Genomic DNA, 56,343 nt, shown 5'->3' with positions numbered 1-56,343 from the left:
GCTGGCCGAGAAGACCAACGAGGACACCGCAGAGGCCACGCTCGACGAGGTCCTCGCCTCCTGAACGTCGGGCTGATCCTGGTCGCTGCCGGCCAGGGCACCCGCCTCGGCGCGGGCATCCCCAAGGCGCTCGTCCGCATCCCCGACGAGCCGGAGGGACAGGCTCTCGTCGCCCACGCGCTGCACCACGCCGCGGACACCGCGGGCCTGACCCATGTGGTCGTGGTGGCGCCCCCCGGGCCGCCGCTGCAGCAGGTGACCGATGCGCTCCACGACGCCCGGCAGCATGCGGACGTCGCGGTCCAGGTCGTGCCCGGCGGCGCCGAGCGGCGCGCGTCGGTGGCCGCCGGACTCGCCGCCCTGCCGCCGGACGTGGGGGTCGTCCTCGTGCACGACGCCGCGCGGGCCTTCGCCCCGCCAGCCGTCTTCGACCGAGTGGTGGCCGCGGTGCGCTCCGGCCACGCGGCCGTGGTGCCGGCGCTGCCGGTGACCGACACGATCAAGGCGGTCGAGGGGGCGGACGGTGTGGAGGTCGTCACCGGCACCCCGGACCGCAGCAGTCTCCGCGCCGTGCAGACCCCCCAGGGGTTCCTGCGCGAGACGCTGCAGCACGCCCACGACCACGCCTCCGGTGACGGAGGGCATACCGACGACGCGGGTCTGGTGGAGGCGGCCGGGGGGCACGTGGCCGTCGTGCCCGGTGACCCGCGGGCGATGAAGGTCACCACGCCGCACGACCTCGCGCTGGCCACGTCGTGGGTCACCGGGTCCGGGCCGGCTCCGGCAGGTCCTGCGCTCGTCGCGCTCAGCGGTCTGCCCGGCGTCGGCAAGACGTCCGTGGCGCGCGAGGTCTGCCGGCGGCTCGGCGCGGCCCACCTGCGCGTCGACACCGTCGAGCAGGGTCTGGTGCGCGGGGGCATGGCCGAGGACGACCTCGGGGCGCAGGGGTATGCCGCGACCTTCGCGGTCGCCGCCGACCAGCTGCGGGTGGGGCTGGGGGTCGTCGCGGACATGGTCAACGCGGTGCCCGAGGTGCGTCACGCCTGGGAGGAGCTGGCGCGCGAGCACCGGGTCCGGCTGGTGCGGGTCGACCTCGTCTGTGCCGACGAGCGCACGCACCGCGAGCGGGTGCAGCAGCGTGCTGGCGACATCTCCGGTCACCGGCTCCCGACCTGGGACGACGTGCGGGCCCGGGCCTGGGCGCCCTGGCCTTCGGCCGAGCTCACCATCGACACCGGCCGCACCTGCGTGGCGGACGCCGCCGCCCTGATCGAGGAGGCCTGCCGATGAGCGCCGGGCGGGCGCTGCCACGGACCGGGATCGGCGTGGACGTCCACGGGTATGCCGACGACGACCGTCCGCTGCACCTCGCCTGCCTCGTCTGGCCGGGGGAGCGGGGCATCGAGGGTCACTCCGACGGCGACGTGGCCGCGCACGCCGCCTGCGACGCGCTGCTGTCCGCGGCCGGTCTCGGCGACCTGGGGTCCGTCTTCGGCACCGGCCGGCCGGAGATGGCCGGCGCGGGTGGGGCGCAGATGCTCGGTCACGTCCTCGACCTGCTGCGGCAGGCGGGGTGGGAGATCGGCAACGTCGCGGTGCAGGTCATCGGCAACCGGCCGAAGGTGGGACCGCGACGCGAGGAGGCGGTCGCGGCGCTGTCCGCGGCTCTCGGCGGGGCACCCGTGTCGGTCAGCGCGACGACCACGGACGGTCTCGGTCTCACCGGCCGGGGCGAGGGCATCGCCTGCCTCGCCACCGCGCTCGTCGTGCCGGCGACCCCCACCCCCTGACCGGGCGTCGCCTGTGGTTGCCCTGGACCCGACCGGGCGTCGCTCGTGGTGGTCTACGCCGGCCCGTCCGTGCTGACGACCTCCGGGTGCTCGTCCGCGGTCGGTGCCTCGAAGCCCTCCACGTAGCCGCGGAGCACATCCGGGTCCAGCCGAGCGTCGTCGGCGTGCGCACCGGTCCTGGCGCGGACCCGGGCCTCCAGCACCTCCATCGGTGCCGTCACGAAGATCAGCCGGGTGGGAGCACCGAGCGAGGCGGCCAGCGCGCGGTACTCGTCCCGCACGGCACGCGTCGAGAACGCGTAGTCGAGCACCACGTCGCCCTGCCCAACCGCCTCGGCCAGGCGCGCGTCCAGGTCGTGCTGGACCTCGGTGGCGAGCTGCCTGGGCACGGGGTGCACGCCGCGGAAGCCGCGCCTCCAGTACTCCTCGTCGTAGGAGAGCCGGGTCGCTCCCTGCGCCTCGAGCCGGCGGGCATACGTCGTCTTCCCCGCGCCAGCCGGCCCGCACATGAGGATCACCGTGCCGACCATGGAGGAAGGGTAGGGCAGCGGCGGTCAGGGTGCCTGCACGTCGGGGTCGTTGATCGGGAGCAGGGGCGCGATCGTCGGGAAGACCCAGGCGAAGCAGACCACCACCACGACCGCGGCCAGCAGGAGCAGCAGCGCGAGCCTCACCGCGACCGGGCCGGGCAGGACCCGCCAGAGGGCGGCATACATCTCAACCTCCGATCTCCGTGGGGGCACCGTCGGTGCGCGGGACGAACCGTTCCAGCCGGGCGAAGGCGGCGATCCGCTGCTCGGCGCTGAACTTGGGGTGGCAGGGGGTCATCACCATCCAGGCCTCGGTCGGGTCCTCCCCGGGCTCGCCGGGGACGGGGGCGATGACCTCGGTCTGACTGGGCAGGATGATCTCGGTCCGGTCCATCGCATAGACGAACCACCCGCGCGCGGTCTCCACCACCACCGGGTCGCCGGTGCGCAGCTCGCCGATCGCCCACAGCGGGGCACCGTAGGTGGTCCGGTGCCCGGCGACGGCGAAGTTGCCGACCTCACCGGGCAGGTCGCTGCTCGGGTAGTGGCCGAGGACCCCGAGGTTGAGGATGGCCAGGTCGACACCCTGGGAGACGGGCCGCAACTCACCGATCGTCGGCAGGTGCACCAGCGCCAGGTCCGAGCCGGACGGCGGTGCCTGGCTCTCTCCGGGTCCGGGGTCGCTGTCACGGTCCGCGCTGTCCGGGGTGCCTTGTGTGCCCTCCGGCTCCGCGGTCGCATCGTCCGGGGCGGTCGACGGAGCCGCGAGGTCGGCGTCGGGGCTATCCGGTGCCTCCAGCGCGAAGGACTCCTGCAGCGCCGCGACCCGGTCGTCCGCCGCGGCGTCCGCGACCACGTCGGTCCACCAGAACTGCCAGAGGGCGAAGAGCAGGACGAGTGCGCCCGCCGTGACCAGGAGCTCGCCGAGCACGCCGGCGGTGGCGCGCGCCGGTCCGCGGGGCGCTGGGGTCACACCGGAGACTGTATGCCGCCGTGCATCGGATCGTGCGCACGCCTGTGCAGAGGCCCGTGACACGGGCGTGCCCAGGTGCACGCCCGTGTCACGGGGAGAGGTTCAGGAGTGCCTCAGTGCGGAGGCACGACGCGGACCGCGGGCATCGGTGTCGGCGGCCCGAGGCTGACCAGGGCGTCGACCCGGCTCAGGAACGTGCCCGGCCGGCGGTAGAGCGTCCACGGAGTGACGCCGAGAACCTTCACGCCGGCCGCGACGAGATCGGCGTCCTTCTCCACCGTGCCCGCCCACCGGTCAGCGCCACGGTCGTCGATCCCTTGGTGGTGCTGGCGGGAGTGCACCTGGATGGCGGCCCCGAGACGGGGCAGGTAGCCGTCCGGGCACCCCAGGTACTGCCCCGTCGTGGCGTGCTCGAGCCGGGGGTTCGTCAGGAGTGGCGGCAGGTCGGACCGGCTGTCCCAGATCCGGCGCAGCGTCGCCTCAGGACGTGACCACGCGCCCCCACGGAAGGCGTCCAGGCCGCGGCGCGCGGCCCCGACCTCGGCATGCGGCCGGTGACACAGCTCGAGCTCGAGCTCGTGCGGACTCGTCATGCCGCGCTGGAGCACGGAGATCGTGAGCGCCTCCAGGGCGTCGTCGGCGAGGTTCTCGCGGGCGGCAGCCTCCGCCACGGCCCGGGCGGCCGGGGTGAGGGCGACGATCCCCGAGCGGCTGCCGACCCGCACCGGCCGGGTGGTGCGGATCAGCTCCAGATCACCGTGCCGACGGGCGCGGGCGGTGTCCGGGACGAGGAAGTATGCCCCGTGCAGCCGCGGGGTCGTCAGCCCGAGCTGGCGCAGCGCCAGCAGCCCGGTCAGCACCGCCCGGTCGCCCGCCCACAGCGCGGCCGCCACCAGCAGGGTGTCGGCGTCCAGCGGGCCACGGTGCGGCGCGACCACCCGGGGGTATGCGGTCTGCCAGGTCGTCGAGCGCCGGTGCCGGATCTGCGGTGTGCTCCACCCGGCGGCCAGGAGCTGGGCGTGGGTCGCCAGGCCGCGCTGGCCGGCGATGTCGGGAAAGCGGGGTTCGGCGGCGGGCATGGGTCCAGGGTGGCGGGAACGGCATACCTCGCGCTGGAGCCCTGTGGATAACCACCCTTGTGCCGTTTCCTGTGCCTGACCTTGGGTCACGGACGTGCCGAGGAGCACGCCTGGGTCACGAGCGACGGCACAGGTATGCGCCAGGTACGCGGGAGGGGTGCGGGTGCGCTGGCTGGCGCTCCGGCATACCGTGGGCGCAGTCGCGTCGCCAACCTCCGGGAGGAACCGAGCATGCCGCAGACCGTGAAGGGTGTCATCGCCCGCAGCAAGGGAGCCGACGTCGAGCTCGTCGACATCGTCGTCCCCGACCCCGGCCCGGGCGAGGCGGTGGTCAAGGTCGAGGCGTGCGGCGTGTGCCACACGGACCTGCACTATCGCGAGGGCGGGATCAACGACGAGTTCCCCTTCCTCCTGGGGCACGAGGCGGCAGGCACCGTGGAGGCGGTCGGTGACGGGGTGACGGAGGTCGAGCCGGGGGACTTCGTGATCCTCAACTGGCGCGCCGTGTGCGGCCAGTGCCGGGCGTGCGCCAAGGGCCAGCCGTGGTACTGCTTCGCCACCCACAACGCGAGCCAGAAGATGACTCTCGCCGAGGGTGACGAGATGGCCGGCGCCGAGCTCAGCCCGGCCCTGGGGATCGGCGCCTTCGTGGAGAAGACCCTGGTCCACGCGGGGCAGTGCACCAAGGTCGACCGCGAGGCCTCGGCCGTCGCCGCGGGCCTGCTGGGCTGCGGCGTCATGGCCGGCTTCGGTGCCGCCGTGAACACCGGTGGTGTGGGCCGCGGTGACTCGGTCGCGGTGATCGGCTGCGGAGGCGTGGGCGACGCCGCCATCGCCGGAGCCTCGCTCGCCGGCGCCACCACCGTGATCGCCGTCGACGTGGACGACCGCAAACTCGAGACCGCCAGGGGCTTCGGAGCCACGCACACCGTCAACAGCACCGAGCAGGACCCGGTCGAGGCGATCCAGGAGCTCACCGGGGGCAACGGGGCCGACGTGGTCGTCGAGGCGGTGGGCCGCCCGGAGACCTACCGGCAGGCGTTCTACGCCCGCGACCTGGCCGGGACGGTCGTGCTCGTCGGCGTCCCCACCCCCGACATGGAGATCACCCTGCCGCTGCTGGACGTCTTCGGCCGCGGTGGTGCGCTCAAGTCGAGCTGGTACGGCGACTGCCTGCCCAGCCGCGACTTCCCCATGCTCATCGACCTCTACCGGCAGGGCCGCTTCGACCTGGACGCCTTCGTCACCGAGCGGATCGGGCTCGGCGACGTGGAGTCGGCCTTCGACGCGATGCACGGGGGCACCGTCCTGCGGTCCGTGGTCGTCCTGGACGAGGGAGCCTCCGCATGAGCGCCCGGATCGACCACACGACCACCAGCGGCACCTTCGACCTGGACGGCGGGTCCTGGGAGGTGGACAACAACGTCTGGGTGCTCGGCGACGACACCGAGTGCGTCGTCGTCGACGCGCCGCACGACGCCGGCGCCATCGCGCGCCTCGTCGGTGACCGGCAGGTCCGGGCGATCCTGCTCACGCACGCCCACAGCGACCACGTCGACGCGGCCCTCGAGCTGCGTGACCTGGTCGACGCGCCCGTGCACCTGCACCCCGACGATGCGCCGGTCTGGGAGCTGACGCACCCCGACCGGCGCTGGGACGCGGACCTGGGCGACGGCCAGCGGATCGACGTCGCCGGGGTCACCATCGAGGTGCTGCACACGCCCGGGCACGCCCCGGGGGCGTGCTGCTTCCACGTCCCCGACCTGGGCGTGGTCTTCTCCGGCGACACCCTGTTCGAGGGCGGTCCGGGAGCGACCGGGAGGTCGTTCAGCGACTTCGACCTCATCGTGGAGTCGATCACGGACCGGCTGCTGACCCTGCCCGACGACACCGTGGTCCACACCGGCCACGGGGACACCACGACGATCGGCGAGGAGAAGCCGCACCGGCAGGAGTGGATCGACCGCGGCCACTGAGGGAGGCCGTAGGCTAGGGCCATGAGCGGCCACCGGGAGCACCTGCCCCTCGTGGGCTTCGTGCTGTCGCTGCTCACCCTCGTGGCGGTGGTGTCGGCCAGCTCGTCGCCGGACCACCTGCTGCTGACGCTGGCCCTGGCCGGCATGACGCTGCTCGGTGCGCGTCACCTCGCGCAGCCGCTGCGCGCCGAGGTCGTGTCGGTGCAGCACCGCAGCGAGGTATGCCGCGCGCACGGCGTGCGCTCCACGGACCCCGACCGGCCGGGGCCGACCCGCCCTCGGGCACCTGGGCTGGGCTGAGCCGACCGCTGCACCCCTGATCTGAGGGGGCGGCCGGGTCGGCACACGGACCCCGCCAGCCCACGGCATACCCGACAGCGGTGTGCCACCAACCCAGGAGTGCACCCACGTGTTCCGCTTTCTCGACCCCGTCCTCATCCATCTCCACGACCTGCTCGCCGTGCTCGACCAGTGGCTTCCGCCGGCCCTGGTCATCGTGGCCGTGACCGTGCTGGTCCGGCTCGCCCTCCATCCGCTCAACCGGGGCACCGCCCGCGGCACGGTCCGGCGGCGCGACCTGCAACCCCGACTGGCCGAGCTGCGGGAGCAGCACCGCAAGGATCCGCAGGCCATGCAGCAGGCCATCCTCGACCTGCACCGGGAGGAGGGTGTCTCGCCGCTGCCCGGGTGCCTGCCGCTCCTGATCCAGATCCCGATCTTCTCGATGATCTACCGCCTGTTCACGGCGCCCGAGATCGGCGGCCGGACCAACGAGCTGCTCGGGCACACCCTGCTCGGCGTTCCGCTCTCCGACCACCTCGTCACCACCGAGCCGGGTGGGCGCTGGATCTTCCTGGCGCTGATCGCGCTCACCCTCCTCGTCGCCGCGTTCGCCGCACGGCAGCTGCGCCGTCACATGGCCCAGGACCGGGAGCACGCGCAGCGGCTCGACCCGGGCGCGCGGGAGCGGATGACCGAGGGGCAGCGGGCGATGCAGGACTCGATGGAGCAGATGACCCGGGTGGTGCCGCTCATGTCCTTCCTGACCGTGCTGGCGGTCGGGTCGCTGCCGCTGGCCGCGGGGCTCTACCTCGTCACCAGCTCGATCTGGGGGCTGCTGGAGCGGGCCAGCCTGCGGCGGATCAGCGCGCCTCCCGCAGCGCCTGCCCCCTAGCTCGCGGTGACGATCTCGGTCAGCGCGCCGACGAGGGCGTCGTCGAGACGGACCGAGCGCAGCTCGTCGGCGACCCGCGCCGCCCCGGCACCACCCTCACCCAGCCCACGCTGCAGCACGGCCCAGGCCCGCTCCTTCGCGTGGTGGCCCACCTCGGCCGCGTCGAGCAGGTCGAAGCACTCGGCCAGCGGATCAGGAGAGTCGGGCCGGGGGAGCTCGACGTCCGCCGCCTCCCCCGGTCGGGTGGTCACGACGACGGGGGCGTGGTCGGCTCCCGCGACCCGCACCGACCAGGTCCGACCCTCCGGGACCAGCTCGTGGTCCCCGTCGACCGGGCCGACGATCAGGCGTGCGCCGGCGTCGTCGTAGCGCAGCGGGGTGCGGGCCAGCCGGCGCGTCGCCTCCGGGCCGTCGTCGTCCTCGACCAGCAGGTGCTCGCCGTCGGCACCGGGGAAGACCACGACCTCCAGGTGCTGGGGGAGCTCCACCCCGTTCCCCACCTCGTCGCCGGCGGTCAGCGGCAGCACCGTCCCGGCGCGGGCGAAGACGGGGGTGTGCGCCAGGTCGCGGTATGCCGTGAGCGTCCGTCCGTGCTCGCCCGCGTCGTAGCGGCGGCCGGTCTGGACGTCGAACCACTGCCCGGGCGGGAGCCACAGCGGGGTAGCGGCCAGCCCCGCGCCGGGGACCCGGGGCGTCACCACCGGCGCGCACAGCAGGTCGGCGCCGAAGAAGAAGGTCGTGCGGTGGGCATACGCCTCCTCCCGCTCGGGGTGACGGTGGTAGACCGGCTCCACCAGCGCGACGCCCTCGGTGGCCGACCGCTCGGCCATCGTGGCGAGGTAGGGCAGCAGCCGGTGCCGCAGCCGGAGCGCCTCGCCCATCAGCCGCTCGCCCTCGGGGCCGAACCGCCACGGCTCCTTGCCCTGGAACGGGCTCGCCGACGCGTGCAGCCGGTTGATCGGCGAGAAGACCCCCAGCTGCACCCAGCGGACCGCCAGCTCGACGTCCTTGGCCCCGTGCCAGTGCCCGCCGATGTCGTGGCTCCACCAGCCGTAGCCGATGTTCGCCGCGCTCGCGGTGAACTCGGGCTGGAAGGCGAGCGAGGCCCAGCTGATGAGCGTGTCCCCGCTGAAGCCGATCGGCGTCCGATGACTGCCGGGACCGGCATAGCGGGAGAAGATCAGCGGCCGGCGCCCCTGCGCCTCCTGCTCGGCGAAGTGCCGCTCGTTGAGGATCCAGAGCGGGTCGAGGCCGGGGACCGCGCTGTGCGTGCCCTGTTGCCAGTCGATCCACCAGAAGTCGACGCCCTGCTCGGTCAGCGGCCCGGCGACGTGCTCGAAGAAGGCCCGCCAGAAGCGCTCCGAGCTGGGGTCGAACTCGACCGGGTCCCCCGAGGCGGGGTCGATCCCCATCGCCGTGGCCATGGCGGGATAGGCGGCCTCGTGCGCGCGGATGCCGTCGGCCGGGTGGTCGTTGAGCGTGACCACCAGCCCGCGCTCGTGCAGGTCGGCGAGGAAGGCGGCAGGGTCGGGGAAGAGCGCTGGGTCCCAGGTGTAGCCGGTCCACCCGCTGCCGAGGGCGGGGTCGACGTCCACGACGTGCCAGTCCATGTCGATCACGGCCACGGAGAACGGCAGCCGGTCGGCGGCGAACCGGTCCAGGAGAGCGGTGTACTCCTGCGCCGAGTAGGGGTGGTAGCGGCTCCACCAGTTGCCGAGGACGAAGCGCGGCACGCGGGGGACCGGTCCGGTCAGGGCGTGGAAGTCGCGCAGCGCCGCGCGGAAGTCGAGCCCGTGGGTGAAGACGTAGAGGTCGACCGCGCCGGGCTCCCGGGACGCGAGGTCGGTGAGCTCCGGGCCGGTGCGGACCAGGGAGGCCGAGTCGTCGAGGACGCCGTAGCCCCCGCGGGACAGGATCGAGGGCTCCAGGGGCGTGCGCCCGTCAACGCCGTCCAGGGTCCGCGTGGTGCCCGGCAAGGGCGCCTCGACCGGCTCCCCGAAGCGCCACGTCGAGTGGTATGACGTGACCCCGCCGCGGACCTGCACGCTGAGTCCGTGCGCGGTCGGCTCGGCGCCGTCGTAGCGCAGCTCGAAGCCGTCGGTGACCACGCGGACCCCGCCTCGCCAGGGCTCGACCTGGGCGTCGAAGCCGTGGCCGCTGGTGAGGTCACGCTCGACCACGACCTGGGTCGGTGCGTCGGTGAAGGTGCCCGTGGGGGAGCACTCGACGCGCAGCAGGTGCGGGGTGAGGGCGGTCAGTCGGCAGCGGTCGTTCTGGTGGACGATCGGCATGGGCCGACCCTACGGCGCAGGTCGCCCCGGGACGGGATGGGCCTGCAGGAAGTCCAGGATCGACCGCGCCACCTTGGCGTGGTGGGTGAGCGCGAGGTCGTGCCCCGCCCCCGGGACGACCCGCTCCTCGGCGGCGGGGAAGAGCTCCCGGACCCACTCCCGCACCTGGGCGAACCAGGGCCCGCTGCCCGACCCGCCGAGCGACAGGACCGGGCCGCTGACCCCGCCGGCACCGGTGGCGGAGAGCTCCCAGCCCAGCAGCGCGGGGATGTCGACGTCGAAGAAGGTGGCGGCGTCACGGGACATCTGCGCCACGCAGCCGGGCAGGAGAGCGTCGTACTCATCGACCCAGCCCGGGCCGGCGAGCAGCGTCAGGAACTCCTCTAGCGCGCGCTCCGGACCGTGGCGGCGGTAGCTCTCGAGCAGGCCCCGGTTGGCCGCGACGAACTCCTCGGCGGCGGGCACGTGCCTCGGCGGTGGCTCGATCAGGGTGAGAGTGGCCACCCGCTGCGGGGCGACCCGCGCCACCTCGAGCGCCACCGCACCCGCGTAGGAGAGCCCCACGACGTGCACGCGCGGCAGGTCGAGGGCGGACAGGAGCGCCAGCACGTCCGCGGCGTCCCGGTCGACCGAGCCGGGCGGCTCGGCCGGGCTGCTGCCGGCATACCCGCGCCGGTGCTGCAGGACCGAGGCATACCGTCCGGTCGCGGCGACGTGCCGCGCGCAGGGCACCAGCTCGTCGGCGAGGAGCGCGGTCTGGATCCACAGGACCGGCTCGCCCTCCCCGAGGACGTCGACCTCGAGGGTGGCGTCCCCGACCGGCACCCGGGACCAGGCCATGGACCCGAGACTAGCGGCGGGTCGGGTCCGGGTGGACCGAGCGGCTAGGAGCCGCCGCCACCGTCTCCTGCGCCGGCGCTGGCCGCCACGGCCACCGCTGTGCCCGCCGCCATCGCCGCCTGCACCGCCTCGGCGACCGCGCCGGAGGCCCAGCGTCCCTGGGCGATCTCCTTGGCGTCGCGGCGCAGGTCCCGCAGCGGTATGCCGAGGCGCTGGTCCTTGGGGAGCGCGTGGCCGACGGCGTTGGTCGCGTGCAGCAGGGACACCAGCGAGCCGGTCCGTCCATCGACCCGACTCTGGCCGGTGAGGACGGAGAGCAGCTCGCCGCGCAGGGTGTCGCGCCGGGCCGGGTCGACCACCCGCCAGCGGGACCACCACCGCACCCCGAGGGCCCGCGCCTGCTCCTCCTGCATCACCTCGGCCCGCTGCAACCGCTCCAGCGCGAGCTGCGGCAGCCCGCGACCGATCCGCGCGAGCACGTCCTTGGGCTTCTTGCCTGCCTTCTCGCCGAAGCGGACCAGGGCCTCGTCGAGCAGGTCGTCGCCGGTCGAGCTGGCGTCGACGACGCTCAGCCGGCCGTCCTCCAGGGCGACCCGCTCGGTCAGCGCCAGCTCGCACAGCAGTGCCCCGGCGACGACGAGGTCGGCGTGACCGACCCGGTCCAGGCCGTCGTCGGCGCGGGTGACGAGCAGGAACTCCTCAGCGATGAGCATGCCGATCAGGCTAGGGCGCCCTCGGCGGTCTCGGGATCGGGCCAGGGACGGAGATCTGTCTCCACCCGGGGGAGGAGCACGGGCACCCGGCCAGCGGGCGGCATACCCGTCCGCAGCCCGTAACCTTGACTCTTGTGAGCCTGCACCTGTTCGACACCGCCACCCGGGAGCTGCGGCCCTTCGTGCCGTTGCACGAGGGCAGGGCGGGCATCTACATCTGCGGCCTCACCACGCAGGGCAGCCCGCACATCGGCCACGTGCGCTTCGCCGTCGCCTTCGACATCCTGCGGCGGTGGCTGGAGCAGGGGCACGGCTACGACGTCACCCTGGTCCGCAACGTCACCGACATCGACGACAAGATCCTGACCAAGGCGGCGGACGCAGACTGCCCGTGGTGGGCCTGGTCCTACCTGCACGAGCGGGAGACCAGCGCCGCGCTGGACCTGCTGGGTGTGCTCCCGGCGACCTACGAACCGCGCGCGACCGGGCACATCACCGAGCAGGTCGCGCTCATCGACGCGCTCGTCGCCAAGGGTCACGCGTATGCCGCGGAGGACGGCTCGGGCGACGTCTACTTCGACGTGCGGTCCTGGCCGGACTACGGCTCGCTGACCCGTCAACGGCTGGAGGACATGGAGCCGGCGGGGGACGCGGATCCGCGCGGCAAGCGGGACCCCCGCGACTTCGCCCTGTGGAAGGGGCACAAGGCCGGCGAGCCGGAGACGGCGAGCTGGCCGACGCCCTACGGCGAGGGCCGTCCCGGGTGGCACCTGGAGTGCTCGGCGATGGCCCGCAAGTATCTCGGGGACACCTTCGACATCCACGGGGGTGGCGTCGACCTGCGCTTCCCGCACCACGAGAACGAGCAGGCCCAGTCCCGCGCGGCGGGCCTCGGCTTCGCGAACCTCTGGCTGCACAACGCCTGGGTGACCGTGAAGGGCGCCAAGATGGGCAAGTCGCTGGGCAACGCGCTCGCCGTGATGGAGCTGACCCGGACGGTGCGGCCGCTGGTGCTGCGCTTCTACCTGGGCGCGGTGCACTACCGCTCCGTCATAGAGTATGCCGAGGGCTCGCTGGACGAGGCGCTCGCCTCGGTGGAGCGGATCGAGGGCTTCCTGGAGCGGGCGATCGAGGCGCTCGGGAGCACCCCTGAGGAGATCGTGGAGGCCGAGCGCGCCGCCGCGGCGGAGGACGCCTTCCCCGCGGCCTTCCGCGCGGCGATGGACGACGACCTCAACGTCTCGGAGGCGCTGGCCGTCGTGTTCAACGCCGTCCGGGACGGCAACAAGCTGCTCGAGGCGGGCGGTGACGTCGCCTCCGGCGGTGAGCTGCGGCATACCGTGCTGCAGGTCGCGGCGATGCTCGACGTCATCGGGGCCAACCCGCTGGACGCGCGCTGGACGGGCAGGACCGGCACCGACCGGGGTGGGGAGGTGCTCGCGGCGCTGGTGCAGGAGCGGTTGGACGCCCGGGCCCAGGCGCGGACGGACAAGGACTTCGCCCGCGCCGACGCCATCCGGGACCACCTGACCTCGCTCGGCGTGGTCATCGAGGACACCCCGGCGGGTGCCCGCTGGGCGCTGCGCTGAAGGAGCGAAGGACATGGCAGGCAACCAGCGGCGGCGCGCCGCGCGCACGAGCAACAAGAAGGGCATGGTCGTCGGTTCCGGCGGCCAGCGCCGCAAGCAGCTGAAGGGCAAGGGCCCGACCCCTCGCGCGCAGGACCGGACCGGTCACCCCGCGGCGCGCAGGGCGGCACGGACCGAGAAGACCGGCTCCGGCTCCGGCGGCGCCGGCCGGTCGTCCGGGGCGCGGCGGGGCGGGGCGAAGGCCTCGACCGAGATGGTGACCGGGCGCAACAGCGTGCTCGAGGCGCTGCGGACCGGGGTGCCCGGGACCGCGCTCTACGTCGGGACCCGGATGGAGTCCGACGACCGGGTCAGGGAGAGCATCGCGCTGGCGACCGAGGCCGGCGTCCCGGTGATGGAGTCGCCCCGCGGCGAGCTGGACCGGATGACCGACGGCGCCGTCCACCAGGGGCTGGTCCTGGCGGTCCCGCCCTACGACTACGCCCACCCGGACGACCTCGTGGCGCAGCAGCTGCCGGGCACCCCGCTCGTGGTGGCTCTCGACGGCATCACCGACCCGCGCAACCTGGGGGCGATCATCCGCTCGGCCGGGGCCTTCGGGGCGCACGGGGTGCTCGTGCCCGCCCGTCGCTCGGCCGGCGTGACCGCCGCCGCGTGGAAGACCTCGGCCGGTGCCGCCGCCCGCATCCCCGTCGCCCAGGCGACGAACCTCACCCGGGCGCTCGAGGCCTACCGCAAGGCGGGGTTCTTCGTCATCGGCCTGGACGCCGACGGTGACGTGGAGCTGCCGGGGCTGGACCTGGCCGACCAACCCCTCGTCGTCGTGGTGGGATCCGAGGGCAAGGGGCTCTCCCGGCTGGTGCGCGAGACCTGCGACCAGGTCGTGTCGATCCCGATGGCGGCGGTGACCGAGTCGCTCAACGCGGGCATCGCCACAGCGGTCACGCTCTACGAGATCGCCAGCCTGCGCGGCGGCACCCGCGGCTGACCCGTCCCCCGGCCCGACGCGCCGCCCCTCACCCCCGACCGGGCGTCGCCTGTGGTTGGCTCAGCACCCACCGGGCGTCGCCTGTGGTTGGCTCAGGCCCGACCGGGCGTCGCCCGTGGTGGGCTCACCCCCGACCGGGCGTCACTCGTGGTTGGCTCAGGCCCGACCGGGCGTCGCCCGTGGTTGGCCACCGGCCGCTATCGTGTGCTCGTGATCCGGTCGGCCGAGTGGCGCACCACGTGGGCGGTCGTCCGGCTGGTCGCGGCGGGGCTGATCCTGGCCGCCGTCGTCGCGCAGGCCCGCGTGACGATCGGCGGGGCGGCCGCTGCGGGGCGTGACCTGGGGCTCACCACGGTCAATTTCTTCAGCTTCTTCACCATCCTGTCCAACGTCGGGTCGGTCGTCGTGCTGGCCTGGGCGGGCATGTGGCTGCTGCGGTCGGGGGGCGACAACTCTCGCCGCGAGCCACCGGCCCTCGCGGTCGCACTGGCCTGCGTGACGGCATACATGCTGGTCACCGGGGTCGTCTACAACACGTTGTTGCGCGGTATCGAGCTGCCGCAGGGCACGACCGTGGCCTGGTCGAACGAGGTCCTGCACGTCGTCGGCCCGGTGCTCCTGCTCCTCGACCTGACGCTCGCCCCGCTCCGTCGCGGCCTGCCGTGGCGCGCCGTCGGCACCATCCTGGTCGTCCCGATCGTCTGGGTCGTCTACACCCTCGTCCGCGGACCGCTCGTGCCGAACCCGGTGACCGGCGCCGACTTCTGGTACCCCTACCCGTTCCTCAACCCGAACAACCCCGACCTCGTGCCCCAGGGGTATGCCGGGGTGTCGGTCTACGTGGTCGGGATCGCGCTGGTCATCGGCGCGGTGGCGTCCGGGGTCGTCGCGGTCGGGCGTGCGCGGGCCGGGTCAGTGCGCCGGGCCACGGCCGTGCATACCTGACATGGTCACCGCGAGACCCTGGCCCGGATGGGGATCTCCTCGGTGTCGACGCCGAGGATGGAGATCTCGTCCGGCTTGCTCGGCAGCACGGTCGCGACGTAGTCCTGCACCGCCTCCTCGAGCGCGAAGTCGTAGCCCTGCTGCTCGGAGAGGTACCACCGGTGCTCGAGGATCTCGTGGAAGAGCTCGGCCGCCTCCAGCTTGGTGCGCAGCTCGCGCGGGACGGACCGGGTGATCGGCTCGTAGACCCGGGCCAGCCAGTCGTGGGCCACCAGCTCCTCGTCCTCGTCCTGCCGGTCGTGCGCGGCGCGGTAGGCGTCCAGGTCGTTGAGCAGCCGCCGGGCCTGGTTCTCCTCGACGTCGAGACCGGTGAGGTGCATCAGCCGGCGCGAGTGGTGGCCAGCGTCCACGACCTTGGGCTGGATCCGGATGTAGGCGCCGTCGAAGTCGGTGGTCATCTCCAGCTCGTCGACGTCGAACCCGAGGTTGTTGAGCCGGCGCATCCGCTCGTCGACGCGCCACCGGTCGCCGCGCTCGAAGCGCTCCTCGCCGGTGAGCTCGTTCCACAGCAGGTCGTAGCGGTGCATGATCCGGTTGGCGATCTCGATCGGGTCCTCGCCCTCGTCCAGGCTGCCGGCGGCCTCGAGGTCCATCAGCTCGCCGGCGATGTTGCCGTGCGCGACGAAGAGGTCGTGCTCGCGCTGACCGGGGGAGAGCTGCGGGTGGATCTCGGCCGTCTCGGCGTCCACGAGGTATGCCGCGAAGTCGCCCGCGTCGCGGCGGAAGAGGGTGTTCGAGAGGGAGACGTCGCCCCAGAAGCAGCCGGCCAGGTGCAGCCGGACGAGCAGCACGGCGAGCGCGTCGAGGGTGCGCCGGGCGGTGTCGGGGCGCATCCGCTGGCTGAAGACGGCGCGGTAGGGGAGGGAGAACTTCAGGTGCTGGGTGACCAGGCAGGCGTCCAGGGTCTCTCCGGCCGCGTCGGTCCGGCCGGAGATGACGGCGAGCGGCTGCACCGTGGGCAGGTCGATCCGGCCCAGGTTGCGCAGCGTCTGGAACTCGCGCCGGGCCAGCGGCTCGGCGATCTCCTTGACCGCGATGACGTTGCCGCTGAGCTTGACGAAGCGGACGACGTGCCGCGAGATGCCGCGGGGCAGCGCGGCCAGGTGGCTCTCCGGCCACTCCTCGAGCGGCACCTCCCACGGCAGATCCAGCATCGCCGGGTCCGGCTTGATCGCGCTGATGTCGAGCGGCATACCTCAAGCGTAGGCCCGGCACCTCCCATCACCCACCGGGCGTCGTCTGTGGTTGGCTCACGCCGTCCGAGGCAGGAGCGGCAGCTTCCGGAAGGCCCCGTCCCACCTGACCCAGCCGATGAAGGTGTTGTTGAGCGCCCGCGAGGTGGCAGCGTGTATGCGCTGGCTCACCACCTCGGGATGCCGCATGGCTTCCTCGGTCATCCACCGTGCGACCGCGAGTCCCAGCCGCTCGATCCTGGCCTGTCTGATCGACTCCGCCGCCAGAGCGGCGCGTGCAAGTGGCTCAGCCGTGTCGGGAGTGGCGCCGATCCGGTACTTCGCCTGGCCGTCCGACTCGGTGGCGACGAGTTCATGATCGAGCAGGCCGTCGAGGCGAGCCACGAAGACGAAGTTCTCGTCGTAGAGGTCGACCTGGGGGATGGGCTGCGGCAGGTCGGCGAGCGCGATCACGCCGGCGGAGTAGGACTCCCCCCAGCTCTCGCGGCGTCCGTCGAGCAGATCGAGCACCCGCAGTGCCTTGGGTCGGCCGACCCATCGATGCTGCGAATCCAGCACGGCCCGCACCTCGTGCGCGGAGACCTGCCCCGCCCGGACCGCCTCGTCGAGCATGGCCAGGCCGTGGGGGAGGCGACGGGTGCGCAGCACGTCCGCCGCTGTCCTGGCCCTCGTCGTGCACCGGATCCCGTCCACCATCACGGTGGTGGTCTCCATCGAGTCCGTGTGATGGATGGTGACGCCGGGCAGCCGGCGCGAGCTCGGGGCGTCCTCGATCCGGACAAGCTCCACCTCTGCCGTGGGGGAGACGACCAGGGGCAACTGGTCGACGATCGCGGCGCTGTCGTGGCCGGCGGCGCACCCCGGATGGGCGACCAGTGCCTCTCTCACCCGCTGCAGGTGGTCCTGACGCGTCATCTCCCAGCGTTCTCCGGCAGCCACGTCCACCCCGACGACGGCATACCAACCACGCCGCAGCCGGACGATCGCACCCTCCTTGAGTGCACGCCGCAGCTGCTGTCGCGTCACCCCCAGGGCCAGGGCATCGGCATAGCTGAAGGGGGTCCGGGGGAGAGTCGCGAGTGACACCATCTGGTCACGGTGCCTGGCGACGGTATGCCGCGAACAGAGTCACCTCCGGATCTGTGGACGTTGCCGAGAGCCGCCGCGGAGGTGTGGACGACGGTCGTCACCACAAGCGACGCTCGGTGGGTGGTGAGGCAACCACAGGCGACGCTCGGTGGGTGGTGAGGCAACCACAGGCGACGCTCGGTGGGGCGTGAGGCAACCACAAGCGACGCTCGGTGGGGCCTGAGGTGACCACGAGCGACGCCCGGTGGGTCCGGGGATGCGGCGAGGCCGCCCGCCCCGGTGGGGGCAGGCGGCCTCGTGACGTGCGGCCGGTCGGGCGCTCAGTTGCTGATGCGCTCGCCGGACTCAGCGTTGAAGATGTGCACGTGGTCGCCCTTGGGGGTGAAGTGGACGACCTCGCCCTTCTTCGGCGGCGTGCGGCCGTCGACGCGCGCGATGAACGGCTTGTCGGTGGGGCCGGAGCCGGGCAGCTCGCCGTAGATGTAGGCGTCCGCACCGAGCTCCTCGACGACGTCGATCTCGATCGGCAGCCCGCGGCCCGAGTCGGACAGGTCGACGTCCTCCGGGCGCACGCCGAGCACGACCTCGCTGCCGGCGTTGGCGAGCACCTCGCGCTCCACCGGGTGGACGTAGTCACCGAGCTTGAGGCCACCGTCGGCGACCGGCACGGTCATGAGGTTCATGGCCGGGGAGCCGATGAAGCCGGCGACGAAGACGTTGTTCGGGTGGTCGTACATGTGCCGCGGGCTGTCGCACTGCTGCAGGATGCCGTCCTTGAGGACCGCCACGCGGTCGCCCATCGTCATCGCCTCGACCTGGTCGTGGGTGACGTAGACGGTGGTGACGCCGAGGCGGCGCTGCAGCGAGGCGATCTGGGTGCGGGTCTGCACGCGCAGCTTGGCGTCCAGGTTCGACAGCGGCTCGTCCATGAGGAAGACCTGCGGCTGGCGCACGATCGCGCGGCCCATCGCCACGCGCTGACGCTGACCACCGGAGAGGGCCTTCGGCTTGCGCTCGAGGTACTGCGTCAGGTCCAGGATCTTGGCGGCCTCCTCGACCCGCTCGCGGATCTCGGACTTGGACTTGCCGGCGATCTTGAGGGCGAAGCCCATGTTGTCGGCGACCGACATGTGCGGGTAGAGCGCGTAGTTCTGGAAGACCATCGCGACGTCGCGGTCCTTGGGCGGCATGTGGGTGACGTCCTTGTCGCCGATGAGGATGCGACCGCCGTTCACCTCCTCCAGCCCCGCGAGCATGCGCAGCGAGGTGGACTTGCCGCAGCCGGAGGGGCCGACGAGGACGAGGAACTCACCGTCGGCGATCTCGATCTCGAGCTCGTCGACCGAGGGGGTGTCTGCTCCCGGGTAGATGCGCGTGGCCTTGTCGTAGGTCACCGTTGCCATGATGCTTCTCCTTCACCGGCAGGTACGTGCCGGACGATCCGTTGTAAAGGACGGACCCGACGTCGGGTGACGCAGGGTCATCGCCGGTCGGCGCGGGTGGCGGAGCATGCCGTCGACAGGCGCCGTTGCCGGTGACGAGCGTCACGTTAGCAGATCGTGACCTACCGAATCTTTGCAAGTTCTTGCACTCGCCGATGCCTTCTTGCATACTGTCTGGCACCGGATGTCGGCCACACCTTCCGTGACGGCAACCGCGGCACCGTCGCCGCTCCTCGAGCAGCGCCGGGCCGGGATCCACCACTGTTCGAAGGAGAACCATGAAGCGCACCACCGGTGCTGTAGCCATCACCAGCGCGGCGGCGCTGCTGCTGTCCGCCTGCGGCGGCGACTCGACCGAGGACACCACCGACGCCGGCGGCGACGCCGCCGAGGAGTCGGCTGGTTCCGACGAGGGCTCGGAAGAGGGCTCCGAGGACGAGGCCGCCGGAGACGACGCCGCCTCCACCGAGGCCCCCGTCCGCGACGAGAACGCCGAGCTCGTCATCTGGTCCGACGACGTCCGCGCCCCGATCCTGACCGAGTGGGCCGAGCAGTTCGGGGAGGAGTACGGCATCACGACCCAGGTCCAGGTGGCCACCGACGTCCGCCAGCAGTTCAAGGACGCCGCCAACGTCGACCAGGGCCCGGACATCGTCGTCGGCGCCCACGACTGGCTGGGCGAGTTCGTCCAGAACGGCATCGTCGAGCCGGTCCAGATGTCGTCCGACACCCAGGGCCTGTTCACCGAGGAGTCCCTCGCGGCCACGCAGTACGACGGCCAGATCTACGGCGTCCCCTACGCCACCGAGTCGCTCGGCCTCATCCGCAACACCGCGCTCGCCCCCGACGCCCCGGCCACCATGGAGGAGCTCGTCTCCACCGGCCAGGAGCTGGTCGACGCCGGTGACGCGGACCAGCCGATGGTCACCGTCGTGTCCTCGGTCGGCGACGCCTACCACGCCTACCCCTACCTGTCCGCCTACGGCGGCGGCATCTTCGGCACCAACGACGACGGCGGCTGGGACGCCCAGAACGTCATCATCGACTCCGAGGAGACCATCCAGGGCGCCGAGAAGATGGCGTGGCTGGCCGAGGAGAACGCGCTCAACGTCAACATCGACTTCCCGACCATGGAGTCGCTCTTCGCCGAGGGCCGCACGCCCTACATGATCGCCGGTCCGTGGACCATCCCCAACGTCGAGGGCGCCGACATCGAGTACGCCATCGACCCGATCCCGGCGTTCGAGGACGGCGGCGAGCCGGTGCCGTTCCTCGGGGTTCAGATGTTCTACGTCGCCTCAGGTGCGCAGAACCCGACCCTGGCGCAGGAGTTCGTCAACACCTACGTCACCACCGAGGACATGCAGCTCGCGCTCTTCGAGGCGGGCCAGCGTCCCCCGGCCCTGCAGTCGGCCCTGGACACCGTGTCCGCCGAGGACGAGGACATCGAGGCCTGGGCCGCGGCCGGCGAGGGTGCCTCGCCGATGCCGAACATCCCGGCGATGAACGCCGTGTGGCAGCCCCTGGGCCAGGCCACCGCCGACATTGTCGGCGGCGCCGACCCCGCCGAGCGCCTCTCGGCGGCTCAGGAGGAGATCGTCTCCAACATCGGCCGCTGACCCCGGCCGTCCCGGTCCGGCGGTGGCCCGAGCCACCGCCGGACCGGGACCTCTCCCGTCCACCGAATCCCGCACCGCCGCAGCATGAGAGGGACGCCGATGTCCGACACCACGAGCCGCGAGGTCGACGCCGCGATCGACAACCTCGAACCGAGCGGCGAGCACCTCAAGTTCAGTTCCCGGACCCCGCTGTGGGTCCAGATCGTCAAGTGGGGCCTGATCCTGCTGAGTCTGGTCGTGCTGGGCTGGATGGCCCAGCAGATCATCGAGGCCGGCCACTGGCTCATGGTCTCCCTCGTCGCCTTCATCGGACTGTGCGTCCTGGCGGTGTATGCGACGAAGCGGGCGATCCCGGCGAAGTACCTCTTCCCGGGTGTGCTGCTCATGCTCCTGCTGCAGATCTGGCCGCTGGTCTACACGGTGCAGATCTCCTTCACCAACTTCGGTGACGGGCACATCAGCTCCAAGGAGGAGGCGATCGCCTCCATCACGGCCAACTCGGTGCGGGAGGTCGAGGGCAGCAGCAGGTATGCCCTGAACATCGCCGTGCCGGAGGGGACCGACGTCGCCACCGGTGACCTGGCCTACCTGCTCACCGACGCCGAGGGGGCGTACTACGTCGGCAATCTCGACGGCCTGGAGGAGCTGCCCGCGGACGGGGTCGAGGCCGGCCCGACCGGTCGGATCACCTCCGCCGAGGGGTGGACGACGCTGACCCCGCAGGAGGTCAACGAGCGGTCCGACGACCTCGCCGACTTCGGTGTGCCCGTCTTCGACGACGCGGGCGAGCAGACGGCCGGCATCCGCCAGGTGGGTCTGTCCGAGGCCTTCATCGGGACACCCACCAAGGTCTACGACGAGGCGGCCGACACCATCACCGACACGGTGACGGGCACCGTCTACGTCGCCGAGGACGCCAACTTCGTCCCGGAGAGCGGCGAGGGCGCCGCGCTGCCGCAGGGCTGGCGCGAGTTCGTCGGCTTCGAGAACTACACGAGCGCCTTCACCAACGCGACCTTGCGCGAGGGCCTGACCAAGGTCTTCGTGTGGAATGTCTTCTTCGCCGCCTTCACCGTCTTCGCGACGTTCATCCTGGGCATGGCCATCGCCATCCTGATGAACGACGACCGGCTCAAGGGCAAGGGGATCTACCGATCGCTGCTGATCCTTCCCTACGCGCTCCCGATCTACGTGACGGCGCTGGTCTGGGCCTCGATGTTCAACCCCGACTTCGGCTTGATCAACAACCTCTTCGGGCTCGACATCAACTGGACCGGCAACGCGTGGTGGGCCCGGGCCTCGGTGCTCATCACCAACCTCTGGCTGGGCTTCCCCTACTGGTTCATCGTCTGCACGGGCGCGCTCCAGGCGATCCCGAGCGACGTCAAGGAGGCCGCCCAGATCGACGGGGCCGGGGCGTTCACCACGATCCGGCGGGTGATCATGCCGCTGCTCCTCGTCGCCGTCGGGCCGCTGATGATCGCGTCCTTCGCCTTCAACTTCAACAACTTCTCCCTCATCTGGTTGCTCACCGAGGGCGGACCCTTCGTGGGGGGCCAGAGCTCGATCGGGTCCACCGACCTGCTCATCAGCCTCGCCTACCGGTTGGCCCTGGGCGGTGCGACGCCGAGCTTCGGCTTCGCCTCCGCCATCTCGGTCATCATCTTCTTCCTGGTGGCGATCGTCAGCTACTTCGGATTCCGCCAGACCGCCGCGCTCGAGGACGTGAACTGACATGACTTCTCCTCAGGACCCCACCAACACGACCATGGGCGCGGTCGACGCGCACGGCAGCGACAAGGCGCGCGACGGCCGGCTCGACACCAAGGCGTCCGACGTCTACACCGTGACGACCAAGTCGCGCCGCACGTCCTTCCGGGCGGTCTGGTGGAGGCACGCGCTCGCGCTCCTCTGCCTGGCCTTCGCGCTCTTCCCGATCATCTTCATCGTGTCCTCGGCCTTCAACAACGCCGGCACGCTGTCGACCTCGGGGCTGCTGCCCACCCGGCCTGGCCTGGACAACTTCAACGACCTCTTCAACGACGGCGCGCGCCCGTACTGGGCGTGGTACCGCAACTCGCTCATCATCTGCGGTGTCGCCACGCTCGCCACGCTCGTGCTGGGGGCCGCCGCGGCGTATGCCTTCTCCCGGCTCCGGTGGACCGGTCGCCGGTTCGGGCTGCTGTTCATCCTGCTGGTCCAGATGTTCCCCGCGATGCTCGCCTTCATCGCGCTCTACATCACCTTCGCCAACGTCGGCGAGATCATCCCCCAGATCGGGCTCAACACCCTGTGGGGTCTGCTGCTGGTCTACCTGGGTGGGGCGATGGGCTCCAATATCTGGCTCTTCAAGGGCTACTTCGACACCATCCCCCGGGAGCTGGACGAGGCGGCCAAGATCGACGGCGCCAGCCATGCCCGCGTCTTCCTCACCATCATCCTGCCGCTGGTCCGGCCGATCCTGGCCACCGTGGGCATCCTGGCCTTCGTCGGCCTGTGGGGTGAGTTCCTCCTCGCGAGCATCTTCCTCACCCAGGCCGAGACCCAGACCCTCGCGGTCGGGCTCTACAACACCCGCGAGGCCAACCAGAACGAGTACTTCGGCCAGTTCGTGGCCGGTGCTCTCCTGGCCTCGCTGCCGGTGGTGCTGGTCTACCTCAGCCTGCAGCGACTGCTCATCGGCGGGATGACGGCGGGCTCGGTGAAGTGACCGACCCGGCTGATCCCCACCACGACGGGTCGCCGCTCTACGTCAGCGACGCGACTCCCGCGCCCGGATCGGTGGTCTCGGTCCGGGTGCGGGTGCCGCACACAGCTGGCGTCGCGGCGGTCCACGTGCGCACCACCCCGGACGGCGAGCAGTTCTTCAGCGCCGCTCGGCGGCTGCACCGCGGTGCGCACGAGGACTGGTGGCAGGCGGAGGTCACCTGCCACAACCCGGTCACCACCTACCGCTTCCTGCTCGAGGGTGAGGGATACCGCTGGCTCAACGGTGACGGTATGCACCCGCGCGACGTCCCCGACACCAGCGACTTCCGCCTGGTCACCCACCCGGCGCCGCCGGAGTGGGCGCAGCGCGCGGTCGTCTACCAGGTCTTCCCCGACCGCTTCGCCCGCGACGCGGGCGCCGAGCCCGAGGGCGACCGAGGAGGTCCGCGTGCCGACCTGCCCGACTGGGCGCTGCCGGCGCGCTGGGAGGACCCGGTCTCGCTGACCCGCGCCGAGGGTCCGGTGCAGGTCTTCGGCGGCACCCTGGACGGGGTGCGCGAGCGGCTCGACCACCTGGTCGACCTGGGCGTCGACGTCCTCTACCTCACGCCCGTCTTCCCGGCCCGCTCCAACCATCGCTACGACGCGTCCACCTTCGAGGCGGTGGACCCGGTGCTCGGGGGTGACGCCGCGCTGCTGCGGCTGCAGGAGGCCGCGCACGAGCGCGGCATCCGCGTCATGGGCGACATCACCACCAACCACACCGGCGACGCGCACGAGTGGTATGCCGCGGCCCAGCAGGACCCGGACGGCGAGTTCGGCGGGTGGTACGTGCGGGACGAGGCGCGGCCCGGCTCCTGGGTCACCTGGCTGGGCGTGCCCAGTCTGCCGAAGCTGGACCACAGCAACGCCGCGCTGCGGGCCCGCCTGACCGAGGGCCCGGAGTCGGTGATCGAGCGCTGGCTCGGGGAGGGTCGCGGCTTCGACTCCTGGCGGGTGGACGTCGCCAACATGACCGGGCGGTACAAGTTCGACGACCTCACCCACCAGGTGGCGCGGGAGACGAGGGCGGCCGTGGACCGGGCGACCGGCGGGCAGGGGCTGCTCGTCGCCGAGCACACGCACGACCACAGCCGCGACGTCGACGGCGACGGCTGGCACGGGGTGATGAACTACTCCGGTTTCACCCGCCCGGTGTGGACCTGGCTGCGGGCGCCGGGCTTCGCGCCGAAGTTCCTCGGCAGCCCGCTCCAGGTGCCCCGGCTGGGGGCCGAGCTCGTGGCGGCGACGATGCGCGAGTTCTCCTCGATCGTGCCGTGGCGCTCCTGGGTGCACAGCATGACGCTGGTCGGCTCGCACGACACCACCCGGGTGCGCACCCTGGTCGGCGACGACGTCGCGCAGGTCAAGGTCGCGGCGGGGCTGCTGCTCACCATGCCGGGCATCCCGATGATCACCTACGGCGACGAGATCGGTATGCCGGGGGACTTCGGCGAGGACGGGCGTCGCCCGATGCCGTGGGCGTCCCGTGAGGCCGGCGACGGTCTGTGGGACGAGCAGCTCACCGAGCACTACCGCGAGCTCATCGCGCTGCGCCACGGGTGCGCCGCGCTGTGGGGCGGGGGCATGCGCTGGCTTCACGCCGAGGGTGATGCGATGGTGTTCCTGCGGGAGCACCCGGAGCAGACCGCCCTGGTGCACGTCGCCCGGGCCGCGCACGACAGTGTGCCGCTCCCGGGCGAGCATCTCCCCGGTGTCGCCGACGCAGAGCACCGCTGCGGCGACACCGCCACGCTGGACACCGTGTCGGACGCTGTGCGCCTGTCCTCGTCCGGGCCGGGCGTCACCGTCTGGACGTGGCCGACCATCGCACCGGACTGGGATCCGGTGCCCGAGACCTACCGAGGTGGCTGGTGAGCACGACGACCCCCTCCAAGCGGAGCGCCGAGGTGCCCGCGCCCGGCGGCGCGCGCGGCAGGCTGGCGGACCTCGCGGCATACGCGGGGGTCAGCGAGGCCACGGTGAGTCGGGTGCTGAACGACAAGCCGGGGGTCGCGGGCGCGACCCGGCAGGCGGTGCTGACCGCCGTCGACGTCCTCGGCTACGAGCGGCCGAGCAAGCTGCGGCGCAACAGCGCCGGGCTGGTCGGGCTGATCACGCCGGAGCTCACGAACCCGGTGTTCCCGATGTTCGCCCAGTCGATCGAGACGCAGATGGCGGCCGCCGGCTTCACGCCCGTGCTGTGCACCCAGACGCCCGGCGGCGTGCACGAGGACGAGTACGTCCAGATGCTGCTGGACCGCGGGGTGTCGGCCATCGTCTTCGTCAGCGGCTACCACGCGGACAGCCGGGCGGGCGTCGAGCGCTACACCTCGCTGCGGGACCGAGGGCTGCCGATCGCGCTGGTCAACGGCTACCGCGAGGGGATCGACGCCACCTTCATCAGCCACGACGACCAGGCGTCGATGCGGCTCGCCGTCCGCCACCTGCGGGACCTCGGGCACACCCGCATCGGCTTCGCCACCGGGCCGGCGCGCTACGTGCCGGTGCAGCGGCGGATCGAGGGCTTCCGGGAGGCGATGGCCGACCTGTCCACGGGCGAGGGCGCCCTCGACCTGGACGAGCTGATCTGCACCACGCTCTTCTCCGTCGAGGGCGGTGCCGCGGCCGGTCGCCAGCTCATCGAGGCGGGCGCGACCGGGATCATCTGCGGCTCGGACGTCATGGCGCTCGGCGTCTTCCGGGCCGCGAGCCAGCTGGGTCGCAGCGTCCCCGGTGACCTGTCCATCGTCGGCGGGGACGACGTGCCGTTCATGACCTTCGTGGACCCGCCGCTGACCACGGTCCGGATGGACGTCATGGGCATGGCGGAGGCGGCGGTCACCGCGGTGCTCGAGGAGATCGCGGGGGAGCCGGTGGACCGCCGGGAATACCTCTTCGACCCCGAGCTCATCCTGCGCGAGTCGACCGGGCCGGCCCCGCGCTGAGGTGGCCACGAGCGACGCCCGGTGGTGCCTGAGGCAACCACGGGCGACGCCCGGTGGTGCCTGAGGCAACCACGAGCGACGCCCGGTGGGCTTCAGGCGCGGCGTGCGGCCAGGAGGGCCTTGAGCAGCTCGACCACGGCGTCCTCGTCGGCCACCCGGAAGCGCGCCCGGGTCTCGCCGTCGCCGACCCGCACGGTCAGGGCCCGGGCGGCGCGAGCGGCGTCCGGGTCGTCGGCCAGCGCCGCGAACCCGTGCTCGTCGGTGAGGTCGTCACCGGCGTAGAACACGGCGTCCGCGCCGACCTCTCCGGCGAGGTCGACCAGTGCGACCCCCTTGCCGACGTGCGCGACCGCCAGCTCGGCGACGCCCTTGCCGGGGGTCACCTCGACGCCGGTGTGGCGCTGCCCCAGCCCGCGCGCGGAGGCCAGGGCGGCCTGCGCCTCCGGCTCCGCCAGACCCCGGGTGTGCACCACCCGGGCGGCGGGCTTGGTCTCGACCCGGATGCCGGGGTGCTGCTCGCGCAGCGCCGCCAGCTCGTCGTCGAGGGTGGCCAGCAGCCCACGCTGGTGCTCGTCCAGGGCCAGCCCGCCCGCGTGCCGGGAGTCCTCGGCGCCGTGGCTGCCCACGAGCACCAGCGGCTCCTGCGCGCCGGAGAGCTGGCGCAGCGGCTCCAGCGCCCGCCCGCTGACCAGGGCGACCGTGGTCCCGGGGAGCTGGGCCAGCGAGGTGAGCGCGGGCATACCGCCGTCCACGGGCCGGGAGTCCATCGGGTCCAGCACGAGCGGGGCGAGGACCCCGTCGAAGTCGGTGGCGACGAGCACCCGGTCCAGCGCGGCGAAGTCCGCGACCGCGGCGGCGAGGTCGGGGGAGAGGCTCACGAGTCGCCCTTCGCGCCGCTGCGGGAGGGTCGCTCGGGGGCGGCCTCCAGACCGGCGAGGAAGTCGCCGGCCCAGCTCTGCACGTCGTGCTTGCGGACCCGGCGGCGCAGCGAGCGCATCCGCCGCTCCTTCTCCTCGGGGTCGGCGCGGATCGCCCGGAGGATCGTCTCCTTCAGGCCCGCGATGTCGTGCGGGTTGCACCGGTAGGCCTGCGGCATCTCCTCCGCGGCGCCGGTGAACTCGGAGAGGACCAGCGCGCCGCCGCCGTCGTGGCGGGCGGTGACGTACTCCTTGGCCACGAGGTTCATCCCGTCCCGCAGCGGCGTCACCAGCATGACGTCGGCGACCCGGAAGAGCGCCGCCATCTCCTCCCGGCCGTAGGACTGGTGCAGGTAGTGGATCGCCGTCGCGCCGAGGTGCGAGACGTCGCCGTTGATCCGCCCCACCATCCCCTCGATCTGCTCCCGCAGCGTGCGGTATGCCTCGACCCGCTCGCGGCTCGGCGTCGCCACCTGGACGAAGGTGACCTGGTCGGGGGCGATCTCGCCGTCCTCGAAGAGCTCGCCGATGGCACGCAGCCGGTGCCGGATCCCCTTGGTGTAGTCGAGCCGGTCGACCCCCAGCAGGACGACCTCGGGGTCGCCGAGGGAGGCACGGATCTCCGCCGCGCGCGCGGTCACCTCGGGGGAGTCCGCGAGCTCGCGGAAGCCCGACGCGTCGATGGAGATCGGGACCGCGGCGGCGCGGACCGTCCGGGGCGCCGCCCCCAGCCGCCCGTCGTCGGTGCCGACCCACTCGACCTTCTCGCCCTTGGTGGTGGCGCCGAGCACGGCGCGGCAGGCGCGGCCGAAGTTGCGGGCGTCGTCCGGGCGCTGGAAGCCGAGGAAGTCCGCGCCCAGCAGCCCGCGCAGGACAGACTCGCGCCAGGGGAGCTGGGCGAAGAGCTCGACCGGCGGGAAGGGGATGTGGTTGAACCAGCCGATCCGCAGGTCCGGGCGCTGGTCGCGCACCATCGCCGGCACCAGCTGCAGCTGGTAGTCGTGGACCCACACCGTGGCGCCCTCGGCGGCGACCTCGCAGATCGCGTCCGCGAAGCGCTGGTTGATCTCCCGGTAGCAGGTGTACCACGAGCGGTGAAAGGTCGGCGCCACGATGACGTCGTGGTAGAGCGGCCACAGCGTGTCGTTGGAGAAGCCCTCGTAGTAGTCGGACAGCTCCTTGCCGGACAGCGGCACCGGGTGCAGCCGGAGCTTGCCGTCGTCGAACGGCTCGGGCGCCTCGCCGGGGAAGCCGGCCCAGCCGACCCAAGCGGCACCGCTCTCCCAGCCGCGCATGACCGACTCCATGGCCGTGACCAGGCCGCCCGGGGCAGTCCGCCACTCGTAGCTGCCGTCCGGGTGGACGTGCCGGTCCACCGGCAGCCGGTTGGCGGCGATCACGAAGTCGTAGGTCTGCCGGCTGCTCATGCGTTCCTCCAGGTCCCCCACGGTCGTCGTCGGTGCCCAGCCTATGAGGTGGCGACCCCCCTCGCCGAACATGAGCAGTCGAACTGTCCTGGCTGCACGTCCAGAACCGTGCAGTCAGGACCCTTCCGCTGCTCATCGTCAGGTGGGCCTCCGGCGGGCGCCTCCGCGAGCCCAGGTCACGTCGCGGTCGGCGGAGGGAACCATCGCCAGTTCCTCGTCGTTCACCCGCACGTGCGCTGCGCCGCCACACCATGTCCACCGCGAACACACCGCAGATCCAGGAAGAGCGCATACCGTGGAACCTGTGACCACCGACCTGCCTCGCGCCGACGACGCGCGCCGTGACGCCACGCGCGCGGTGCCCGCGACCGGTCGGGGCGTCGCCGTGGGCACCGAGGAGACCGAGGCGGTGCCGATGGTCGTGCCGCGCACGCTCGGCCCGTGGACCCTGCGCGAGCGGATCGGCGAGGGCGGCATGGGTGTCGTCTGGCGCGCCGAGGACGAGCGTGGCCGCGTGGTCGCGATCAAGGTGCTGCGCCCGCACATCGCGCACGACGAGGGCGCCCGGGCGCGGCTGCGCCGTGAGGTGAGCACGCTGGCGCGGGTGCACCACCCGCAGGTCGCCGCGGTGATCGACGCCGACGTGGACGGGCCGGCGCCCTACATCGTGACCGAGTACGTCCCCGGGCGGCCGCTGGACGTCGTCATCGAGGAGCGCGGCGCGCTGGGGCGGGAAGCGCTGCTGCGGCTGGCCCGGGGACTCGCCGGGGCGCTGCAGGCGATCCACGCGCTCGGGATCGTGCACCGGGACCTCAAGCCCGGCAACGTCCTGCTGGACGGTGAGGGTGACCGGCTCGACCCGGTGGTGATCGACTTCGGGATCGCCCAGGTCGCCGACGACGTGCGCCTCACCTCGACCGGCCTGGTCATGGGCACGCCTGGCTATCTCTCGCCGGAGCTGGTCGACGGCGGCGAGATCACCGAGGCCACCGACTGGTGGGGCTGGGCGGCCTGCCTGGCGTATGCCGCGTCCGGGCACCCGCCCTTCGGCCGCGGCCCGATGACGGTCGTCCTCGACCGGGTGGTCCGCGGGCGCGTCCAGCTGGATGGGGTGGACCCCGAGCTGGCGCCGCTGCTGGCCACTGCCCTGTCGCCGCGCCCGTCGTGGCGGCCGAGCGCCGAGGAGGTGCTCGAGGCGGTCGAGCTGTATGCCCGCGGCGAGGACGTCACCGGCGCGCTGCCCCGCCCGCCGCAGGAGCCGGTCGAGCGTGGGGTGGACGCGACCCAGGTGACGCCGCAGGTGTCGCACACCCGGGAGGCTCCCCGACGGGCGCCCGACCCGACCCGGTCGACCCCCGCCGGGCCGAGGACGCGCCAGTGGCAGCAGCCGGCCCGCGGGGCCGCGCCCCAGCCGCTCGTGCAGCCGCGGGAGCCGCAGCAGTGGCCGCAGTCGCCCGACCAGCAGCGCACCACCGCCGGACCTGGCGCGCGGGCGCAGGGCTGGGCGGGCCCCTCGCACCAGCCGGGGCCACGCGCCGAGGCCGCACGGCCGGAGACGGGCGGGCAGCAGGCATACCCCGGCCAGGGGGCGCCCGGCCCGGCCGACCCGGAGCAGGGCCAGCCGGACCCGCGGATCGGTCGCAGCGCCCGCAGCGGCACCCTCGCGGCGATGCTGCTCGGCTTCTCCGCCGTGGCCGCGGCGGCGCCGCTGCTCGCGTGGGGGCTGTACGCCGCGTGGGGCCTGACGACGCGGACGGTCGACCGCACCCTGACCGGGCTCGTGGTGCGCCGGCACGAGGCCGGTCGACGGCGCAGCGACGTGCCCCTGACGGTGCTCGCCTCGCCGTGGCACCTCGTGGCGGCGGCGCTGTCCACGCTGCTCTCGTTGCTGCTGCCGCTGGCCGTGGCGGCGGTGGTCGCGATGGTCGTCTCCGGACTGCTCACCACCACCGAGCTCGCGCCGGGTGTGGGGATCGCCCACCCGGTCTCGATGGGTCTGGGCTCCCTCGTCGGCGGGTGGCTCGGGTGGTGGGGCCCGGCGAGCACCTCGCTGCGCCGCGGGTCGCGCACCCTGGTTCGGGGGACCGTGCCGCGGGGCGTGCCCACGCTCATCCTCATCACGCTCTGCCTGGTGGGCGGGGCGGCGCTGGCCTACTGGTCCCTGCTGGACGGGGACGTCGTGTCCTGGTGGCCGCTGCCGGGCGGGACGTCGCCCCTGGACTACCTGCCGTTCGGGCTCCGCTGAGCCACGCGCATACCGTCACACCTGCCTCACCCGACGCATTTGTGCACGTGAGACTCGTCACATAGGTCTTCCCACCTGCCCTGACCTGCCTTAGCGTGGTCCGGGCGCCTCGTCCCAGGCGTCACACGTGTCACATCCGGAAGGACCCACCATGGCCCGCCCTGCCCGTCACCGCGTCGCCCGCACCGGCGCCGCCCTGCGCCGTGCCGGCCATGCCACCCTCGCCGGCACCGCCTCCCTGGCCACGGTCGGACTGACCGCGCAGGGTGCCGCCGCCGACGAGAACGTCTGGGACCGGGTCGCCGACTGCGAGTCGAGCGGCAACTGGAGCATCAACACCGGCAACGGCTTCTACGGCGGGCTGCAGTTCTGGCACCCGACCTGGACGGGGTTCGGGGGGCAGGAGTTCGCCGGGTATGCCCACAAGGCCACCAAGGTGGAGCAGATCACCGTCGCCCAGCGGGTGCTGCGCGCCCAGGGGCCGGGCGCGTGGCCGGTGTGCTCGGTGCGTGCCGGGCTGACCATGAGCAACGGGCTGGCGCCCTACCCGGGCGGTGGCAACGACCCCGCTCCCGAGCCGGACCCGGAGCCCACGCCGCCCCGGGGCGAGAGCGAGACCTGGCGGGTCACCGCCGGTGCCGGCGCCAACATCCGGTCCGGCCCGGGCACCCACCACCGCGTCATCGGCGGCGCCGGCCACGGCAGCCGGTTCCAGGGCGCGGCGAGCAACGGGTGGGTCAAGCTCGAGGGCCGCTCGGGGTGGATCAGCGCCAGCATCATGAGCCGCGTGGGGGACGACGGCGGGGGCGGCGGTGGGGGCGGCGGCTCGCACCTGGCGCCGCTGGTCGCGGACGGCATCCGCGGACCGCTCACGACCACGGCGATCCAGCGCTGGGTCGGCGTGCCCGAGACCGGCCGCTGGGACAACCGCACGATCCGTGCGGTGCAGGCCGAGGTCGGCACCGGCGTGGACGGCATCTGGGGTCCGAAGTCCCAGGCCGCGCTGCAGAACCACATCGGCATCTCGCGGGACGGCTCGACCTACATGAACCACCGCACGGTCGCCGGCCTGCAGAAGTGGCTCAACGCCAACGTCGTCGGCTGAGACCGGTAGCATCGACGGTCGGCCCGGCGCTGTGGGATCGGGTCTGCCGGTGTGGCGCAATTGGTAGCGCACCTGTCTTGTAAATAGGTGGTTGAGGGTTCGAGTCCCTTCGCCGGCTCTGGAATCGCTTGCGGCGCAGGCGATTTGGGCTCTCAAGTCTGCCCTTCAGTCTGCTGTTGGTGAAATAGGTGGCTCCGGCAGCCGGGCATCTCTGACCTGCGATTTCGGGGCCAGTGCGGTGCGAGGGTGCTTGCCCCATTTGAGTTACTGATGCACGTGCGCTGCTTGCGCGACGGGGCGGGGGCAGGGGCCTGAGCCTGCAGTGGGGGACACCGCACAGTCTTTCAGCATCGCTCAGGTCGACATGCGGGTGTTACCGGTCCGTGCAGCGGTCCCCAACTTCTCGATACTCCTCTTCTCGTTGCTCGGCCGTCCAGTTCAGCGTATAAGCGCGCGCCCAGCGATTGGGGTAGTGATACGACCGTCGAGGACCGTGACGAGATCATCCAGGGTGTGGCGGTGCGCGAGGTCGTGGGTGACGAGCAGGGTGGCGGTGTCGCGTTCGTGGGTGAGGCGGGAGATGAGTTCCATGATCTTCGCTCCGCGTTCTTGATCCAGGGCGCTGGTCGGCTCATCAATGAGGAGGACTTCGGGTTCGTGGACGAGGCCGCGGGCGATCGCGATCCGTTGCCGTTGCCCGCCGGAGAGCTGGTGCGTGCGCTTGCCTGCGTGCTCGGTGAGGCCGACGGCGTCGAGGAGTTCGTCGACACGGGCGTCGATCTTCGCTCGCTTGTTCCGGCTGGTGCCGCCGCCGAGCCTGGCCATGACCTGCAATTGCTCGCGCGCCGTGAGCGCGGGCAGCAGGTTGGACTGCTGGAACACGATGCCGATGCCCTCACGGCGCAGTTGCGTGGCCTCGTGCTTCGGGAGCTGGGCGGCGTCGGTCATGTCGCTGCCGTTGCCGATGAGAACTCCGCCAGAGTCGGGGCGGAGAAGGGTCGCGGCGACGGCGAGGATGCTGGACTTGCCCGACCCGGAGGGGCCGGTGATGCCGGTGACGGTGCCGTTGTTCCCGCGGAGGCTGGCGTTGTCTACGGCGGTGATGCGGTTCTCCCCGTCGGGGAAGGTGAGGGTGACGTTCTGTAGTTGGATCATCGGTTGCTCCCAAGGGCGGTGAGGGGGTCAGCTTTGGTGACGGAGCGCAGCGCGAACGCGGCTCCTGCGAGGCCGAGGACCGCCATCACGACGGCTGGAGCGAGAGTGGTGATCGGGCTGATGATGAACGGCAGCGCCTGCCCCGCGACGGTGCCGAGCCCGATCACGGCGGCGAGGCCGACACCGATCCCGGCGATCAGGACGATGGACGCCTGGCCGAGTGAGTCGCGCACGAGCGACCCGGTGGTCGCACCGAGGGCTTTGAGCACGGCCATGTCACCGGCACGCTGCATCGTCCAGACCGTGAAGAACGCGCCTACGACGAGGGCGGAGATCCCGAACAGCATCGCGATCATCAGCCCGAGCGACCCGATCTCGGATTGGAACGCTTCTAGCGCGGTCAGGCTCGCCAGCGGTGTTTCGGCGACCGTGCCGGTTGCTGCACCTATGGCTTCCCAGTCTGCGTTGGCGGTGACGGCGAGCACCGTCGCTTCGCCTGTGCCGCCGACGCGCTTGCTTGCCTCGCTCCACGCCTCTGGGGTCAAGGCGATAACCGGTGTGTGGCTGTACCAAAGATCATCGCCGACGACGCTGACGGTGAAATCAGTGCCGGTGATCGAGATCGTGTCACCAGTCTCGACGCCGAGATCATCGGCGGCTCCGGAGGAGACACCGACCTCGTCGTCGTGGACCGGGGCGAGGTCGAACAGGGGGTTCGACTGGGTACCCGAAGCATGCTGTGGCAGCCCGTAGAGGGCAACCCCGGTCGGGTCGTCGATGCGGCTGGCCGAGGCCCGCGATTGGACGATCCCGATGGGTGTCACCGACTCGACCCCGTCCGCCTGTTCCCATGCCGTGACTGTGTTCTCGTCGAGGGAGGATGTTGCGTAGCTGGGGTCGCTGTTCTCGGGCTGCTGCAGCACGAGCCGGTCCCCGGGCAACTGCAGCACGGAAGAGATGTTCTGGGCGGCCAGACCCCCGGTGAGGCCGGAGAGGAAGCCGACGAGCAGGGTGATCAGGGCGACGACGGCCCCGATGAGGAGAAACCGGCCGCGGGCGAACCGCAACTCTCTCCACGCGACGAACACGATGATGCCTTTCCGCTCGCGCACTCTGCCCGAGCTACCCTTCAACCCTCCTTCGCGCAGGCAGGGCCGGGCATCGCCCAAACCGTGGGATTCACGGTCCAACTTTCGGTTGATGGCCGGGCAACACCGCTCGCATAGGCTCGGAGCGTCATGTCGCATTCGACCCTCGCCCCGGTGTTCACCGGTCTCCGGTTCGGCCTGCACACCCTCCTGATCGGGCTCGCGGGCTTCACGGTTGTGCGCGCATACGTCGTCTCCTCGCCGGCTGCGACATGGACGCTGGTCATGGGGATCGCGTTCGTCGCGGTGTATCTCGCCGGTGCATGGGCGGCGCGGCCACAAGGCGAATCAGGAGTCTCCCGGCGCGGTGACGCCGTCGGCTGGATCGCCGCGCTCACGCTGTTGTGGGCGGTGCTGACGTGGCTGAGCCCCGAGGGGGCCTACCTCGTCTTCCCGCTGTTCTTCCTCTACCTCCACGTCCTGCCCGGACGTGGAGGGGTCGCGGCGATCGTGGTCACGACCGCGTTCGCGATCCTCGCCCTCGGCCTCCATCTCGGGTTCAGCGTCGGCGGGGTGATCGGCCCACTGGTGGGCGCCGGCGTCGCCCTACTGATCGGGCTCGCCTACCGTGCGCTTCGGCGTGAAGCCGAAGAGCGCGAACGGCTCGTTGCCGAGCTGATCCGCACTCGGCAGCAACTCGCCCAGACCGAACGCGAACAGGGCGCACTGGCGGAGCGCGCCCGGCTCGCTCGTGAAATCCACGACACCGTCGCCCAGGGCCTGTCCTCGATCCAGATGCTGTTGCGTGCCGCTGAACGCGACACCCCCGAGCCCGGTGCCGGGTACGTGCGGCTCGCCCGTGAGACCGCGGCCGACAGCCTCGCCGACACGAGGCAGATCATCCGCGAGCTCACCCCGACCCGACTCGGCGACGGACTCGCCCCCGCCCTGCACCGCCTCGGTCAGGAACAGTCCGACCGCGCGTCCATCCCAGTCGAGGTGAGTGCCGAGGAACTCGACTTGCCGATGGGAACCCAGATCGCGCTGCTGCGGATCTTTCAGGGCGCGCTCTCGAACACGATCCGCCACGCGAACGCCACCCGCATCACCGCCGAACTCACCCGAGACAACGCCACGGTATCTCTGGTGGTACGCGATGACGGGCGCGGCTTTGAGGTGTCCTCCGCGGTCGCCGACTCGCATGAGGCTGACTCCTTCGGGTTGCACGCCATGCGTGAGCGCCTCGAACAACTCGACGGCACCCTCACCATCGCCTCGGCCCCTCAACAGGGCACCACGGTCACCGCGCGACTGCCGCTTCTCACCGGAAGCGAGGCGGCATCGTGATCCGGATCGTGCTTGCCGATGACCACCCCGTCGTCCGCACGGGCTTACGTGCGATGCTCTCAGGCGACCCCGACCTCGACGTGATCGGGGAAGCGGCAACCCCTGACGATGTCGTCGCCCTCGCGAGCGATCTGATACCGGACGTGGTGCTCATGGACTTGCAGTTCGGCACCGACCAGACCGGAGCCGACGCGACCCGCCGCATCCGCGCACTCAACCATCCGCCTGCCGTGCTGGTGCTCACGAACTACGACACCGACAGCGACATCCTCGGCGCCGTCGAAGCCGGAGCCAGCGGCTACCTCCTCAAAGACGCCCCACTCGAGGAGCTCATCGCTGCAATCCGTGCCGCAGCCGCAGGCGAGACCGCCCTCGCCCCCGCGATCGCGGGACGACTGCTCGCCCGGATGCGTTCCCCGCAACCCAACCTCAGCGCCCGCGAGACCGAAGTGCTGCGACTCGTCGCAGACGGCGCGACGAACAACGACATCGCGGCACTACTGCATATCAGCGACGCGACCGTGAAATCACACCTCGTGCACATCTACACCAAGCTCGGCGTCTCCTCCCGCACCGCCGCCGTCGCTTCTGCACGTGACTCCGGCCTACTGCGGTGAAGGCATACCCGGCTTTTCTGCTCGGGCTTCGGGACTGCTGCACCTGCGGGTGACAGTGGTTAGTCACGCATCCAGACCGGCTGGTGTGGTCATGATGGTCTCTACTCGATGTCCACGGCCAGTTGGAAGTCCCCGGTTTTGGCCAGGTGGATGTCCCCACCCTCTGCGGGGTGGATCACGTGGTGGGCAGCTCACCTCCTCGGCGTTGACGGGGGTGGTGGTTCGACTTCCTCACCACACCCACGCTGGAAATCGCCTCCCTCAGCACCACCGGAGGAACCGTCGGAGAGCTGCTGAACGCCGCCATGGACCCGATCATCAGCTACGACGACCTCGACGTCATCCGCGACATGTGGCCGGGCAAGATCGTGGTCAAGGGCGTGCAGAACGTCTCCGACGCCGCCCGGCTGGTCGAAGCCGGCGTCGACGGCATCGTGCTGTCCAACCACGGTGGGCGCCAGCTCGACCGCGCGCCGGTCCCCTTCCACCTCCTGCCGCAGGTCGTCCGCGAGGTGGGTAAGGACGCCACGGTCATCATCGACACCGGCATCATGAACGGAGCCGACATCGTCGCGTCCATCGCCCTCGGAGCCAAGTTCACGCTCATCGGCCGGGCCTACCTCTACGGCCTGATGGCCGGCGGGCGCGAAGGCGTCGACCGCACCATCGCCATCCTGCGCAGCGAGATCGAACGCACCATGACCCTGCTCGGCGTGTCCTCGTTGGCTGAGCTCGAACCCCGGCACGTGACACAGCTCACCCGGCTCGTGCCCCGCGAGCCTCGCGACTCGCCTGCACGGACCTGAGCGGACTGCGCCCGCCGCCACTCAACGACCGCCATCCCGGCAGTCTTTCGAGCAAGCGAGCAGTGGCCAATACGAGCCACGAGGCGCCAGCCGTGGTGCACGTATGCTGCACGTCCGTCAGGACGACCTGGTCCTCCAGACCCAGGTGCCTGAGCTGCCCTCAGCCGCGGACGGACACCGGGGCGGACTCGGCTTGCGCAGCGATCCCTCCGGCGGCGGTGGGTGTTCAATCATCGGTCCGCGTAGTGACCCGTATGACCCCGTGGGCGCCGCGCTCGGCGTCGGCCATGGCGTGGGAGACGAACGGGTAGGACCCCGCCTCGGGGAAGGTCAGCTCGACGAAGCCGCCCTGGGCGGCCATGAGGCCCAGGGTCTGTGCTCCTGCGTCCTCGGCCGGAGCCTCGGGACCCCCGAGACGCCAGGCCCCTTCGGCGTAGACGGTGTCGAACTGGCCGCCGACGACGTGGAAGGACGTCGAACGGTTCGGGCCGGCGTCCAGCACCCAGAGCCGCACGCGGTCTCCGACCACGACGTCGAGAACGTGCTCGTCGTACTGGTTGGCGATGCCGTTGAAGGTGACGAAGCTTGGCCGGTCCGAGGCGGCCGCCACGGCGTCGACCTCCGCAGCAGGCGCTTCTGCGTGATCTGTGGCGGGGGAGAGGTGTACCTCGGACTGGACGAGCAGGTACTCCTGGTCGACCGGAGGCAGGCCCTCGGGTGGGTCGATGATGACGGCGCCGTGCATGCCGGCCGAGATGTGGCTGGTCATGGGCATGGTCGAGCAGTGGTACATCCAGATCCCGGCCCGCTGTGCGGTGAAGGTATAGACCAGCGACTCCCCGGGTGGGATGGTGCGCATCGGCTCGTCAGGGGCCAGGGCCCCGGCGTGGAAGTCGATCGAATGACCCATCGTCCCGTCGTTGACCAGGGTGATCTCGAAGACGTCCCCCACCTTGCCGCGCAGCGTCGGACCCGGGACCCGACCGTTGAAGGTCCAGCGGAGCTGAGTGATGCCGGGGGCGACCTCGAGCTCCTCCTCGGTCGCCCTGAGGGTGCGCTGGTGCGTGGTGCCCGCCTTCGTCGTCACCGGCGGCAGAGCTGGGTCGACCGGGTCCGTCACCGGGGTCTGCGGGTCGAGGTGCATCGAGGCTGGGCCGTCGGTGTCGTTTCCCTCGGTGTCGTGGCCGGTAAGGTCCTCAGCGGCGAGGGACACCTGGTCGTCCCCGGTCACCACGACGTCCAGGACCATTCCCATCTGCCGGTGGCCCACGATCGTGCACCAACCCTGCGCCGGCTCTCCGACGACACCCAGGTCGAGCGTGGCGGACTCGCCGGGGGCCAGGCGCGGGGTCCGCTCGCCGAGCATCTGCAGGTCGTGCACGGTGGCCGGGTCGGTGTTGGTCAGCTCGACCACGAGGCGGTCACCGCGGGGCACCTCGATACGGGCGGGCTCGAAGCGCATGTCGACGGCGGCCACCTGCACGGTGGTGGTGGCGCCGGTGGGGGCGACCACGGGCTCCCTGCTCGCGTCCCCGGATAGGCCCAGGCCGGCTGCGGGAGGGTCGAGCGCGACGCCGATCGACACGGCCAGCACGAGCGCGGACACCGCAGCCACCAACTGCCCGCCGGACCAGACCGAGGGCATCCGGTCGGGCTTGCCGGCGGGAGTGCCCAGCGTGGGGGCCGCCCCGGCCGGGCGTTCTCCCCGGGCGCGGGCCGTCTCCACCTCTTTCTTCGCGCGCACCGCGGCGCGGATCCCGGCGAGCATCAGCGGGACGAAGGCGGCAAGGGCGAGCACGACGAGGACGGACAGGATGACGCGGACGATGCTCGGGGCGGGCAGCAGGCACAGGAGCAGGCCGGCGTTGATGAGGACCAGCCGGGCGGTACCCCACCGGTCGAACCACGTCTGCCCGGCTCGCACGACGGTCTTGCCGCCGCCGAGCACCGACGGCACCAGGTAGGACAGCGCTCCCGCCAGCAGCTGCGCGGCGAACCCGACGACGAGGATCGCGGTGGTGGGGCCGAAGCCGTCGGTGAACTCGGCCCACGTCTGCGTGGTCGAGAGCCGCACGAGGACGACCACGATGCCGGCCAGCCACCAGACCAGCGACAGACCGACCGAGGCCGGGGCGAACTCGCGCGGGCGGGCGGTCCGAGCCGGCGCGAGGACCGCGGAGGCCCACCACGCCAGCGCCAGGGCGTACAGGCTCAGCGCGGCGACGGTGACCCACCGCAGGTCAGCCAGGGCGCCGGTCACGAGCAGCGCGATCGCGCCGGCGAGTCCGGGCAGGGCCTGGCGCGCGCGCCGTTCCGCCTCGGGCCCGATGGGGGTGCGCAGCATCGTGGGCCACAGGGTGAGCAGGGTGCCGGTGACGGTGAGCCCGACCCAGCCGAGGATGTTGACGGTGATGTGCGCCAGCAGGATGCGGCCGTGCGTCGCGTCGTCGAGACCCAGCGCGAGGGTGGCGCCCAGGGCGACGCCGACTGGCAGGCAGACGGCCGCGGCCAGGTAGTACCGCACCGTCACCCGGAACCGGCCCGGCAGCGCCGAGCGCAGCCGGCGGAAGAGCTGCACGCCGTGCCAGACGACGGCGGCGGTGACCAGCGCCGCGCCCGTCGCGGTGACCCACCACTGCGCCGTGGGCACGCCGACCAGGATGGTCGTGGTGCCGACCAGGAGCAGGATCAGGCGGCGGTTCTGCTGGCGCCGGTCGTCCAGGCCGGGCGCGGTCTTCAGCAGCGCCTGGGTGAAGTGGGTGCTCCACACCATGATCGAGTGCGTCAGGGCGCCGAGCAGCACCAGGTGCACCATGAGCCAGCGCGAGTCGGGCACGAAAGGGTGCACCAAGGTCGTGGCCACCGCGAGCACCATCCACAGCACGCCGGGGTAGTCGCGCAGCGGCCACCTGCCCCGTGTGCCGCCCGGACGGGCGGGACCGGTCGCTCGCGGGGCGTCGGGGACGGTAGGGCTGGTCAGGACAGGCATGCGGGCTCGTGTTCCTCGGTCGTAGGGGTGGGGGAGCGGTGGCGGGTATGCCGTGCGCGTCCGGTTCGGTGGCGCCGGGCGCCGGCCGAGGTGATGACCGCCACCGTGATGAAGAGCAGGACGGCTGCGACGTTGCCGATGAGCGCGGCGTGCCAGCCGGTCGTCGTGCCGACGGCCAACGTCAGGAACCGACCGAGCAGGGTGACGTGCAGCAGGACCAGGGGGCCCCACATGAGCGTGGTGTAAGGCAGGCGCACCCGCAGCACGGCGGGCAGGATCACCGGGGCGTGGGCCAGGATCATCGACATCGCGAAGCCGAGGAAGGTCGCGTGGACCACGATGTCGTACCCGGCGGCCGAGACCGTCGACGACCCCATCAGGACCAGACTCAGCCCGCCGACGGCGAGCCACCCGTAGCCGGCGAGGAGCGCGGCGGCGGCGAAGCGCGGCAGCCGGCTCGTGCGGACCATCCGGCGGGCGATGTCGTGTCGGACGAGCCAGGCCGTTAGAAGCATCAAGGACACCCCCAGCAGGCGCCCTCCCGTCGAGGGCCACAGCACGGCCGCGACGGCGGCGCCGCTCAGGCCTGTGGCGTGGGCGGTGAGGGCGGCCCGGGAGATGGTCGGCATCGCCAGGCGGGCCAGCTCGACGCGCTCGGCGGCGATGGTCAGCACGACGAAGCCGATCAGCAGCGGCACGACGGCCGCCACCTGGACGCGGTTGAGCAGCAGCGCGGCCGCGGCGGCGAGGACGGCGCCGAGAGCCTGGACGGCCACGAGCAGGTCGCGGTTACGCCGCCACAGCGCGAGGTAGACCACGACGAGCAGCAGCATGCCCTGCACGAGTAGCAGCCGTCCGAGCAGCGGCTGGGGCAGCAGTACCAGGGCGAGGGCCCCGGCGCCCAGCAGTGCAGGCGCGAGGAGGGACCAGGTCGCGCGCAGGGCGACGGCGCGTTCGAGGGCGATGACGGTGCCGAGGAACCCGAGCACCATGAGCGGCCCGTGCAGGACCGCGAGCCGCGCGCTGCCGAAGGGGGCGGGCAGACCGGCCAGGGTGAGTGCGGCGTCCAAGCCGGCCAGCAGGGCCAGTCCACCGCCGGCGATGAGCAGCGGGGTGCAGCGCGGGCTACGGCCGGCGAGGCCCGTGCTCGTCCTCATCCTGGGTGCGGTGCCTGTCCCTGCGCCTTCGCCATCGGGGTCGGCGTCGCCTCGTCCACCTCGGCCCAGTCGGGGGCGTCGAGAGCGATCGCCGCAGCGGGGAACAGACCGTTGTCCTCCCTGTCGATGTGGTGACGCAGGTCGTGCAGGAAGGTGTCGACGAGCACGGGGTCGACGTCCGCGCCGGCCCTCCGGATCGCCTCGAGCTGGGCATCGAGCGTGGTGTGCTCCGAGCAGAGGCTGTCGATGTGGTCGGTGAACTCCTCCTGGCGGCGCAGTACGGCGAACAGCCCGGTCTCCTCGTCGCGGGTGTGCGGGTGCAGCAGCGCCTCGACCCGGTCGACGGCCGCCACGACCTGCGGGGTACTGCCGCCCTCGCACGCCCGGCGCAGCTCACCGGAGGCGTTGATGATGTCGGTGTGCTCGGCCATGAACCGGCCGATGACCCCAATTGACTCGCAGCCGCAGTAGGTGCACATCTCAGGCGGCGCGGGTGAACCGAAGGGTCCAGGCCTGGGGGCCGCTGCCCCGGTAGTCCCAGCTGATGGCCTCTCCCTCGCGGTCGGTGATCTGGGCGAGCAGCGGCAGGGGGTCGTGCGGGGCGACGAGGTCCATCTGCTGTCCCGGACGCAGCCCGGACAGGGCGCCGAGGATGCTCGCGTGGCGCAGCGCGTGGGGGATCTGGCGGGCGTCGAGGGCGGGCACGCCCTCGTCGCTGCAACCGCAGCCGCAACCGCCCTCGCGGACCTGGGCGAGGGGGAGCTCGGTGTGGGTCATGGGGTCCTCCGGTGTTCGTCGTGGACGGTGGTGGGCAGGTGGCAGGCAGCCGGTCAGCCGGGCTTGGGGGCGCCCGGGCGGGCGTAGCGCATCCAGGTGATGGCGACGCACATCACGGCCCAGGCGATGCCGATCAGGTAGAAGAGGGTCGGGCTCATGATCGTCAGGCCGACGCCGAAGAGGAACGGGCCGAAGGCGGCGATCGCGGCCGTCCACCCGATGACACCCCCCGCCTGCCGGCGCTCGAAGATCATCGGCATCTGCTTGAACGTCGAGGCGTTGCCGATGCCGGCGAAGAGGAAGATCGCGAGCATGCCGAGGAGGAAGTGCCGGAAGTCTGCGCTGAGGGCCTCGGCGGAGCTGGTGTCCGGGGTCAGCGCCGGGATGGTCACGGCGATCGAGGCGATGAGTCCCAGCCCGGAGATGAGGGTCCAGATGGCGCCGCCCATCCGGTCGGTGAGCGGGGAGAACAGCACCCTGGCACCGGCGCCGATGAGGGGGCCGAGGAAGACGAAGGCGACCACGTCGGGCACGGCATACCCGGGGATGAGCATCTGTGCGTCCGGCCCGGAGCCGCTGACGATCTGTTCGTTGCCGATGCCGTAGAGGTTGGCCATGAGCAGCCCGAACTGTGCCGAGAGCCCGGAGAATGTGCCGAAGGTCATGATGTAGAGCACCGTCATCCACCAGGTGTCCTGGTTGGAGAAGATGTCGAACTGCTGGCGGATGTTGGCCTTGACGGGGACCGACTTGAGCATCGTCCAGGCGAGCACGGCGCCGACGACCATGAGCGGGATCCAGACGAACGCCGCGTTCTGGTACCAGACCTGCTGGGCCTGCTGGCCCGGTATCTGCAGCTGCTGGCTGCTGCCGAACACGGCCAGGGCACCCATGGCGATGAGGTAGGGCGTCAGCAGCTGGACCAGCGAGACGCCGAAGTTGCCGATCCCGGCCTGCAGGCCGAGCGCGGTGCCCTGCTTCCTCTTCGGGAAGAAGTAGGAGGTCGAGGGCATGAAGCCCGAGAAGGCTCCACCGCCGATGCCGGCGAGGAAGGCGAGGACCATCAGCTCCCAGTAGGGGGCGGTCGGTGCCTGCACGCGCACCCCCCAGCCGAGGGTGGAGGCGATCAGCAGCAGCGTGGTGAGGCTGACCATCTTACGGGTGCCCAGCATCGGGGGCAGCACCATCCACACCAGGCGGAACAGTCCGGCGGACAGGCCGGGCATGGCAGCCATCCAGTAGAGCTGGCTCTTGGTGAACTCGTAGCCCAGCGCGTTGAGCTTGGGGATGATCGCGCTCGGCAGGAACCACGCCACGAAGGCGAGGGTCAGGCAGAAGGTGGTGATCCACAGGGTCCGCCAGGCCAGACCCTTGTCCCAGGTCTGCTCGTTCTCCGGGTCCCAGGACTGCAGCCACTCCCCTCCGGTGCGGTGGTTGTCGACGGTGCTCATGCGCGGGTCTCCTCGAGGGTCGTGCTGTGGGTGGAGCCGGCTGGGATGCCGGCAGGTGCGGGCTCGGTGGTGTGCGTCGGGACCTCGATGTCGGCGGACACCTCGGGCGAGCGCTCGTGCAGCATCCGCACGACCGTCAGGTGCATCCACACCAGGCAGAGGGCGGTGAGCAGGAAGATGACGAAGAAGGTGGACGTGGGGAAGCCGGACCAGGCCGTGGTGTAGGCGAACAGTGGCGGCAGGAAGAAGCCGCCCAGGCCGCCGAGCATGCCCACCAGGCCGCCGACCGGGCCGACGTTGCCGGGGAAGTACTCGGGGATGTGCTTGTAGACCGCGGCCTTGCCCACGCCCATGGCGCAGCCGAGCAGGAACAGCAGGATGGTGAAGGGCACGATGTGCATCGCGTAGCCCAGGTGCTCCGACTGCGTCCCGTCCGCGTGGTTGATGACGACGTGGCCATTGGGCATCATGAGGACGCCTGAGGTGGCCAGCATGACGAAGAAGGTGCCGTACATCGCCCGGCGTGCGCCCCAGCGGTCGGAGAACCAGCCGCCCACGGGCCGCAGCAGCGAGGCGGGGAAGATGAACACCGCGGTGAGCAGGCCGGCTGCGGCCAGGGAGACCCCGAAGTTGTTCATGTAGTAGAGCGGCATCCAGGCGGACAGCGCGACGTAGGCGCCGAACACGGCGACGTAGTAGAGGCTGAACCGCCACACCCGCACCTGCGACAGCGGCGCGAGCATCTCGCCCAGGGGCCTGCTGGCCCCGGGCATCCGGTCCTGGGAGGGGGTGAGGACCCACAGTGCTGCCGCCATGACCAGTAGCAGGACGGCGTAGACGACGGGGATGAGCCGCCAGCCGCCCTGCAGGCCCAGGACGACCGTGGTGCCGGCGGTAGCCGCGATGATCGGGGGCCCGATGAACTTGGTCACCGACGCGCCGACGTTGCCGGCGCCGAAGAGCCCGAGAGCGAATCCCTGCCGCTCGCGCGGCGCCCAGGCGGCGTTCCAGGCGATGCCCACGCTGAAGGCGTTGCCGGCGAAGCCGACGAGGAACGCCAGCACCAGCAGCATCGCGTAGCTCTCGGCGAGGCTGACCAGGAACGCTGGCACCGCGGTGATGGCGAGCATCGCGGTCATCACCTTGCGTCCCCCGATCCGGTCCGCGAGCATCCCCGCCGGCAGGCGCCACATCGCCCCGTTGAGCACGGCCAGCGCGCTGACCCAGGAGAGCTGGGTGTCGGTGAGACCGAACTCCTGCTGGATGGGCTTGCCCAGGATCCCGAACATGAGCCACACCGCGAACATCAGCGTGAAGGCCACGGTGGACGTCCACATGACCCGGGTGGCGCCAGAGCGCGAGGCCGACACCGGGCCGGTCGCGGGGGCAGGGGTGCTCATGGCTCTCCTCATTAGAAGGAACAGACTCATCTAAATGATGTCCGCGCTGATCCTACACCCCGTAGGAGGCTACTCCGCATCCGTAGGGTCGTGGCGTACGCGACACCCGAATTCGAGCACGACGGAATGTCGTAATAGTTCGTCTACCTGCGATTTTGTCAGTGGTCACCTCATCGGCGGCCCTGATTGCGCAGGGGGTGACACGTGGCTTAGATTGAGCGGGAAACATCCACTAAAAGGAGTCCTCGATGTCCGGTACCGAGCCCGCCGGGCCGTCCCGTGGGGCAAACTCGTTGATGGCCTCCGCCGTCCGGCGCTCGATCATCGAGCGGCTGCGGGCACTGCCACCACTGGCCGTGTCCGGCCGCCCCACCCGTGACACCGGCCTGACCGCCGCCGAGCTCGGCCAGGAGATGGGGCTGCACAGCACGACGGTGCGCTTCCACCTCGACCAGCTGGTCGACGGCGGCTTGGTGGACACCCACGTCGTGCGTAGCGGTGGCGCGGGCCGTCCAGCCAAACGGTATGTCGCCTCGGCCGTGGCGCAGGCGGCACCGGAGCCCGCGATCGAGGGGCCTTTCCAGGTCCTGGCGACCGTGCTGGCCAGCGCGCTGGACCCCACCCAAGGCGAGAGTCCGACCCCGGAAGAGGCGGGGGCCCAGTGGGTGCGTCGACGCCTGGGTGCCGACGGGACGGAGCCGCTGGCGGAGCCCGCCCGCACCACCGGTGAGTGGGTGGGCAAGGTGGGGGCTGTGGTCGACCTGCTCCAGGAATGGGGTTACACCCCTGACCTCGAGATGTCCGGCCGGCAGGGCGACGTGCGCATCACGCTGCGCGACTGTCCCTTCCTCGACCTGGCCCGGGAGAGCCCGGAGGTCGTGTGCGGCGTGCACCGTGGGCTGCTCAAGGGTGCCCTGGAGGTGGCCGGTGAGGACACGGCGGGCGTCAGCCTGCGTCCGTTCGTGGCCCCCGCCACCTGCCATGCGCTGCTGTTGCGCGGCCGTACCCCGCCGGGCGAGCCCATCGAGCCCGGACCCGCGCGCTGGGGGTCCTCCCAGCACGCCATCCCGGCGGACGACCCCGAGACCCCGACCGACACCCCCGCCACCGCACCAGGAGACCCCGCATGAGCGACATCACCTCTGCCCGCCTCGACGGCCCGCTCAGCGACGCCCTGGTCGGGACCCGCCGGTTCTTCACCCGAGGGCGGGTCTCAGACGACCGGCGGACGCTGAGCCTCGAGGGCGGCCGCAGCGGCGACTCCTTCTACCGAGACCGATGGAGCCACGACAAGGTGGTTCGTTCCACGCACGGCGTCAACTGCACCGGCTCGTGCTCCTGGAAGGTCTACGTCAAGGACGGGATCATCACCTGGGAGGCCCAGCAGACCGACTACCCCTCGACCGGCGCGGACAAGCCGGAGTACGAGCCGCGCGGCTGCCCCCGCGGGGCGGCCTTCTCCTGGTATACCTACAGCCCGACCCGGGTGCGCTACCCCTACGTGCGCGGCACCCTGCTGGAGATGTTCCGAGCCGCCCGCCAGCAGTACGGCGACCCCGTGCTGGCCTGGGCCTCGATCGTCCAGGACGAGGAGAAGGCACGGGCCTACAAGGCGGCGCGCGGCAAGGGCGGCCTGGTGCGGGCCAGCTGGGAGGACGTCGTCGACCTCGTCGCCGCGGCCCACGTCTACACGGTCAAGCGGTTCGGCCCGGACCGCATCGCGGGGTTCTCACCCATCCCGGCCATGTCCCCGGTGTCCTACGCCTCCGGAGCCCGGTTCCACGAGCTCATCGGCGCGCCCATGCTGTCCTTCTACGACTGGTACGCCGACCTGCCCAACGCCTCCCCGCAGATGTTCGGCGACCAGACCGACGTGCCCGAGTCCGGCGACTGGTGGGACGCGGGCTACCTCATCATGTGGGGCTCCAACGTCCCGCTGACCCGCACCCCCGACGCCCACTGGATGGTCGAGGCGCGCTACCGCGGCCAGAAGGTCATCGCGGTCGCGCCGGACTACGCCGACAACGTCAAGTTCGCCGACGAGTGGGTCGCCTCCGCCCCGGGCACCGACGGTGCGCTGGCGATGGGTATGGGGCACGTCGTCATGCGCGAGTTCTTCGTGGACCGCCAGGTCGACTTCTTCACCGACTACAACCAGCGCTTCACCGACCTGCCATACCTGGTGACGCTCGATGACGCCGGTGACGGGAGCTTTCGACCGGGTAAGTTCCTCGTCGCCGGCGACCTGGAGGGCCACCCCGAGGCCGGCAGCGAGAACGCCATGTGGAAGCCGGCGGTCCTCGACGGGGCGACCGGCGAGGTCGCGATCCCGAACGGCTCCATCGGCCACCGCTTCGGCGAGGAGGGTGAGGGCCGGTGGAACCTCGACCTGGGTGACATCCGCCCGGTGCTCTCCCTCTACGGCGACACCGGCGAGGCGGTCGAGGTGGCGCTGCCGCGCTTCGACAACCTCGAGGGCAGCCAGGTGCTGGAGCGCCGGGGCGTGCCGGTCCGCCGGGTCGGCGACCGGCTGGTCACCACGGTCCTGGACCTCATGCTCGCCCAGTACGGCGTGGGCCGCGACGGGCTCCCGGGGGCGTGGCCGTCCGGATACGACGACCCCTCGGCCCCCGCCACCCCCGCCTGGGCGGCGGAGATCACGGGCGTCCCGGTGGAGCAGATCATCCGGATCGGCCGCGAGTGGGCGCAGAACGCGATCGACACCCAGGGCCGCGGCATGATCCTCATGGGCGCCGGCATCAACCACTGGTACCACTCCGACCAGATCTACCGCGCCCTGCTGGTGCTGACCTCGATCACCGGCTGCCAGGGCCGCAACGGCGGTGGCTGGGCGCACTACGTCGGCCAGGAGAAGGTCCGCCCGATCATGGGCTTCCAGCACCTCGCCTTCGCCCTGGACTGGGTGCGGCCGCCGCGGCACATGAACCAGACGTCCTACTGGTACGTCCACACCAGCCAGTACCGCTACGACACCTTCGACGCCGACGCGGTCAACGGCGCGACCGGCGCCTTCACCGGGCGCTCCACGATGGACCTGCTCGCCCAGGCCGTCCGGCTGGGGTGGGTCCCGTCCTACCCGCAGTTCGACCGCAGCTCCCTCCAGGTCGCCGACGAGGCCGCCGAGGCCGGCATGGCCGCCGGGGAGTACGTCGCCAGCCGGCTCAAGGACGGCACCCTGCGCTTCGCGGTCGAGGACCCGGAGCACCCGGACAACTACCCCCGGATCCTGTCGCTGTGGCGCTCCAACCTCCTCGGCTCCTCGGCCAAGGGCAACGAGTACTTCCTCAAGCACCTGCTGGGCACCGACCATGCGGTGAAGGCGACGCAGGCCGCACCGGAGCACCGGCCGCAGGACGTGGCCTGGCCCGAGCAGGCCGGCGAGGGCAAGCTCGACCTGCTGCTGACGCTCGACTTCCGGATGACCAGCTCCACGCTGTTCTCCGACGTCGTGCTCCCGGCCGCGACGTGGTACGAGAAGCACGACATCAACACCACGGACATGCACCCGTTCATCCACTCCTTCAACCCTGCGATCGCCCCGCCGTGGCAGGCCAAGAGCGACTGGGAGGCGTGGAAGGCCATCGCCCGGCGCTTCTCCCAGCTGGCGGTCGACCACCTGGGCACCCGCAAGGACGTCGTGACCAAACCGCTGTGGCACGACACCCCGGAGGCGATGGCGACCGTGCACGGCCGGGTCCAGGACTGGCGCACCGGCGAGGTCGAGCCGGTCCCGGGACGCACCATGCCGGTAGTCGCCGAGGTCGAGCGCGACTACACCACCGTCTACGACAAGATGACCTCCATAGGCCCGCTGCTGGAGAAGGTCGGCATGCTGACCAAGGGCGTCAAGTACGAGGTCGGCCGCGAGGTCGACATCCTGCGCCGACGCAACGGCACCGTCCGCGGCGGTATCGCGGACGGGCAACCGAGGATCGAGACCGACATCCAGGTCGCCGATGCGATCATGCACCTGTCCGGCGTCAGCAACGGCCACCTGGCGACGCAGGGGTTCCGGTTCCTGGAGAAGCGGACCGGCACCCAGCTGCACGACCTGTCGGCCGAGCACGAGGGCAAGCAGATCACCTTCGCCGACACCCAGGCTGCGCCGGTACCGGTCATCACCTCCCCGGAGTGGTCCGGCTCGGAGAGCGGAGGGCGGCGCTACGCACCGTTCACGATCAACATCGAACGCTCCAAACCGTTCCACACCCTGACCGGCCGGCAGCACTTCTACCTCGACCACGACTGGGTGCAGGGGATGGGCGAGTCGCTGCCGACCTACCGGCCGCCGCTGAACATGACCACGCTCTTCGGCGAGGACCCGGTCGGTCAGCAGAGCGACCACGACGGTGCGGTCGCGGTCGCGGTCCGCTACCTGACCCCGCACAGCAAGTGGTCCATCCACAGCGAGTACCAGGACAACCTGTTCATGCTCTCGCTCTCGCGCGGCGGCCAGACCATCTGGATGTCCGACGTGGACGCGGCCAAGATCGGCGTGCGGGACAACGACTGGATCGAGGCGGTCAACCGCAACGGCGTGGTCGCCTGCCGGGCCATCGTCAGCCACCGGATGCCCGAGGGCACGGTCTTCATGCACCACGCCCAGGACCGGCTCATCGACGTGCCGCTGACCGAGACCGACAACAAGCGCGGCGGCATCCACAACAGCCTCACGCGGATCCTGCTCAAGCCGAGCCACATCGTCGGCGGCTACGCCCAGTTCTCCTACTTCTTCAACTACATCGGGCCCATCGGCAGCAACCGTGACGAGGTCACGGTCATCCGCCGGCGCACCGCCCCGGTGACGTACTGAACCACCCGACGCACGACATACCGACCTGAGGAAAAGAGACAACATGCGCGTCATGGCACAGATGGCCATGGTCATGAACCTGGACAAGTGCATCGGGTGCCACACCTGTTCGGTCACCTGCAAGCAGGCGTGGACCAACCGTCAGGGCACCGAGTACGTCTGGTTCAACAACGTCGAGACCCGACCGGGCCTGGGCTACCCCCGGGGATACGAGGACCAGGAGGAGTGGAAGGGCGGCTGGATACGGGCCGACAACGGCCGGCTCAAGCTGCGCGCCGGCGGACGCCTCAACAAGATGCTCAACATCTTCTCCAACCCCAAGATGCCCTCGATCCAGGACTACTACGAGCCCTGGACCTACGACTACGAGACGCTGCTCAACGCCCCGGCGCAGGACACCTTTCCCGTCGCGCGGCCCACGTCGCTCATCTCGGGCAAGCACATCAACATCGAGTGGTCGGCCAACTGGGACGACGACCTCGGCGGTTCCACCGAGCACACCGCCAAGGACCCGATGCTCAAGGGCATCGAGGACAAGGTGAAATTCGAGTTCGAGCAGACGTTCATGTTCTACCTGCCGCGGATCTGCGAGCACTGCCTCAACCCCAGCTGCGCTGCCTCCTGCCCCTCCGGCGCCATCTACAAGCGCGAGGAAGACGGCATCGTGCTGGTCGACCAGGACAAGTGCCGCGGCTGGCGCATGTGCGTCACCGGCTGCCCCTACAAGAAGGTCTACTTCAACCACAAGACCGGCAAGGCCGAGAAGTGCACCTTCTGCTACCCACGCGTGGAGGTCGGCATCCCGACCGTGTGCGCCGAGACCTGCGTGGGCCGGCTGCGCTACATCGGCCTGATGCTCTACGACGCCGACAAGGTGCTCGAGGCCGCCGCGGTCGAGAACGAGCACGACCTCTACGAAGCTCAGCGCAGCGTCTTCCTCGACCCCCGCGACCCGGCGGTCCAGCGCGAGGCCGAGCGCGCGGGCATCCCCGGCGACTGGATCGAGGCGGCGAAGAAGAGCCCCGTCCTCAAGCTCATCACCGACTACAAGGTCGCGCTGCCCCTGCACCCGGAGTACCGCACCATGCCGATGGTCTGGTACATCCCGCCACTGTCGCCGGTCGTCGACGTCATCAAGGACACCGGTTACGACGCCGAGGACAAGGACAACCTCTTCGCAGCCATCGACGCGCTGCGCATCCCGATCGAGTACCTCGCCAACCTCTTCACCGCCGGCGACACCCGGCCGGTCGAGGACGTGCTGCGCCGACTGGCCGCGATGCGGTCCTACATGCGCGACATCAACCTGGGCCGTGACCCCCAGGCGCACATCGCCGAGGCCGTCGGCATGGAGGAGGAGGAGATGTACGAGATGTTCCGCCTCCTGGCGATCGCCAAGTACGGCGACCGCTACGTCATCCCGACCGCCCACGGGGAGCAGGCGCACGCCCTGGAGGAGCTGGCCACGGACTGCCCCGTGAGCTCCTTCGACGACGAGCTGCTCGACTCCTCCGGCCCGTTCGGCGAAGGCTCGGGCCGCGGCGCCGTCACCCCGGTCGCGGTGGAGAACCTCAAGATGCTCCAGGAGCGGGCCCAGTCGGAAACCCTCGTCTCCGGCGGCAGCAAGCGCGGTCGCGTCAACCTGCTCAACTGGGACGGGCGCGGCATGCCCGAGGGTCTCTTCCCCCAGCGCGAGCACAACGTCGAGGCCTCCGCGGGTGGCGGCAGCCCGCACCAGCGCACCGACGACGGGTCCGTGCTCGAGGACGGCCAGGCTCGACCGGACAACGTCGCCGGCGCGGACGAAGGGCAGCAGTGATGATGCCCTGGCGGCGCCACAGGCGCAGCAGTCCCCGGTTCGACGCGCGCGCGCAGGCGGACGCCTGGCAGCTGTGCTCACTGCTGCTGGACTACCCCCGCGAGGACCTGCCCAGGCACCTGGCGGCGCTCCGGGAGGTGGCCGGAAACCTGCCGCCGTCGGCCGGTGAGCCGCTGAGCCGGTTCCTCGAGCACGCGGAGGCCGTCGGCCTGCCCGAGCTGCAGCGCGACTACGTCGACACCTTCGACGTCACCCGCAAGTGCGCCCTGCACCTGACCTACTTCCTGCACGGGGACACCCGCAACCGGGGCGTGGCACTGGTGCAGTTCAAGCAGCTCTACCGCCAGCACGGGGTCGAGCTGGATGACGCCGATGCAGAGCTCCCTGACTACCTGCCCGTCGTCCTGGAGTTCGGCGCGACCGTCGCCCCCGGCACGGGCTGGAAGGTCCTCAACGACCATCGGGTCGGCATCGAGCTCCTCCGGCGGGCCCTGGACCGGCGCGGCTCACCCTGGTTGGACGTGGTCGCGGCCCTTCGGGCCACCCTGCCCGACCTCGACGGCGACGACGAGCAGGCCCTCGCGCGGCTCATCGCCCAAGGACCGCCGCAGGAGACGGTCGGGATCGACGACGCGCCCTACGCCATGGACCCCGACCTCGACGGCCTACGCACACCCCCGGCCGACGGGTGCGCGCCCCCCGGCAGCACACCGCACGCCCCCCAGTCTCTCGGCCCGACCATCCCCGTAGGAGCCCCCCGATGAGCACCTTCCTCTGGGTGATCTTCCCTTACATCTGCCTGGCGACCTTCGTCGTGGGGCACGTCTGGCGCTATCGCTACGACAAGTTCGGGTGGACCACCCGAAGCTCCCAGCTCTACGAGGACAAGCTGCTGCGGATCGGTAGCCCGCTGTTCCACTTCGGCATCCTCTTCGTGGCGGTCGGCCACTTCATGGGGCTGATCGTGCCGCAGAGCTGGACCGAGCGGGCCGGGATGAGCCAGGAGCTGTATCACATCGTGGCGCTGCTCGGCGGGCTGCCGGCGGGCATCGCCTGCCTGGTCGGGCTGGCCATCCTCGTCTACCGGCGCCGTACCGTCGGGCCCGTCTTCCGCGCCACGACGGTCAACGACAAGGCCATGTATGCCGTGCTCGCCGTCGTCATCGTGCTGGGCATGTGGAACACCATCGCGGGCACCCTGCTCAACCTGGGTATCGCGGGCGATCACTACAACTACCGCGACGGTGTCTCGCCGTGGTTCCGGCAGATCTTCTGGTTCCAGCCCGACGCCTCGCTCATGGAGGGCGCGCCGATCGGATTCCAGCTGCACGCCCTGCTCGCCTTCCTGCTCTTCGCGATGTGGCCCTTCACCCGCCTGGTGCACGTCTTCTCCGCACCGATCGGCTACTTCACCCGGCCCTACATCGTCTACCGCAGCCGCGACGAGCGGCCCGGGACGGCGACCGGCACCCGGGCGCAGAAGCGCGGCTGGGAGCGGGTCCAGTGAACGAGCCCCCCGTGCTCGACGAGCCTGGCCAGTCCCGCGCGCAGGGCGCCTCGGCGGTCGTCGACCTGCGCGCGCAGGGTGAGACGCTCGTGGAGGAGGCACGCTCCACGGGTCGCGGCCGGGCGGTGCGCGCGGTACTGCGCCAGCCCGGTCAGAACCTGGTCCTGCTCGGCCTGCCCGCCGGTGGCGGCCTGCCCGAGCACGACGCGCCCGGCCCGGCCTCCCTGCTCTGCCTCTCCGGCCGGGTGACGTTGTCCAGCGAAGGGTCGTCGCACACCATGCCCGCGGGTACGGCGTGCGTCATACCGTCGGAGCGGCACGAGGTCACCGCCGCCGTGGACAGCGTCTGCCTGCTCACGCTCTCGCTCCCGGACTCCTGACCGTGCCCGGACAGGTCGTGGACCTCCTGGTCCTGGCCGGCGGCCGCGGCACGCGGCTCGGGGGCCGGGACAAGGCGGCGCTGGAGGTGGGCGGCCGGTCGCTGCTGGCACGGGTGCTCGACGCTCAGCCGCTGCTCGGGGGCCGGGTGGTGGTCGTGGGCGATACTCCTGTGCCAGCGGGTGTGCTCCGGACGGTGGAGGAGCCCCCCGACGGGGGCCCGGTCGCGGGCATCGCCGCGGGACTGGCGGCGCTGGGCGCCGGCGCTGAGGGCGACGCGGGCGTCCACCGCCCTAGCGGAGGACAGGCCGGTGCCCGGTCAGCCGACTGGGCGGCAGTCGTGGCGGTCGACCAGCCCGGCGCTGCGGTCGCGCTGGCCGCGCTGCGCGCCTCGGTGGACGGCGCGGCGGAGCACGTGGACGCCGTCGGTCACCAGGACGCTCAGGGTCACCGCCAGTGGCTGCTGGCCCTCTACCGCCTGGTCTCGCTCGAGAGGGCGTTGGGACGGCTGGGGGAGGTCCGTGACGTCTCGGTCCGCCGCCTTGTCGCCGACCTGCGCTGGCAGGACGAGGAGTCCGGGCGGGAGCACCTCGGGGACATAGACACCTGGGCCGACGCCCGGCACTGGGAACATCGCCTGCGGCGGGAGCCGGCGATGACGGACGAACCACACACGAAGGGATAGACGATGGCGACCGTGAGGTACTTCGCTGCCGCCGCAGAAGCGGCAGGCACCGAGACCGAGCAGGTGCCCGCCGAGGACCTGGGCCGCCTGCTCGACCAGCTCGCCGAGCTCCACGGCGCCGAGCTCGCCCGCGTGCTCTCCTGCAGCTCGGTGCTGCACGAAGGTCGCTACGTCAGCGACCGGTCCCTACCCCTGGCCCAGGACGCCGTACTCGACGTGCTGCCGCCCTTCGCCGGGGGCTGACCGGTCTCAGCCGCCGATGGCGCTCATGGGCCGGGGCGGCTGCAGGAAGTCGGGTTGGTTGATGCCGTGCCCGGGCAGCTTGGCGGTGATCGAGGCCCGGAGCAGCGCGGCCAGCTTGTCGTCCGGGGCGCCCTCGCGCAGGGGGGTCCGCAAGTCGGTCTCCCCCGGCGGCGAAGAGGCAGTGGCGGATCATGCCGTCGGCAGTGAGCCGCACCCGGTCGCAGCTGCCGCAGAACGGCATGGTCACCGAGGCGATGGCGCCGACCGTGCCCAGCGGCTCGACCTCGGGGCCGGCCCCCCACGGCCGCACGTCGAAGAGCTCGGCCGGTGCGCTGCCGCGCGCCTCGTCCGGCTGAGGGGTGAGGTCGTAGCCGGTGCGCAGCTTCGCGAGGATCTCCTCGCCGGTGATCATCTGCGAGCGGTCCCAGCCGTGCTGGGCGTCCAGCGGCATCTGCTCGATGAAGCGCAGCTCGTAGCCGTGCTCCAGGGCGAAGGTCAGCAGCCCGACCACGTCCTCGGCGTCGTCGTTGACCCCCCGCATGAGCACGGTGTTGATCTTGACCGGCACCAGCCCGGCCTCCGCAGCGGCGCGCACGCCGTCGAGGGTGTCCTTGAGCCGGTCGCGCTTCGCGAGCTCGATGAAGACGTCGCGCCGCAGCGTGTCCAGGCTGACGTTGACCCGGGTGAGGCCGGCCTCGCGCAGCGCCGAGGCGTTCTTGGCCAGCCCGACCGCGTTGGTCGTCATGCTGATCTCGGGCGCCGGGTCCAGCGAGGCCAGCCCGGCGACGACGTCCACGAGGTCGCGGCGCAGCAGCGGCTCGCCGCCGGTGAGCCGGATCTCCTCGATCCCCATCGAGACGGCGACGTCGGCGAGGCGCACGACCTCCTCGGTGGTGAGCATGGTCGCCCGGGGCAACCAGGGCACGCCGTCCTCGGGCATGCAGTAGGTGCAGCGCAGCGAGCACCGGTCGGTCACGGAGATGCGCAGGTCCCGGTGGACCCGGCCGTAGCCGTCCACCAGCGGCTCGCGGATCATCATCAGTGGTCGCCCCCCACTACTTGATCGACCAGATGGCCGAGCAGCGGCCCGATGATGTCCATCCCCTCGGTTACGGCCGCGGGGCGGCCGGGCAGGTTGATGACGAGGGTGCCGCCGACGCCGCGCTCCTGCGGCCAGTCGACGACGCCGACGACGCCCCGGGAGACTGCGGCGTAGGGGGTCTGCCGGGAGCCCTCCCGGCGGATGAGCTCGGCGAGGCCGGGGTTCTCCCGCGTGATGACCTGCCTGGTGCCCTCGGGCGTGAGGTCGCGCGGACCCATCCCCGTGCCGCCGGTGGTCACGACGAGGCGGGCTCCGTCCTCGACGGCGTCGCGCAGCGCCCTCGCGACCGACTCGACACCGTCCGGGACGACCATCGGGGACTCGACGGCATACCCCAACTCCCGGAGAGCCACCGTGAGGCGGCGGCCCGACTCATCCTCGCGAAGCCCGTCGGAGGACCGTCCCGACACCGTAATCACTGCTGCCGTCCTACTGGCTTGCGACGCGTCGTGTGAGCACACTCCTCGACCTTAACGGGCTCCGACATCGGACTCCTGAGCGCCTCTATCGATACGTGAGTGGCCGCTGCGCCATCACTCGACGAACACACTTGGGCGTTGCGCACTTCCAGCATTGACGGCCGGGTAGGCACGATGGCCGTCCTGTCGAGTGGTCCGAGGTGCGGTCCTGTCGAGTGGTCCAAGGTGTGAAGGCGCCGTGACCGGCCACGGCCCAAATATCTGCCGCTCACCTCGGTCGGGATGAGCGTCCAGCGCCCATACCGTCGTGGTGCCGGTGCTAGTAGCTGCTGACCTGTCGGCCCGGCCCTTCTGGGAAGCCCTCGAGGGGTGGCTCGACGGTGTAGCCGAGTCCGGCCAACGTGTCGGCGGCGTGCTTCTGGTTGTCGCGTATTGCGGCGGCAAGTTGGTGATGGCGCCAGTCTTGACGACCCTGGGCTAGGTGCGACTCCCACTGGTCGGCTGCATCGATGCCGAACTCGTCGACGAGCATTTGGAGGACGTCCTCCAGCGCGGAGCGGAAGCGAGCACCGCCAAGAGGGAAGTGAAGGTCCTCGACTGGACGGGAAGAAGCTGCCCTGGCGCAGCTTGGGCAGCGCGACCGTGACGTCACCGCCCTTGGTCGTCAACAGCTTCGGACGGCTCCCGTTACGCTCCGTGGTCCGCGAGGCAGTCCGTTCGTACCCGGGGCAGTCCCGGTCAGCCCGTTTAGCACGGGTGTCTTGTCAACAGATGCGTGAACCTCTTGGCCTCGGCGACCAGCGTGGGGTCCGGTCAAGCCCAGTGGAGTGGTGTAGCGCTGTGATCCCTCGTTTGGGTTCAGGTGGTGAGGGCGGGTAGGTGATCAGC

Annotated in this window: 49 protein-coding genes, 1 tRNA gene and 3 pseudogenes (1 of these 53 only partly in view); 29 read left to right on the top strand and 24 right to left on the bottom strand. The window is 71.4% G+C overall.

Features of this window, described 5'->3' with window-relative positions; translation table 11 throughout:
- The 3 genes in view from FXF60_RS16815 to ispF are tightly spaced (each overlapping or abutting the next) and all read left to right on the top strand, a layout consistent with a single transcriptional unit that may run on beyond the window.
- On the top strand, positions 1-64 hold the 3' portion of the coding sequence (locus FXF60_RS16815; protein ID WP_010149048.1) for a CarD family transcriptional regulator. The gene continues 419 nt to the left of window position 1, outside the view; only the last 64 of its 483 coding nucleotides appear in the window; its start codon lies beyond the left edge, outside the window; its stop codon occupies positions 62-64.
- On the top strand, positions 61-1,290 hold the full coding sequence (ispD, locus tag FXF60_RS08400; protein ID WP_238335782.1) for a 2-C-methyl-D-erythritol 4-phosphate cytidylyltransferase: 1,230 nt from the start codon (positions 61-63) through the stop codon (positions 1,288-1,290). The genes FXF60_RS16815 and ispD overlap by 4 nt, the downstream gene beginning before the upstream one ends.
- Positions 1,287-1,790, top strand: coding sequence for a 2-C-methyl-D-erythritol 2,4-cyclodiphosphate synthase (gene ispF / locus FXF60_RS08395; protein WP_151525448.1), 504 nt, complete (start codon positions 1,287-1,289; stop codon positions 1,788-1,790). Before ispD ends, ispF begins: the two co-directional genes overlap by 4 nt.
- Before the next feature lie 53 nt (positions 1,791-1,843).
- Here the strand turns inward: ispF and FXF60_RS08390 are convergent, their stop codons facing one another.
- From FXF60_RS08390 to FXF60_RS08380, 4 genes are all read right to left on the bottom strand, one after another.
- Positions 1,844-2,320, bottom strand: a complete 477-nt coding sequence (locus tag FXF60_RS08390) for a P-loop nucleotide/nucleoside kinase family protein (protein WP_151525446.1) — start codon at positions 2,318-2,320, stop codon at positions 1,844-1,846.
- A gap of 24 nt (positions 2,321-2,344) precedes the next feature.
- Positions 2,345-2,506 carry a hypothetical protein gene (locus FXF60_RS16510; RefSeq protein ID WP_192796664.1) on the bottom strand — a complete coding sequence of 54 codons (162 nt, stop codon included), beginning with the start codon at positions 2,504-2,506 and terminating at the stop codon, positions 2,345-2,347.
- Between the two features lies 1 nt (position 2,507).
- On the bottom strand, positions 2,508-3,293 hold the full coding sequence (locus tag FXF60_RS08385; RefSeq protein ID WP_202879595.1) for a class E sortase: 786 nt from the start codon (positions 3,291-3,293) through the stop codon (positions 2,508-2,510).
- 113 nt (positions 3,294-3,406) lie between these two features.
- Positions 3,407-4,372, bottom strand: a complete 966-nt coding sequence (locus FXF60_RS08380; RefSeq protein WP_151525444.1) for a hypothetical protein — start codon at positions 4,370-4,372, stop codon at positions 3,407-3,409.
- Between the two features lie 231 nt (positions 4,373-4,603).
- On the opposite strand from FXF60_RS08380, the gene FXF60_RS08375 reads away from it, so the two are divergent.
- The 4 genes from FXF60_RS08375 (at position 4,604) to FXF60_RS08360 (ending at position 7,522) form a co-directional block, all read left to right on the top strand.
- Complete coding sequence (locus FXF60_RS08375) at positions 4,604-5,722, top strand: S-(hydroxymethyl)mycothiol dehydrogenase (RefSeq protein WP_151525442.1); 1,119 nt, start codon at positions 4,604-4,606, stop codon at positions 5,720-5,722.
- A complete protein-coding gene (locus tag FXF60_RS08370; RefSeq protein ID WP_151525440.1) occupies positions 5,719-6,348 on the top strand; it encodes an MBL fold metallo-hydrolase in 630 nt (209 codons plus the stop codon). The genes FXF60_RS08375 and FXF60_RS08370 overlap by 4 nt, the downstream gene beginning before the upstream one ends.
- Before the next feature lie 21 nt (positions 6,349-6,369).
- On the top strand, positions 6,370-6,648 hold the full coding sequence (locus FXF60_RS08365) for a hypothetical protein (protein WP_151525438.1): 279 nt from the start codon (positions 6,370-6,372) through the stop codon (positions 6,646-6,648).
- Positions 6,649-6,757: 109 nt separating this feature from the next.
- Entirely contained in the window at positions 6,758-7,522 is a 765-nt protein-coding gene (locus FXF60_RS08360; RefSeq protein WP_192796663.1) for a YidC/Oxa1 family membrane protein insertase, read from the top strand.
- On the opposite strand, the gene FXF60_RS08355 is transcribed toward FXF60_RS08360, so the two are convergent.
- The 3 genes from FXF60_RS08355 to FXF60_RS08345 are packed head-to-tail and all read right to left on the bottom strand — an operon-like array spanning position 7,519 to position 11,366.
- On the bottom strand, positions 7,519-9,813 hold the full coding sequence (locus tag FXF60_RS08355; RefSeq protein ID WP_151525434.1) for a glycoside hydrolase family 31 protein: 2,295 nt from the start codon (positions 9,811-9,813) through the stop codon (positions 7,519-7,521). The genes FXF60_RS08360 and FXF60_RS08355 overlap by 4 nt on opposite strands.
- Before the next feature lie 9 nt (positions 9,814-9,822).
- The gene (locus tag FXF60_RS16935; RefSeq protein ID WP_151525432.1) at positions 9,823-10,653 is read right to left on the bottom strand and encodes an alpha/beta fold hydrolase; all 831 of its coding nucleotides are present in this window, start codon (positions 10,651-10,653) and stop codon (positions 9,823-9,825) included.
- A 44-nt stretch (positions 10,654-10,697) separates the two neighbouring features.
- Positions 10,698-11,366 (bottom strand): GOLPH3/VPS74 family protein, encoded by a 669-nt coding sequence (locus FXF60_RS08345; protein WP_151525430.1) that lies wholly within the window; start codon positions 11,364-11,366, stop codon positions 10,698-10,700.
- A 134-nt stretch (positions 11,367-11,500) separates the two neighbouring features.
- Here FXF60_RS08345 and cysS point away from each other — a divergent pair, with 134 nt between their 5' ends.
- The 3 genes from cysS (at position 11,501) to FXF60_RS08330 (ending at position 14,888) form a co-directional block, all read left to right on the top strand.
- Positions 11,501-12,955, top strand: a complete 1,455-nt coding sequence (cysS, locus tag FXF60_RS08340; protein WP_151525428.1) for a cysteine--tRNA ligase — start codon at positions 11,501-11,503, stop codon at positions 12,953-12,955.
- A 13-nt stretch (positions 12,956-12,968) separates the two neighbouring features.
- Positions 12,969-13,943: a 23S rRNA (guanosine(2251)-2'-O)-methyltransferase RlmB gene (gene rlmB / locus FXF60_RS08335; RefSeq protein ID WP_151525426.1), complete on the top strand. Its 975-nt coding sequence runs from the start codon at positions 12,969-12,971 to the stop codon at positions 13,941-13,943.
- 210 nt (positions 13,944-14,153) lie between these two features.
- Positions 14,154-14,888 carry a Pr6Pr family membrane protein gene (locus FXF60_RS08330; RefSeq protein ID WP_238335775.1) on the top strand — a complete coding sequence of 245 codons (735 nt, stop codon included), beginning with the start codon at positions 14,154-14,156 and terminating at the stop codon, positions 14,886-14,888.
- 5 nt (positions 14,889-14,893) lie between these two features.
- On the opposite strand, the gene FXF60_RS08325 is transcribed toward FXF60_RS08330, so the two are convergent.
- The 3 genes from FXF60_RS08325 to FXF60_RS08315 form a co-directional block, all read right to left on the bottom strand.
- Positions 14,894-16,141, bottom strand: coding sequence for a DUF4032 domain-containing protein (locus tag FXF60_RS08325; protein ID WP_151525424.1), 1,248 nt, complete (start codon positions 16,139-16,141; stop codon positions 14,894-14,896).
- 57 nt (positions 16,142-16,198) lie between these two features.
- Complete coding sequence (locus FXF60_RS08320; RefSeq protein WP_151525422.1) at positions 16,199-17,230, bottom strand: type IV toxin-antitoxin system AbiEi family antitoxin domain-containing protein; 1,032 nt, start codon at positions 17,228-17,230, stop codon at positions 16,199-16,201.
- A 320-nt stretch (positions 17,231-17,550) separates the two neighbouring features.
- Entirely contained in the window at positions 17,551-18,633 is a 1,083-nt protein-coding gene (locus FXF60_RS08315; protein WP_151525420.1) for an ABC transporter ATP-binding protein, read from the bottom strand.
- 317 nt (positions 18,634-18,950) lie between these two features.
- On the opposite strand from FXF60_RS08315, the gene FXF60_RS08310 reads away from it, so the two are divergent.
- From FXF60_RS08310 to FXF60_RS08290, 5 genes are all read left to right on the top strand, one after another.
- A complete protein-coding gene (locus FXF60_RS08310) occupies positions 18,951-20,291 on the top strand; it encodes a sugar ABC transporter substrate-binding protein (RefSeq protein ID WP_151525418.1) in 1,341 nt (446 codons plus the stop codon).
- A 99-nt stretch (positions 20,292-20,390) separates the two neighbouring features.
- A complete protein-coding gene (locus FXF60_RS08305) occupies positions 20,391-22,025 on the top strand; it encodes an ABC transporter permease subunit (RefSeq protein WP_151525416.1) in 1,635 nt (544 codons plus the stop codon).
- 1 nt (position 22,026) lies between these two features.
- On the top strand, positions 22,027-23,001 hold the full coding sequence (locus FXF60_RS08300) for a sugar ABC transporter permease (protein ID WP_151525414.1): 975 nt from the start codon (positions 22,027-22,029) through the stop codon (positions 22,999-23,001).
- Entirely contained in the window at positions 22,998-24,917 is a 1,920-nt protein-coding gene (locus FXF60_RS08295) for a glycoside hydrolase family 13 protein (protein WP_151525412.1), read from the top strand. The genes FXF60_RS08300 and FXF60_RS08295 overlap by 4 nt, the downstream gene beginning before the upstream one ends.
- Positions 24,911-25,987 carry a LacI family DNA-binding transcriptional regulator gene (locus FXF60_RS08290; protein ID WP_437440857.1) on the top strand — a complete coding sequence of 359 codons (1,077 nt, stop codon included), beginning with the start codon at positions 24,911-24,913 and terminating at the stop codon, positions 25,985-25,987. Before FXF60_RS08295 ends, FXF60_RS08290 begins: the two co-directional genes overlap by 7 nt.
- 92 nt (positions 25,988-26,079) lie before the next feature.
- Here FXF60_RS08290 and otsB read toward each other — a convergent pair whose 3' ends face one another.
- Positions 26,080-26,865: a trehalose-phosphatase gene (otsB, locus tag FXF60_RS08285; protein WP_151525410.1), complete on the bottom strand. Its 786-nt coding sequence runs from the start codon at positions 26,863-26,865 to the stop codon at positions 26,080-26,082.
- A complete protein-coding gene (locus FXF60_RS08280) occupies positions 26,862-28,331 on the bottom strand; it encodes an alpha,alpha-trehalose-phosphate synthase (UDP-forming) (RefSeq protein WP_151525408.1) in 1,470 nt (489 codons plus the stop codon). Before FXF60_RS08280 ends, otsB begins: the two co-directional genes overlap by 4 nt.
- 304 nt (positions 28,332-28,635) lie before the next feature.
- On the opposite strand from FXF60_RS08280, the gene FXF60_RS08275 reads away from it, so the two are divergent.
- The 3 genes from FXF60_RS08275 (at position 28,636) to FXF60_RS08265 (ending at position 31,799) form a co-directional block, all read left to right on the top strand.
- The gene (locus FXF60_RS08275; RefSeq protein WP_192796662.1) at positions 28,636-30,576 is read left to right on the top strand and encodes a serine/threonine-protein kinase; all 1,941 of its coding nucleotides are present in this window, start codon (positions 28,636-28,638) and stop codon (positions 30,574-30,576) included.
- A gap of 151 nt (positions 30,577-30,727) precedes the next feature.
- A complete protein-coding gene (locus FXF60_RS16930; protein ID WP_151525404.1) occupies positions 30,728-31,681 on the top strand; it encodes a transglycosylase family protein in 954 nt (317 codons plus the stop codon).
- A 45-nt stretch (positions 31,682-31,726) separates the two neighbouring features.
- Positions 31,727-31,799 (top strand) — tRNA-Thr (locus tag FXF60_RS08265).
- A gap of 320 nt (positions 31,800-32,119) precedes the next feature.
- Here FXF60_RS08265 and FXF60_RS08260 read toward each other — a convergent pair.
- Entirely contained in the window at positions 32,120-32,836 is a 717-nt protein-coding gene (locus FXF60_RS08260; protein WP_151525402.1) for an ABC transporter ATP-binding protein, read from the bottom strand.
- Positions 32,833-33,924, bottom strand: coding sequence for an ABC transporter permease (locus FXF60_RS08255; RefSeq protein WP_151525626.1), 1,092 nt, complete (start codon positions 33,922-33,924; stop codon positions 32,833-32,835). Before FXF60_RS08255 ends, FXF60_RS08260 begins: the two co-directional genes overlap by 4 nt.
- 150 nt (positions 33,925-34,074) lie before the next feature.
- On the opposite strand from FXF60_RS08255, the gene FXF60_RS08250 reads away from it, so the two are divergent.
- From FXF60_RS08250 to FXF60_RS08240, 3 genes and pseudogenes are all read left to right on the top strand, one after another.
- Entirely contained in the window at positions 34,075-35,271 is a 1,197-nt protein-coding gene (locus FXF60_RS08250; RefSeq protein WP_151525400.1) for a sensor histidine kinase, read from the top strand.
- Positions 35,268-35,888 (top strand): response regulator transcription factor, encoded by a 621-nt coding sequence (locus tag FXF60_RS08245; protein ID WP_151525398.1) that lies wholly within the window; start codon positions 35,268-35,270, stop codon positions 35,886-35,888. Before FXF60_RS08250 ends, FXF60_RS08245 begins: the two co-directional genes overlap by 4 nt.
- A gap of 215 nt (positions 35,889-36,103) precedes the next feature.
- A pseudogene (locus tag FXF60_RS08240) lies at positions 36,104-36,694 on the top strand (alpha-hydroxy acid oxidase); the annotation flags it as partial.
- Between the two features lie 226 nt (positions 36,695-36,920).
- Here the strand turns inward: FXF60_RS08240 and FXF60_RS08235 are convergent.
- Genes FXF60_RS08235 through FXF60_RS08210 form a run of 6 tightly spaced genes read right to left on the bottom strand, consistent with a single transcriptional unit; the run spans position 36,921 to position 44,468 of the window.
- On the bottom strand, positions 36,921-39,683 hold the full coding sequence (locus FXF60_RS08235) for a multicopper oxidase domain-containing protein (RefSeq protein WP_151525396.1): 2,763 nt from the start codon (positions 39,681-39,683) through the stop codon (positions 36,921-36,923).
- Positions 39,671-40,840: a DUF8744 domain-containing protein gene (locus tag FXF60_RS08230; RefSeq protein WP_192796661.1), complete on the bottom strand. Its 1,170-nt coding sequence runs from the start codon at positions 40,838-40,840 to the stop codon at positions 39,671-39,673. The genes FXF60_RS08235 and FXF60_RS08230 overlap by 13 nt, the downstream gene beginning before the upstream one ends.
- Complete coding sequence (locus FXF60_RS08225) at positions 40,837-41,271, bottom strand: hemerythrin domain-containing protein (RefSeq protein ID WP_238335773.1); 435 nt, start codon at positions 41,269-41,271, stop codon at positions 40,837-40,839. The genes FXF60_RS08230 and FXF60_RS08225 overlap by 4 nt, the downstream gene beginning before the upstream one ends.
- A gap of 49 nt (positions 41,272-41,320) precedes the next feature.
- On the bottom strand, positions 41,321-41,617 hold the full coding sequence (locus FXF60_RS08220; protein WP_151525393.1) for a DUF2249 domain-containing protein: 297 nt from the start codon (positions 41,615-41,617) through the stop codon (positions 41,321-41,323).
- A gap of 53 nt (positions 41,618-41,670) precedes the next feature.
- Positions 41,671-43,068: an MFS transporter gene (locus FXF60_RS08215; protein WP_151525391.1), complete on the bottom strand. Its 1,398-nt coding sequence runs from the start codon at positions 43,066-43,068 to the stop codon at positions 41,671-41,673.
- Entirely contained in the window at positions 43,065-44,468 is a 1,404-nt protein-coding gene (locus tag FXF60_RS08210) for an MFS transporter (protein WP_202879594.1), read from the bottom strand. Before FXF60_RS08210 ends, FXF60_RS08215 begins: the two co-directional genes overlap by 4 nt.
- A 248-nt stretch (positions 44,469-44,716) precedes the next feature.
- Between FXF60_RS08210 and FXF60_RS08205 the strand changes: the two genes are divergently transcribed.
- Genes FXF60_RS08205 through FXF60_RS08175 form a run of 8 tightly spaced genes read left to right on the top strand, consistent with a single transcriptional unit; the run spans position 44,717 to position 53,934 of the window.
- On the top strand, positions 44,717-45,598 hold the full coding sequence (locus tag FXF60_RS08205; RefSeq protein WP_151525389.1) for a helix-turn-helix transcriptional regulator: 882 nt from the start codon (positions 44,717-44,719) through the stop codon (positions 45,596-45,598).
- Complete coding sequence (locus FXF60_RS08200) at positions 45,595-49,302, top strand: nitrate reductase subunit alpha (protein WP_151525387.1); 3,708 nt, start codon at positions 45,595-45,597, stop codon at positions 49,300-49,302. The genes FXF60_RS08205 and FXF60_RS08200 overlap by 4 nt, the downstream gene beginning before the upstream one ends.
- 43 nt (positions 49,303-49,345) lie before the next feature.
- Positions 49,346-51,121 carry a nitrate reductase subunit beta gene (narH, locus tag FXF60_RS08195; protein ID WP_151525385.1) on the top strand — a complete coding sequence of 592 codons (1,776 nt, stop codon included), beginning with the start codon at positions 49,346-49,348 and terminating at the stop codon, positions 51,119-51,121.
- A gap of 2 nt (positions 51,122-51,123) precedes the next feature.
- Complete coding sequence (narJ, locus tag FXF60_RS08190; protein WP_151525383.1) at positions 51,124-51,885, top strand: nitrate reductase molybdenum cofactor assembly chaperone; 762 nt, start codon at positions 51,124-51,126, stop codon at positions 51,883-51,885.
- A complete protein-coding gene (narI, locus tag FXF60_RS08185) occupies positions 51,882-52,628 on the top strand; it encodes a respiratory nitrate reductase subunit gamma (RefSeq protein ID WP_075819025.1) in 747 nt (248 codons plus the stop codon). The genes narJ and narI overlap by 4 nt, the downstream gene beginning before the upstream one ends.
- Positions 52,629-52,639: 11 nt before the next feature.
- Entirely contained in the window at positions 52,640-53,008 is a 369-nt protein-coding gene (locus FXF60_RS16505; RefSeq protein WP_192796660.1) for a cupin domain-containing protein, read from the top strand.
- Between the two features lie 2 nt (positions 53,009-53,010).
- Positions 53,011-53,691, top strand: a complete 681-nt coding sequence (mobA, locus tag FXF60_RS08180) for a molybdenum cofactor guanylyltransferase (protein ID WP_158068411.1) — start codon at positions 53,011-53,013, stop codon at positions 53,689-53,691.
- 3 nt (positions 53,692-53,694) lie between these two features.
- Positions 53,695-53,934: a MoaD/ThiS family protein gene (locus FXF60_RS08175; RefSeq protein ID WP_151525381.1), complete on the top strand. Its 240-nt coding sequence runs from the start codon at positions 53,695-53,697 to the stop codon at positions 53,932-53,934.
- 6 nt (positions 53,935-53,940) lie between these two features.
- On the opposite strand, the pseudogene moaA reads toward FXF60_RS08175, so the two are convergent.
- The 4 genes and pseudogenes from moaA to FXF60_RS16795 form a co-directional block, all read right to left on the bottom strand.
- A pseudogene (gene moaA / locus FXF60_RS08170) lies at positions 53,941-54,973 on the bottom strand (GTP 3',8-cyclase MoaA).
- Complete coding sequence (locus FXF60_RS08165) at positions 54,973-55,446, bottom strand: MogA/MoaB family molybdenum cofactor biosynthesis protein (RefSeq protein ID WP_238335771.1); 474 nt, start codon at positions 55,444-55,446, stop codon at positions 54,973-54,975. The pseudogene moaA and the gene FXF60_RS08165 overlap by 1 nt, the downstream one beginning before the upstream one ends.
- Before the next feature lie 328 nt (positions 55,447-55,774).
- Positions 55,775-55,987, bottom strand: a complete 213-nt coding sequence (locus FXF60_RS16800) for a hypothetical protein (protein ID WP_238335770.1) — start codon at positions 55,985-55,987, stop codon at positions 55,775-55,777.
- Positions 55,988-56,042: 55 nt separating this feature from the next.
- Positions 56,043-56,177: pseudogene (locus tag FXF60_RS16795) on the bottom strand (transposase); the annotation flags it as partial.
- Positions 56,178-56,343 lie beyond the last annotated feature (166 nt).

This window comes from Serinicoccus kebangsaanensis (assembly GCF_008919445.1).
In the GTDB taxonomy this organism is placed as follows: domain Bacteria; phylum Actinomycetota; class Actinomycetes; order Actinomycetales; family Dermatophilaceae; genus Ornithinicoccus; species Ornithinicoccus kebangsaanensis.
This window is presented reverse-complemented; position numbering and strand designations above follow the sequence as displayed.

Excerpts from the sequence above, each read along its gene's own strand:
- ispF (WP_151525448.1), top strand. The coding sequence starts at position 1,287 with ATGAGCGCCGGGCGGGCGCTGCCACGGACCGGGATCGGCGTGGACGTC.
- FXF60_RS08390 (WP_151525446.1), bottom strand. The coding sequence starts at position 2,320 with ATGGTCGGCACGGTGATCCTCATGTGCGGGCCGGCTGGCGCGGGGAAG.
- FXF60_RS16510 (WP_192796664.1), bottom strand. The coding sequence starts at position 2,506 with ATGTATGCCGCCCTCTGGCGGGTCCTGCCCGGCCCGGTCGCGGTGAGG.
- FXF60_RS08380 (WP_151525444.1), bottom strand. The coding sequence starts at position 4,372 with ATGCCCGCCGCCGAACCCCGCTTTCCCGACATCGCCGGCCAGCGCGGC.
- FXF60_RS08375 (WP_151525442.1), top strand. The coding sequence starts at position 4,604 with ATGCCGCAGACCGTGAAGGGTGTCATCGCCCGCAGCAAGGGAGCCGAC.
- FXF60_RS08370 (WP_151525440.1), top strand. The coding sequence starts at position 5,719 with ATGAGCGCCCGGATCGACCACACGACCACCAGCGGCACCTTCGACCTG.
- FXF60_RS08365 (WP_151525438.1), top strand. The coding sequence starts at position 6,370 with ATGAGCGGCCACCGGGAGCACCTGCCCCTCGTGGGCTTCGTGCTGTCG.
- FXF60_RS08355 (WP_151525434.1), bottom strand. The coding sequence starts at position 9,813 with ATGCCGATCGTCCACCAGAACGACCGCTGCCGACTGACCGCCCTCACC.
- FXF60_RS16935 (WP_151525432.1), bottom strand. The coding sequence starts at position 10,653 with ATGGCCTGGTCCCGGGTGCCGGTCGGGGACGCCACCCTCGAGGTCGAC.
- FXF60_RS08345 (WP_151525430.1), bottom strand. The coding sequence starts at position 11,366 with ATGCTCATCGCTGAGGAGTTCCTGCTCGTCACCCGCGCCGACGACGGC.
- rlmB (WP_151525426.1), top strand. The coding sequence starts at position 12,969 with ATGGCAGGCAACCAGCGGCGGCGCGCCGCGCGCACGAGCAACAAGAAG.
- FXF60_RS08325 (WP_151525424.1), bottom strand. The coding sequence starts at position 16,141 with ATGCCGCTCGACATCAGCGCGATCAAGCCGGACCCGGCGATGCTGGAT.
- FXF60_RS08320 (WP_151525422.1), bottom strand. The coding sequence starts at position 17,230 with ATGGTGTCACTCGCGACTCTCCCCCGGACCCCCTTCAGCTATGCCGAT.
- FXF60_RS08315 (WP_151525420.1), bottom strand. The coding sequence starts at position 18,633 with ATGGCAACGGTGACCTACGACAAGGCCACGCGCATCTACCCGGGAGCA.
- FXF60_RS08310 (WP_151525418.1), top strand. The coding sequence starts at position 18,951 with ATGAAGCGCACCACCGGTGCTGTAGCCATCACCAGCGCGGCGGCGCTG.
- FXF60_RS08305 (WP_151525416.1), top strand. The coding sequence starts at position 20,391 with ATGTCCGACACCACGAGCCGCGAGGTCGACGCCGCGATCGACAACCTC.
- FXF60_RS08300 (WP_151525414.1), top strand. The coding sequence starts at position 22,027 with ATGACTTCTCCTCAGGACCCCACCAACACGACCATGGGCGCGGTCGAC.
- FXF60_RS08280 (WP_151525408.1), bottom strand. The coding sequence starts at position 28,331 with ATGAGCAGCCGGCAGACCTACGACTTCGTGATCGCCGCCAACCGGCTG.
- FXF60_RS16930 (WP_151525404.1), top strand. The coding sequence starts at position 30,728 with ATGGCCCGCCCTGCCCGTCACCGCGTCGCCCGCACCGGCGCCGCCCTG.
- FXF60_RS08260 (WP_151525402.1), bottom strand. The coding sequence starts at position 32,836 with ATGATCCAACTACAGAACGTCACCCTCACCTTCCCCGACGGGGAGAAC.
- FXF60_RS08250 (WP_151525400.1), top strand. The coding sequence starts at position 34,075 with ATGTCGCATTCGACCCTCGCCCCGGTGTTCACCGGTCTCCGGTTCGGC.
- FXF60_RS08235 (WP_151525396.1), bottom strand. The coding sequence starts at position 39,683 with ATGCCTGTCCTGACCAGCCCTACCGTCCCCGACGCCCCGCGAGCGACC.
- FXF60_RS08230 (WP_192796661.1), bottom strand. The coding sequence starts at position 40,840 with ATGAGGACGAGCACGGGCCTCGCCGGCCGTAGCCCGCGCTGCACCCCG.
- FXF60_RS08225 (WP_238335773.1), bottom strand. The coding sequence starts at position 41,271 with ATGGCCGAGCACACCGACATCATCAACGCCTCCGGTGAGCTGCGCCGG.
- FXF60_RS08220 (WP_151525393.1), bottom strand. The coding sequence starts at position 41,617 with ATGACCCACACCGAGCTCCCCCTCGCCCAGGTCCGCGAGGGCGGTTGC.
- FXF60_RS08215 (WP_151525391.1), bottom strand. The coding sequence starts at position 43,068 with ATGAGCACCGTCGACAACCACCGCACCGGAGGGGAGTGGCTGCAGTCC.
- FXF60_RS08210 (WP_202879594.1), bottom strand. The coding sequence starts at position 44,468 with ATGAGCACCCCTGCCCCCGCGACCGGCCCGGTGTCGGCCTCGCGCTCT.
- FXF60_RS08205 (WP_151525389.1), top strand. The coding sequence starts at position 44,717 with ATGTCCGGTACCGAGCCCGCCGGGCCGTCCCGTGGGGCAAACTCGTTG.
- FXF60_RS08200 (WP_151525387.1), top strand. The coding sequence starts at position 45,595 with ATGAGCGACATCACCTCTGCCCGCCTCGACGGCCCGCTCAGCGACGCC.
- narH (WP_151525385.1), top strand. The coding sequence starts at position 49,346 with ATGCGCGTCATGGCACAGATGGCCATGGTCATGAACCTGGACAAGTGC.
- narJ (WP_151525383.1), top strand. The coding sequence starts at position 51,124 with ATGCCCTGGCGGCGCCACAGGCGCAGCAGTCCCCGGTTCGACGCGCGC.
- narI (WP_075819025.1), top strand. The coding sequence starts at position 51,882 with ATGAGCACCTTCCTCTGGGTGATCTTCCCTTACATCTGCCTGGCGACC.
- FXF60_RS08175 (WP_151525381.1), top strand. The coding sequence starts at position 53,695 with ATGGCGACCGTGAGGTACTTCGCTGCCGCCGCAGAAGCGGCAGGCACC.
- FXF60_RS16800 (WP_238335770.1), bottom strand. The coding sequence starts at position 55,987 with ATGCTCGTCGACGAGTTCGGCATCGATGCAGCCGACCAGTGGGAGTCG.